The organism is Cupriavidus sp. UME77 (genome assembly GCF_014170355.1).
Lineage (GTDB): Bacteria > Pseudomonadota > Gammaproteobacteria > Burkholderiales > Burkholderiaceae > Cupriavidus > Cupriavidus basilensis.
The window spans coordinates 55,645-111,551 of the sequence record NZ_LZZU01000095.1 but is presented as its reverse complement, the minus strand read 5'-3'; the positions used below and the strand labels follow the sequence as shown (position 1 = coordinate 111,551).

Below are 55,907 nucleotides of genomic sequence, written 5' to 3'. Positions count from 1 at the left end.
CGGCTCCAGCCCCGTGATCCCGCCGCCGTTCAAGGTGTTCGGCGATCGCCTGGTGGTCAACGACGACGTCTTCGCCTGGGACGACCTGCCGCGCCGCGTCGCCGTGTTCGGCCCCGGCGTGATCGGGCTGGAACTTGGCCAGGCGCTGTCCCGCCTGGGCGTGCAGGTGCGCGTGTTCGGCCTGCGCGGCGGCGTGGGCCCGCTGACCGATCCGGCCATCAAGGCCAATGCGGTGGCTAGCTACCGCGAGGAGTTCTACCTCGACCCGGATGCCAGGCTTGCCGAGATGCACCGCGACGGCGACGAGGCGGTGATCAGCTTTACCGATCTCTCGGGCAACACCGTGACGGAGCGCTTTGACTACGTGCTCGCCGCCACCGGCCGCCAGCCCAATGTGCGCGGCCTCGGGCTTGAGCACACCGGCCTGGATTTGGATTGGCGCGGCCTGCCGGTATTCGATCCGGCCACCCTGCAATGCGGCACGGCGCCGATCTTCATCGCCGGCGACGCCAACGACGTCCTGCCGCTGCTGCACGAAGCTGCCGACGAAGGCAAGGCAGCCGGCGAGAACGCGGCGGCCTATCCCGAGGTGCGCCCGTTGTCGCGCCGCGCCCCGATCGGCGTGGTCTTCACCGACCCGCAGATCGCCATGGTGGGCCAGCGCCATGCCGACCTCGAGCCCGACAGCTTTGTCACCGGCGAGGTGAGCTTCGAGGACCAGGGCCGCAGCCGCGTCATGCTCAAGAACCGTGGGCTGATGCACGTCTATGCCGACAAGGCTAGCGGGCGCTTTCTCGGTGCGGAATGGACCGGCCCGCGCGCCGAGAATATCGCGCACTTGCTGGCCTGGGCTTACCAGCAAGCGCTCACCATCGAGCAGATGCTGGCCATGCCGTACTACCACCCCGTGGTGGAAGAAGGCCTGCGCACCGCGCTGCGCGATGCGGCCGCAAAGCTGGCTGGCTGAGCTCGATCATCACGGCCGCCCTGAACGTGGTGCTGGTGATCGGCATCCTTGACAACTTCGGCATCCAGACCACCCGCTTCGTTGGCCTATCGCCCCATTGACGACGCTGTGATTCCGTTGTAGGCGGCGCGGATGGCGGACTCCTCTGCCTGGCCGGCTTGCAGTTGCCCGTTTTGTGGGCAGTCCGATGGGGTCCGCGTGCTAGAGCCATTTGCGGAGCTTGTTGACAGTGTTATCCACATAAAGTGTGGATAACACTGTCGGGCGGCAGCAGGGGGAATGTGAGGTCCGGCGGGTTTGTCAAGCCCCGGGGCCAGGTTTTTGCTGGCGGCGGTGGGCGCAACGGCGGCCGGTGCGCAGGTCCTGCCGGCTTGTGCTGCCAGCGCGGAATCGGCGAAACTCGTCGCCGGGAGTGATGGGCATGGCACTGGCTGCCGCCATGCCCATGCCGCGATACCCCATGCCCTATTCCCTATTCCAACCCGCCATCACCCGAGGACAACACCATGCCATTCCTGATCGAAACCTGGGACAAGCCACAGCACCAGCAAGTGCGGCAAGCGGCCCGAGCGGGGCACCTGGCGTTCCTGGCCGCCCAGAAGGCCCTGCTGCTGGCTTGCGGGGCCAAGCTCAACGATGACGGCAGCGATGCCGGCGGCGGCTTCTATATCGTCGATCTCGACACCCGCGACGCGGCGCAGCAATTCATCGATGCCGACCCGTTCACACAGGCCGGCCTGTTTGCCGAGGTGCGCATCACGCGCTGGCGCAAGGCCTATCTGGGTGGTGAATGCTACCTGTAGCCAGCGGGGGCGATGTGTCTGTGCCGGGGCGCGTTCAGCCGCCCCGTGTCATCCCCGGCGCATCCGGCCCACGCCGTTCCAGGTTGGCGTAGGCATCCGCTGCGATCACGCCGAACATGATGTGGGCGAACAGGCTTTCCCACCCGCGCGCTTCGTCGAACCAGTTGAAGTACCGGCCCATCACGTAGAAGTTCACCAGGTAGACCAGCACCCCGAACACCGCGCCCACCAGCGTGGCCATGCCGATGCTGGAGTCAAAGCGGAACGACGCAATGAGCATGGCCAGGATCGTCGCCAGCACGATCGACAGGCCAAAGTGCACGATGCCCGCGGCCAGCACGATGGTCCAGCTGAACGTGTCGGCGGAGGCCAGCGCCTGCCGGCCGAGCATGAGGGCAGCCACCATCTTTACCGTGCCCCACGCCCCCTGGTACAGCACAAAGCGCGCCGTCAGCAGCTCCAGTACGACGTACAGCGTGCCCGCGATCAGCCCCGCAATCGCAGCGGCGCGCCAGTCCGGCGTGCGGCGGGCGAAATGGTGCGGCTGCATATGCAAATGGAGTTCCATGAACGGCTCCTTCTCACCAGCGGCCTGAAAGCCAGGCCCTTGTGATAGTTCTAGCCTATCCGCTGGAAATGCCAAGGCCGCGAGTGCGCGCCAAGCGCCTCGGGCGCCGGCCTGGGTGACGAGAAAGAAGCGCGAGGACTTGGGCCGCGAGGGCCCCGGTTTCAGCCCGCGGCTTGCGGCGCGAGCTTTACCACCAGTTCGCCGCCGCCATAGGTGGCCTGGATCGTATGCGCGCCGGCCGGCACGTCGAACGGGCGCGTCAGCGTGCCGGTGGTCACCACGGTGCCTTTGCGCAAGGTGACGCCGCGCTCGGCGGCATGCGCCAGCAGTGATTGCAGGGCTTCCAGCGGGTAGACTGCATCGTCGCCGGCAAGCGGTTGCGCGCACGCCACGCCGTCAAGCGCCACGCTGGCGCTTGCGCGCACGTCTTCCATGCTGTCGGCGTCGATCTTCGCGCCCAGCACCAGCGCGTGGAAGCCCACGTTATCGCCGGCAAAAGCCGGCATGCCCACTGCAACGCGGTCTTCATAGCGCGATAGCACCACCTCGACGGCAACTTGCGCGCTGTCGATCAGGTCGGCCAGCGCTGCCGGCGCGAGTTCGGCCTGCTGCGGCGCGACGTCGCGCGCCAGCCGCACGGCAATCTCGAACTCGATGGTCACGACCGCACCCGTGGGGACCGGCACGGTGTCGCCCGAGGCATAACAGCGCGATGCTCCCACCTGGCCCACCAGCGGGCGCGCCAGCTTTGCGCGCCGCATGGCGTTGGCACTGCCGACACCCAGCTTCCATCCCACCACCGGATCGCCGAGCGCGGCGATGAAACGATCCTGCACGTCATAACCGCTGCCGAGCGTTGCCGGCTTGGCATCGGCGGGCAGGTCAGCGAATTGCACGCCGCGCCGGCAGGCGTCGGTCAGCAGCATCGCCGCGGGGCCGGGGTTGAAGGGTACGCTCACGAATTCTCCTGGGTGATCGGTGATGGATGATGGGTTGTTCACTAGCGGGGCCGCTGGCCGGGCCGCGACACGAAAGCGTTCAGAAGCGATGCCGCTCCGAGGTGCGCCCCACGATCGACGCCCCCGCGATCAGTTCCTTGAGCAGCGCTTGCGAGGCGTGGCCGCTGGTGCGGTAGGGATCGAGCTCGCCGTGGGCGGAATACTTCAGGATGGTGGCCATATTGACCTTGCCGGTGTTGACCAGGCCCATTGCCCAGCCGGCGAACTCGCGCTCGAGGATTTCCTCGTAGTGCAGCAGCACCACGTCCTCGTGGCGCGCGTCCCGGCCGATTAGCTGGTACAGGCGCGAGACTTCCGTGCGGCCGCCTTCGAGCGCCTGCATGAAGATGCCGTTGCCGTAGCACAGCACGCCGGTGATGCCGTGCTTCGGGTTATTCGCCACGCTGGTAGCGACGATGGCGTCTACCAGCGCGGGATCGGCCGGCTGGCATGCGCGGCTGGCGTAGAGCAGGCGTACGAGCATGTTATCTCCACTGGGTTTGCGGGCGAGCAGGTGAATCGCGCTGGCTTAGTCGCGCGTCCGGTTCAGCAGGGTCAGGAACTCGCGGCGCAGGCTGTCATCCTTGAGGAACGAGCCGCGCATCACGCTGTTGGTCATCTTTGCATCGGTGTCGCGCACGCCGCGCCAGTGCATGCAGAAATGCTCGGCTTCCATGACGATGGCCAGCCCGTCCGGGCTCATCTTTTCCTGCAGCAGGTCGGCCACCTGGGTCACGGCTTCCTCCTGGATCTGCGGGCGGCACATGATCCATTCGGCCAGGCGCGCATACTTGGACAAGCCGATCAGGTTGGAATGCTGGTTGGGCATCACACCCACCCACAGCTTGCCGATGATCGGGCACAGATGATGCGAGCAGGCGCTGCGCACGCGCAGCGGGCCCACGATCATCAACTCGTTGATGCGCTCCGCGTTGGGGAATTCGGTCACATTGGGCTGGTTGACGTAGCGGCCAGCGAAGATCTCCTTCAGGTACATCTTGGCCACGCGGCGCGCGGTCTCGCGGGTGTTGTGATCGTGGTCGATATCGATCACCAGGCTGCGCAGCACCTCTTCCATGCGCGACTGCACTTCATCGAGCAACTCGTCCAGTTCGCCGGGCTCGACATACGCGGAGATATTGTCGTTGGCGTGGAAGCGCTCGCGTGCCGCCTGCAAACGCGACCGTATGCGGGTCGACACACTATCCAAGGCCTCGTCGAGGCCGGGATCAGGTGCTTGGTGGTCGGATTCCATATCGTGCGGTTCGTGGCTGTCGTTGAAGGATCGTTGAATGGGGGGGCGAGCAGGCGGGCATGGTATGCCGATCCACCTCGGGCCCGGAAGGCCTCTGGTCGCATCCGGTCGCATCCGGTCACCCTTGATCGCCTCTTTGCGCCTACTTTACAACAATATCCTGCGCCGGCACCGGCTAGCCTTGGGTGCATGGCACGCAACAGCGCGGGGGATAGGAAGAGGGGCCGGCCAGATCGCGATGTGGCTGGGCCGCATCGCGGGCGCAGGCCCTTGGCAGGGATGGCTACAGCGCGGCTTGCATCAAGGTGGCGGACGGCGGGCAGGCTTCCCGGCTCAGCGCGGTATTGAGCAGTTCCGCAGGCATGCAGGCGCGTTCCACGCGCTCAAAGCCCAGCCGGGCAAAATAGTCGACTGCAGTGGTGGTCTGCAGCACCACGGACTGCACGCCGCGCGTGCGGGCCTCGGCCAGCATCGCAGCCACCAGTAATTCGCCAAGGCCTGCCGAGCGCGCGCGCTCGGCCACGGCGACCGAGCGCAGCACGGCCACTTGCCCATAGTTCTCCACGCCGGCGCAACCGAGCAGGCCAGCGTTGTCGCGTACCACAAGGAAATTACCGATTTGCTCGGCTACGCCGTCAACCGGCAAGCCGCAAGCCTGGAGCAGATCCTGTACTTCCTTACTGTCTTTTTCGTTTGCATAGTGCGGGCGCATATTGCCCTCCTGCCCTTCGGGCTGTTATTCGTATCTTAAGTTCTGACTGGCTTTACGGTGCCTAGGGATAGTTCTTAAGTAGATTCGCGTACTGGGCAGCCGGCATCTTCGATTCCGTCCTGAAAAGCCACCCCCGGGGTCTGTGGATGCGGGTTTTCACTGGTGCGCTATCGCCTTGAATGTGCGATAGCGATCGTCGCGCGCCCACCGTGCTTGCGGTTGCGCGATGCCCCGTACGATCGGATGCGGAAATCCGCTACCATGCCTTGCAGGCAACCGGTCCTGCGTTCCAAGGGCAAAACAAGGCAAAAGCGACACTCCATGGCTGCGGCACCTGCTTCCCCATCCGCTTCGCTGCTGCGGGCACGCAGCGCGGGCATCCTGAAGACCGATGAGCTTGGCCAGCGCGCCGGCCGTTCTCCCGACCATGGGGCGGAATGCGTGGCCTTGCGGCGCCTGGCAAGGGCGCTGGTGTCGTCTGACCTGGCGCTACTGCAATCCCTGGCCGATTCGGCGCTGAAGCTCTGCGGCGCCGGCAGCGCCGGCATCAGCCTGCCCGAGACCGCCGGCGATGGTACGCAGACGTTGCACTGGACCGCCACGGCCGGCCTGTGCAATGACCTGGTCGGGCATGCCGTGCCTTACGACGATAGCCCGTCGGGCATTGCGCTGGAACTTGGCGGCCCGCAACTGCTGGCCTACCCGCAACGGCATTTCAGCTGCCTGCCGCCGCTCTCACCCGAGGTGGTCGAGGAACTTGTCGTCCCGATCCCCGGCGATGGCGAGCCCTGGGGCACCATCTGGGTCCTGACGCATGATCACGGGCGCGTGTTTGACGAAGAGGATGCCCGCCTGCTGGAGAGCCTGGCCAGCTTTGCCGGCGCGGTGCTCAGCATGTCGCGCAGCAAGGATGCCGCGATCGCCGAAGCCGCGCAGGCCAGGGCCGCGCGCGAAGCGTTGCAATTGTCGGACAAACGCAAGGACGAATTCCTCGCCATGCTTGGGCATGAGTTGCGCAACCCGATCGCTGCCATCGACAGCGCGATCAAGGTCAGCAAGCGGCTCGCGCAGGTGCAGCAGGCTGGCGCCGGCATGCTGGATATCGCCGAGCGGCAGATGCGCCAGCTCAAGCGCCTCACCGACGACCTGCTCGATGCCTCGCGCATCAAGCAAGGCAAGGTACCGATCGTGCGCACCCACGGCAATATGCAGGACATCGTGGCCGATGCGCTTTCCTCCGTAGCATCGGATATCGAATGGCACGGCAATGTGCTGACCACGGACCTGCCCGAGACACCCGTCATGGTGTACGCGGATACGGCACGGCTGACACAGGTGGTCACCAACCTGTTGTCCAATGCGATCAAGTACACGCCGCGCGGCGGCGCCATGGAGCTGTCGGTCCGGGTGGAGCCATCGCCCCGCGGCGAGGCGCCGGCAGAGCACAACGCCGGCAACGCTGGCGGCGCGCCGGCGCCGGAGATCGATCCCGATCGCATGGGCACCCTGGTGATCACCGTCAAGGACGATGGCATCGGCATCGATCCGGCGTTCCTGCCCAATGTGCTGGATATGTTCAGCCAGTACGCAAGCGAATCGCAAGGCGGCCTTGGCGTGGGCCTGGCCATCGTCAAGCGCATGGTGGAGCTGCACAACGGCACGGTGACGGTGCACAGCGATGGCAAGGGCTTGGGCACGACGGTGCAGGCGCGCCTGCCCGTGGTCTGCGCCCATGCGGGGGCGCCCGGCGCCCGGCAGGCGGGCACGCTTGCGGCGATGCGCATCCTGCTGGTGGACGACAACACCGAAGCCCTGCGGGCGCTAGGCATGTTGCTGGAGATGGACGGGCACGAGGTCAAGCTTGCCGTCAGTGGCGAAGACGCGCTGGAAATCGCACAAGGGTTCACGCCCGACGTGGCGCTGATCGATATCGGCCTGCCAGGTATCGACGGCTTCCAGCTGGCGCAACATCTGCGCGAGCTACCCGCCTTCGCGCGCACCCGCCTGGTGGCCCTGAGCGGCTATGCCTCGGAAGCCGACAAGGCCCGGGGCGCGGCAGCCGGCTTTGATTCCCACCTGACCAAGCCACTGGCGCTGGAAGCCCTGGCGGAGGTCCTGTCCCGGCAGTAGCAGGCAGCCACGGCGCGGGATGCAAGGCCTCCCTGCATCCCGCCGCTCTGCCTGTAGGACATCACCCCACCCGAATCAGAATCCCCCCTACGGCAGTGTCGTGCCAGCCACACCATACTGGAGAGACACCAACCCTATTGCCGTCGAATGCTTGCCTTCCTGCTGCTCACCCTCGCCGGCCTCGGGGTCATCGTGATCGTCATCTGCCTGACCAAGTAAGCCAAGCGCATCATCAGCGCCAACTATCCCCGCAAACCTCTTGCTCCGCCCGATCTGTCACGCTAAGCTTTGCCCTGCATTGTATGCAAAACGTGAACACAAAATAAATCTGAACCCAATCAGGAGACAAGCGCGATGGATCTGGCGCAACAGTACATTCCCAATCTGCTCAATGGCCTGGAGTGGTCCGGTTGCGCGCTGGCGATGAGCGGCTCATTGCTGGTGGCCTTGCACAACAAGGCGTCGCGCTGGGGCTGGATCGCCTACCTGTGCTCCAACATCGTATGGAGCGTGTTCGCCCTGGTGACCGGCACCTACGGCCTGTTCGTGCAGCAACTGGGCTTTACCGCGACCAGCATCTACGGCCTGTACCGCCATACGCAATTTCACCGGCAGCAAGAGAGTGGGCAAGGTGCGGGGCAGCCCACGCCTGATCCGGCCTGAGGCCGGCTGCGCTTAAAGCAGCAGCGTGGCCAGGGCCGGCACCAAGGCCAGCGGCATCACCAGCGCGCCAATGCGCAGGAACTGCAGCGCGCCGACGTGCTGGCCCTCGCGCCGTAGCGCGGTCAGCCATAGCAGGGTTGCCAGCGAGCCGGTCACCGACAGGTTGGGCCCGAGGTCGATGCCGATCAGCACCGCGTCGGTGACCTGCGTGGAGGCATGGCTGGCCGCCAGCGCCGAAGACGCGAACAGCCCGGCCGGCAGGTTGTTGACCACGTTGGACACCAGCGCCACCGTGCCGCCGGTTACCCAGACGCCGGCCGTGGGCGACTGTTGTGACAGTGCCTGCACGAAGTGGGCGAGCTTGCCGATCAGGCCGGTCTGCTCCAGGCCCGCCACCAGCACGAACAGCCCCGCCACCAGCGGCAGCACGCCCCAGGAAATCTCGCGCAGCGCCGGCAGGCACAAGCCGGGCCGGCAGGCGCAGACCAGCAGCAGCGTCGCCACGCCGGCCAGGCAGGTCGGCCAGCCCAGGTCCGCGCCCAGCAGCGAGGCCGTCAGCAGCACCAGGCCCATGACCACGATGCCGGCGGCGGTCAGCTTGGCCTCCAGCGACAGCGGCGGCACCGCCACGTCGGTCGCGATGCGCTCGCGCAGCGCGTCGCGCTGGGTCCAGTAGAGCGCGGCGAAGGTGGCCACGATGGCCACCAGCGACGGCAGCGTGAAGCGCGCCAGCCAGCCCATCAGCGACGGCATGTGCTCGCCGAAGATGACCAGGTTGGCGGGGTTCGAGATCGGCAGCACGAAGCTGGCGGCGTTGGCGATGAACGCGCAGCTGTACAGGTAGGGCAGCGGATGCTTGACCTTGGCGGCGCGGGTGGCGGCCAGCACCGCCGGCGTGAGCACCACGGCGGTGGCATCGTTGGACATGAACACGGTGACCAGGGTGCCGAAGCCATAGACCAGCAGGAACAGCCGCCGTGCCGATCCGCCGGCCTGGCGCACCGCCACGGCCGCTACATGGTCGAACAGCCCGGTCTTGCGCGCCAGCTCCGACACCAGCATCATGCCGCCGAGAAAAAGGTAGACGTCATAGCCGCGCGCCACGGCGGCCATGGCATCGGGCACGGCAAGCAGGCCGGTGACGCATAGCAGCAGCGCGCCAGCTACCGCCCAGAAGGCTTCCGGCAGCCGGAACGGCCGTGTGATGACGCCAACGGTGGTGGCGGCTGCCACTGCCCAGATCAAGGGGCCGCTGTACTGGGAGAATGGCATCGGAGCCTTGCGGGGGGCGGTTGGTGGTTCAGGTTGTGGGCTGCGATGCGCGGGGCGGCACGCCGGCCGGAGCAGGGCTCAACGCCCTGACGGATTCGGCGCCGCCGGTGGTGCCGTTGGCGCTTGTTGCACTGGTTGCACTGGTTGCGGGGGTAGTGCCGCTACCGCCGCCAGTGTCGGTCAGTGCCGTCGCCGCCCCCGGATCGGTGTCCGCCGGCGCGGACGGGAAGCCCAGCGCGGCAATGCCGTGGCTGCCGTCGGCGTATTCCGGGTAGACCCAGTCGTCGCCGTTGCGCACGAGGTTCTTGGGCGCAACGAATTCCGCCTCGGGCTGGCCCGCCAGGCGGCCTTCCATGTAACTGGCCCAGATCGGCAAGGCCGTGGTGGCGCCGAACTCGTGCCGGCCCAGGCTGCGGTTATCGTCGAACCCCATCCACGCCACCGTGACGATGCCAGACGCGTAGCCGGCAAACCAGCCATCGACCGAATCGTTGGTGGTGCCGGTCTTGCCTGCCACATCCGCGCGCCGCAGGTAGCGTTGCAGGCCTGCGCCGGTGCCGCTGGTCACCACGCTGCGCAGCAGGCTGTTCATCACATAGGCATTGCGCTCGGGAATCACGCGGTGCGGCTGGGGTTCGCTGTCGGCGGTAAACAGCACGTTGCCCGCGCCGTCGCTGATGCGCTCGATCAGGTAGGGCTCGGTGCGGTAGCCTTCGCTGGCGAAGACGCCATAGGCGGCGGCCAGCCGCAGCGGCGTGGTGGTGCCGGTGCCCAGGGCCATCGGCAGGTAGCGCGGCAGGCGCTGCTCGGAGAAGCCGAACTTGCCCGCATAGTCAACCGCATAGGGAATGCCGATCGTCTGCAAGGTCCGGATGGCAGGCAGGTTGCGCGACTCCGCCAGCGCCTGGCGCACGCTCACGGCGCCCAGGAAGCGGCCATCGTCGTTGCCCGGCTGCCAGCGCGACGAGGCATCCAGCGGCGCATCGTTGATCAGCGTGGTGGCCGACACGCCGCGCTCGAGCGCGGCGGAATAGATGAATGGCTTGAACGTCGAGCCCGGCTGGCGCAGCGCCTGAGTGGCATGGTTGAAGCGGCTGGTGGCAAAGTCCGCGCCGCCGATCATGGCTTCGATGGCCCCCGATCTGCTGTCCAGCGAGACCAGCGCGGCCTGCGGCGCTGCTTGCTGGCCATGGCGCTTGCCGTACTGGTCCAGGCCCGCGTGCACGGCCTCATAGGCCAGGCTTTGCCGCACCGACGATACCGTGGTGTAGACATTGAGGCCGCGGGTATAGGCGGCCTCGCCAAAGCGGTCGTAGGCGAGCTGGCGGGCCAGCTCCGCCACGTACTCGGCGTGACCGTCAAAGCGGCCGTTATGCGAGCCGGCCACCTTTAGCGTTTCCGCGCGGGCCGCCTGGTATTGCTGGTGCGAGATCATGCCGAGCGCCTGCATGCGCCCCAGCACATATTGCTGGCGCAGTTTGGCGCGCGGGAAATTGACCACGGGATTCATGGTCGACGGCGCCTTGGGCAGGCCGGCCAGCATCGCGGTTTCCGCCAGCGACAGCGCCTCCAGCGGCTTGCCGAAGTACGCCTGCGCCGCGCTGCCAAAGCCATAGGCATGCTCGCCCAGGTAGACCTGGTTCATGTACAGCTCGAGGATGCGGTCTTTCGGCAGGGAGCGGTCGATCTTCCAGGCCAGCAGGATTTCATACCATTTGCGCGAGAGCGTTTTCTCGCGCGACAGGTAGAAGTTGCGCGCTACCTGCATGGTGATGGTGGAGGCGCCCTGGGCGTAGCCCTCGCCGATATTGGCGAGCGCGGCGCGGAAAATCCCGGGGACATCCACGCCGGCGTGCTGGTAGAACTGATCGTCTTCCGCCGCCAGCAGCGCGTTGGACATCTGCTTGGGCATGCGCTCCAGCGGGACGAATTCGCGGTGCTCGTTGCCGAACTCGCCAATCAGCACGTTGTCGCTGGTAAAGATCCGCAGCGGCAGATCGGGGCGGTAGTCCCGCAGCGCATCGACGGCGGGGAGTTGACGAAGGCTCACCACGGCGGCGAACCCAACTAGCAGGGTGGAGGCTGCAGCCAGCGCCAGAGTGACGCTTACTGCCTTTACAACGACTCTTTTCATGCGCGCATTCTACCTTGGGGCGAAGATCGGGAAGCCGGGCATGCTATCCGGGGCGTTCGCCGCTGCCGGTTCCCCGCCATCGGCCCGGGGCACTTCCGGCGCAACCGGCCGGGTGCCGGGGCGGCCCACCTGCTGGGCGAACTCCGCCAGCGCGCGCCAGGTCTCGGGCTGCTCGATGATGGTGAAATGGTTGGTGCCCGGCATCATCTGCTGCGCTACGTGGCCGGGCCAGGCCGCGATCAGGCGCTCCGAGCATTCGTGGGGCACCACCTCGTCGACCTCGGCCAGCAGCACCTTGGTGCTCTGCACCACCTTCTTGCAGTGGGAGATCGAGTCGAAGTGATGGCGCATCAGTTGCCGCAGCGGCACCAGCGGGAAGCGCTTGCGCACGATCTCCAGCAAGGAGTCGTAAGGCGTGATCAGCTGCAGGCTCTCGAAATCCTGCAGGTCCGCCAGCTGGATCGCTACGCCGGTGCCAAGGCTGCGGCCGACCACATGCACGCGCGTGCCGGGGAATCTGCGGCGCAGGTGCAGCAGGAACTGACTAGCGTCCGCCACGGCGGCTGCTTCGGAGGGCCGGCCGTCCGAGTGGCCCAGGCCGCGGTAGTCCATGGTGGCAAAGCCCACGCCCGGCGGCAGCCAGGCCAGGTATTGCATGGTGTCCAGCACATCCTCGCCGCGCCCGGGCAGGTAGAACAGCAGGTCGCGCGCGGTTTGTGCGTTGCGCACGGTTTCCCCGGTTGCCGCGTCCTGGACGCCTTGGGCGCCGTAGACATAGCCGCGCAGGAAACCGCCGGGCACTTCGTGTGAGTAAGCGGAAATGCCCTCGGGCAGGTCCCGCGGCGGGCGGCGGCGAGCGTCGAACAGCAGCCTGTCCTGGTTCAGCGTGAGGTAGGTCCAGTAGCAGGTGAAGCCGCCTGCGGTCAGCAGGACGGCGGCGAGGGCCTTGCGTGAATGGGGTGGCATGGGTTCGGAGGGTTTGTTCTGCCTGGCTTTACAGCGCAATGCGTAGGGGTGTTTCCTGGTGTTTCCTGGCGTTCCCGGCGTTTCCCCGCGTCTGCGGGATCATTTTCCGAGGGGGCACGGCATTCGACCGGGCAACCCGTGCGCAAGTTCTTGTCCGATTCTTGTACGATACGCCTCACATCAACGGCGGCCGGTGCGGCCGCGCACGGAGCCAAGGGCATGACCGAACAAAACGACCAGAAAGACCAGCAAAACGACGTAAATAACCGCGCGGAAGAAGCCCAGGCGATGGAGCGCGTCGTCAACGCCACCCGCCAGGTGCAGGTGGCCTTTACCGCGCTGCAGGGGCAGTTTGCGCCGCAGGGCAGCGGCAAGCCGTCAAAGATGGCGCTGCAGACCTTCGATGCGTCGCTGCAGGCGCTGGAAGATGCGCAAGCGGCATTTGACGACGTGCTGAACGACCTGCTCGACGGCAAGCGTTGATTCCGGTGGGCGCCGCATCCGGCGCTCAGCGTGCTGGATAGGCCGCCACTTCGATCAGGTTCCCGTCCGGGTCCCGGCAATAGACCGAGGTCATCGGGCCAAGCGCGCCGGTGCGCGCCGCCGGTCCCGCCTCGATCGGCACATGGTGCGCAATCCAGTGCGCGATCACGCTCTCCAGCGTGTTGTGGGTGATAAAGCAGAGATCGTCGCTGCCGGTGGTCGGGTGAACGCCGGTGAACCACGCCACGGTGTCCGTATCGATCGGGCGCAGGTTGATCTTCTGCTGGCCGAAGCGCACCGAGACCCGTTTGCCGGTGCGCGACTCGAAGTCCTCGCGCTGCATGCCCAGCACGCTCTCGTACCACGCCGCGCTGGTCTCCACGTCCTTCACATTCAGGACGATATGGTCGAAGCGATCTATCACAATGCTCATCGTGCGCCCCTCGAGGGAGTGAAACGGGAGAGGCCGGGCGCGCAGCGCGCGTGCGGCAAACATGTACTTTACACCCGACTTCCGGGTGGTGCGTGCGCGTTGCGCGGCCGGCATGTGATAAGGTTTGGCGGCAAGGTCGCCATGCCGCCAGACAGGCCGGCACGATAGACGGCCTGACCCGGCCACGCCGGGATCCAGAACAGGAGACCTGCCGCCATGAGCAGCACGCTTGCCAGCCACGCCGCAATGCCGGACGCCGATCCGGAGCGCCGCATCCTGATTGCCCGCGCGCACGCGCGCTCCACCGGTTTCGGCCTCGAAGCCACCCATGCGGCGGACTATCAATCGCTGGGCACGCGCGCGCTGCACGAACTGGTCGACGCCAACCAGATGCTGTACAAGCACGCGCTGCCGGTCATGGAAACCCTGCACGCGCAGATCGCCAATACCGAGAGCATGGTGCTGCTGACCGACAGCGGCGGCGTGATCCTGCACAGCCTGGGCGACGGCGATTTTGCCGACCGGGCCAGGCGCGTGGCCTTGGCCCCGGGCGTCTCGTGGGCGGAGTCGAGCAAGGGCACCAACGCCATCGGCACGGCGCTGGCCGAGGCCCGGCCAGCGGTGGTCCATGCCGACGAGCATTTCCTGCGTGCCAACCGTACCCTGACCTGTTCCTGCGCACCGATCTCCGGGCCGTTTGGCCAGGTGCTGGGGGCGCTCGACGTCAGCGGCGATCATCGCGGCTTCCACAAGCACACCATGGCGCTGGTGCGCATGTCGGCGCAGATGATCGAGAACCATCTGTTCTCCACGCATTTCACCGATGCCGCGCTGGTGCGCTTTCATGCGCGCCCGGAGTTCGTCGGCACGCTGTTCGAAGGCATGGCGGCGTTCGCGGCCGATGGCACCTTCCTGGCGGCCAACCGCAGCGGGCTGTTCCAGCTCGGCTTGTCGCCCGATACGCTGAACCGCCAGAGTTTTGCCGCCTTGTTCGGCATGCCGCTGGGCACCGCGCTCAAAGAGGGCGTCGATGCGTCGGGCCAGTTGTTGACATTGACCCTGCCAAGCCGTGTGCTCGTGTTCGCGCGGATGTCGCTGTTCGCGCCGCCGCGCCGCGCGCAGGCCGCGCGTGCCCCCAAATCGGCGGCCACCTCGGCGCTGGCCGCTCTCGATACCGGGGACGCCCGCATGGCCGCCGTGCTGCAGCGTGTCGACAAGGTGCGCGGACGCGATATTCCCATCCTGGTGCTGGGCCGCACCGGTACCGGCAAGGAGTGGCTGGCGCGCGCCATCCATCGCGACTCGCCACGCAGCGCCGCGCCATTCGTGGCCGTGAATTGCGCGTCGATCCCGGAGTCCCTGATCGAGGCGGAGCTGTTCGGTTACGAGGACGGGGCCTTCACCGGCGCACGGCGGCGCGGCAGCCCGGGCAAGCTGGTGCAGGCGCACGGCGGCACCTTGTTCCTTGACGAGATTGGCGACATGCCGCTGGCGCAGCAGGTGCGGCTGATGCGCGTGCTGCAGGAGCGCGCGGTGACCCCGCTGGGCGGCGCCCACGCGATTGCCGTGGATTTGCGCATCATCTGCGCCACCCACCGCGACCTGCGCGCGATGATCGCGGCAGGCACCTTCCGCGAGGATCTGTACTACCGCATCAATGCGCTATCGGTGACGCTGCCGGCGCTGCGCGACCGCACGGACTTGCCGGTGCTGGTGGAGCGCATCCTGACGCAGCAACTCGCGCAGGCGGAGCAGGGCGAGCACGGCGATGCGCATCCAACCCGCGTTGCCGCGGACGTGCTGGCGCATTTTCAGCGCCATCCCTGGCCGGGCAACCTGCGCCAGATGGTCAACGTGCTGCGCACCGCGGCCATCATGGCCGAAGGCGAAGAAGAGATTCGCGCGGAGCATCTGCCTGAGGATTTTGAGCGCGAGCCGACGTTCGCGCAGGACAGGGACGCCGCGCCAGCCTTCATGCCCACGACGCCCATGATGCCCGTGATGCCAACCGGCACCCCCGAGCGCCTGCGCGACCGGGAAGCCGCCATGATCCACCAGGCGCTGGCGCGCCACGGCGGCAATGTCAGCCTGGCCGCGCGCGAGCTTGGCCTGTCGCGCAATACGATTTACCGGCGGCTAAAGCGCAGCTAATGCGCCGGTTTCACGTCATGCCGGCGCTTCACTGCGCCGGCTCGCGCTCCAGCTGCGCCGCCTCTTCATCGCTGAACAATTCGGAGCGCGTCAGGAACCGCAACCCGGTCGGCCCTTCCAGCGAAAACATCCCGCCCGATCCCGGCACCACGTCGATCACCAGCCGCGTGTGCTGCCAGTACTCGAACTGCGAGCGCGTCATGTAGAACTTCGCGCCGCCGATCTCGCCGAGGCAGACATCGGCCTCGCCAATGATCAGATCGCCATCCGGGTAGCACATCGGCGCGCTGCCGTCGCAGCAGCCGCCCGACTGGTGGAACATCAACGCACCGTGCTGCGCGCGCAGGCGCTCGATCAGCGCCAGCGCGGCAGGCGTGGCGACGACGCGCTGCACGGCGTCAGGTGACTGGGGGGCGGGCATCGTGCGGCTCCTTGCCTTCAGATGGCAACTTTAGATGGCAACGTCGGATGGCAACTTCGGATGGCAACTTCGGATGGCAACTTCGGATGGCAAACGTCAAGCGGCAAAGTCCATCACAACCCGGCCTTCGATATCGCCGGCGCGCATGCGCGTGAAGATCTCGTTGATCTCCTCCAGCGGCGCGGTGGACACGGTCGCCTTGACCGCCCCATGCGCGGCGAAGTCGAGCGACTCCTGCAGGTCGCTGCGGGTGCCGACGATGGAGCCGCGGATGGTAATGCCCTTGAGCACCACGTCAAAGATCGGGGTGGGGAAGTCTCCCGGCGGCAGGCCGTTGAGTGCCACCGTGCCGCCGCGCCGGACCATGCCGATCGCCTGGCCGAACGCCTTGGGCGAAACCGCCGTCACCAGCGCGCCGTGCGCGCCGCCGATCTCCTTCTGCAGGAACGCCACGGGATCGGTGGTGCGCGCATTGACCGTGACCTCGGCGCCCAGCTTGCGGGCGAGTTCGAGCTTCTTGTCGTCGATATCCACCGCCGCCACGCGCAGCCCCATGGCGCGCGCATATTGCACAGCCACATGGCCAAGCCCGCCGATGCCGGAGATCACGACCCATTGGCCGGGCCGCGTATCGGTGACCTTCAAGCCCTTGTAGACGGTCACGCCGGCACAGAGGATCGGCGCGATCTCCACGAAACCCACGCTGTCCGGCAGCAGGCCCACGTAGTTGGGATCGGCTACCACGTATTCGCCATAGCCGCCGTTGACCGAGTAACCGGTGTTTTGCTGCTTCTCGCACAGGGTTTCCCAACCTTGCAGGCAGTGTTCGCAGTAGCCGCAGGCGCTATACAGCCAGGGCACGCCGACGCGATCGCCTTCCTTTACGCGGCTCACGCCCGCGCCTACCGCCGAGACATAGCCCACGCCTTCGTGGCCGGGAATAAAGGGCAGGGTCGGCTTGACCGGCCAGTCGCCTTCGGCGGCATGGAGGTCGGTGTGGCATACGCCGGAAGCCTCAATCTTGACCTGGATCTGGCCGCGCCCGGGCTGCGGCACGGGCACTTCATCGATTGTGAGCGGGGCGCCGAACTCCCGCACCACGGCGGCTTTCATCATCGCTGTCATCTCGACTCCTGATTCTGTTGGCAAGGACGCCCGCGCCGCGCGGCGGTAAGCCGGCGGGGGCGGGCACCATGTCGATCATGTCATGGGCGCGAGCGCCCATTCTTGCGCTGTATCAAAAGAAGCCGAGCGCGTTCGGGCTGTAGCTCACCAGCAGGTTCTTGGTCTGCTGGTAGTGGTCCAGCATCATGCGATGGTTCTCGCGCCCGATGCCGGATTGCTTGTAGCCGCCAAATGCCGCATGCGCCGGGTAGGCGTGATAGCAGTTGGTCCACACGCGGCCGGCCTGGATGCCGCGGCCCATGCGGTGCGCGCGCGAGCCGTCGCGTGTCCATACGCCGGCGCCCAGCCCGTAGAGCGTGTCGTTGGCGATTTCCAGTGCTTCTTCCTCATCCTTGAAGGTGGTGACAGAAACCACCGGGCCAAAGATCTCTTCCTGGAAGATGCGCATCTTGTTATGGCCGGAGAACACCGTGGGCTTGACGTAGTAGCCGCTCGCAAGGTCGCCACCCAGCGCGTTGCGCTCGCCGCCGATCAGGCATTGCGCGCCTTCCTGCTTGCCCAGGTCGATATACGACAGGATCTTCTCAAGCTGCTCCTGCGAAGCCTGCGCGCCGATCATGGTGGTCTTGTCGAGCGGGTGGCCCTGCTTGATCGCCGCCACGCGCTTGAGCGCGCGTTCCATGAAGCGCTCGTAGATCGACTCCTGGATCAGCGCGCGCGACGGGCAGGTGCAGACTTCGCCCTGGTTCAGCGCGAACATGGCGAAGCCTTCCAGCGCCTTGTCGAAGTAGGCGTCGTCGGCGGACAGCACGTCCTCGAAGAAGATGTTGGGCGACTTGCCACCCAGTTCCAGCGTGACCGGGATCAGGTTCTGCGAGGCGTACTGCATGATCAGCCGGCCGGTGGTGGTCTCGCCGGTAAAGGCAATCTTGCTGATGCGTGTGCTGGATGCCAGCGGCTTGCCGGCTTCCAGGCCGAAGCCGTTGATCACATTGAGCACGCCCGGCGGCAGCAGGTCGCCGATGATTTCCATCAGCACCAGGATCGAGGCCGGAGTCTGCTCCGCGGGCTTGAGCACCACGCAGTTGCCGGCGGCCAGCGCGGGCGCGAGCTTCCAGGTGGCCATCAGGAGCGGGAAATTCCACGGGATGATCTGGCCGACCACGCCCAGCGGCTCATGGAAGTGATAGGCCACGGTGTCGTGGTCGATCTCGGAGATGCCGCCTTCCTGCGCCCGGATGCAGCCGGCGAAGTAGCGGAAATGGTCCACCGCCAGCGGCAGGTCGGCCGCAGTGGTTTCGCGGATGGGCTTGCCGTTATCGATGGTCTCGGCCACCGCCAGCGTGACCAGGTTGGCCTCGATACGGTCAGCGATGCGGTTCAGGATGTTGGCGCGCTCGGTGGTGGAGGTGCGGCCCCAGGCGCCCTTGGCGCGGTGCGCGGCGTCCAGCGCGGCGTCCACGTCCTTCTGGTTGGAGCGCGGCACGCGCGTGAAGGGCTTGCCGGTGACCGGCGAGATCGCTTCAAAGTACTGGCCATCGGCCGGGGACACCCAGGCGCCGCCGATATAGTTTTCGTACTGTTCCTTGTAGGGATACGCAACGCCCAGCTGGGCGATTTCCGCCATGTTCATGTCTGTCTCCGTTTTGTGCTGTGATGTCTGTCGTGCCGCGTTGTTCGCGCACAAGCATCCATCCGCAAAAGCTGTGCCTGGCGAACAGGGCGCAGCGAGAACGGCGAAACCACGTAAAACCTGGCGGGCAGGGGCTATGCAGGCGGCATCCAGTGTGCCGCGGTGCGCCAGGGTGTACCAATCTGGAACAGCATGTGGCGCCTTGGCACAGGGGGTTGCCGCCTAGCTGCCGCTGGCATGGATCAGGAACTCCCGCAGCGCATCGGCGGGCTTGTCCAGCTTGCGCCCCGGTTGCCATAGCAGCCCCAGCTCCATGTCCGGCACGCCTTCGGCGATCGGCCGCGCCTCGATCTGCTTGCCTTCCAGCGACCACGGGCGGTACACCATGTCGGACAGCACGGTCACGCCAAAGCTGTGCGCCACCAGCCCGCGCAGCCCTTCCATCGAACTGGTGCGAAACGCGATCGATGGCGCCAGCCGCTTGCTGCGCCAGTAGCGCAGCGTGGAGCGCTCGCCTTCATCCACCGTCAGCAGGATGTAGGGATGCGCCGCGATGTCCTTCAGCGTCAGCCTGGGCAACGCCAGCAGGGGATGCGACGGCGATGCCCATAGCTGGCGCCGCGAGCGGATCAGCGTGTGGTGGGCAAAGCGTTGCAGCCGCTCGATATTGGACAGCAACCCGATGCCAAGCTCGATCTCCCCGGCCAGCACCGCGCGCTCGATGCCGGGACGGTCCATGTCGTGCAGGTCGAAATCGATATCCGGGTAGTTGGTGCGAAACCGCGCCAGCAGGCCCGGCAGCAGGTAGCCCAGCACCGTGTACGACGCCGCCAGGCGCACCGTGCCGCTCAGGTTGTGCGCCTGGAAGCGCGGTTCGCGCAACGTGTCCTGCACGGCATCCAGGATCTGCCGGGCGCGCTGGTGCAGCCGGTGGCCCTCCGCCGTCAAGGCCACGCCGTGCGGCAGGCGGTCAAAGAGGCGCACGCCAAGCTGCTGCTCCAGCATCAGCACGGCATTGGTAATGGCCGATTGCGACACATGCTCGGCGGTGGCGGCCATGGAGAACTGGCCGGTCTCCGCCGCCGCGGCGAAATAGCGGAACTGCCGCAGGGTGATTTCCTTGGCGATGCGCTGCCCGCCGTCTTCCTTCCCGTGCCGCGCTTTCGCCATATGCCACTCCGCTATGCGATTTTCGGATACCAGCTCTCTGAATTCATGATTTTACGATATCGGCCAGCCTTCCTACACTCAGCGACAGCCCACAAGAGCACCCGGAGACAGCATCGATGAATGCCCCCCTATCCTCAGCCCAGCAAGAAGCGCTAGCGTCGGTTTCCCTTGACGATAAATACACCCTGGAAAAAGGCCGCGTGTATCTCAGCGGCACCCAGGCGCTGGTGCGCCTGCCCATGCTGCAAAAGGCGCGCGACCTTGCCGCCGGGCTGAATACGGCGGGCTTTATCTCCGGCTACCGCGGCTCCCCGCTGGGCGGCGTGGACCAGGCGCTGTGGAAGGCCAAGAAGCACCTGGCCGCCAGCGACGTGGTGTTCCAGCCCGGCGTGAACGAAGACCTGGCCGCCACCGCCGTGTGGGGCACCCAGCAGGTCAACCTGTTCCCGGACGCGACCCGCGACGGCGTGTTCTCGATGTGGTACGGCAAGGGCCCGGGGGTGGACCGCTCCATCGACGTGCTCAAGCACGCCAACTCGGCCGGCTCCGCCAGGCACGGCGGCGTGCTGCTGCTGGCGGGCGACGACCACGCCGCCAAGTCGTCCTCGGTGGCGCACCAGTCCGAGCACGTGCTGCTGGCCTCCGGCATTCCGGTGCTCTATCCGTCCAACGTGCAGGAATATCTCGACTACGGCCTGCATGGCTGGGCCATGAGCCGTTACTCCGGCCTGTGGGTATCGATGAAATGCGTGACCGACGTGGTGGAATCCACCGCCTCGGTGGAGGTCGATCCGGATCGCGTGCAGATCGTGCTGCCGGAGGACTTCGCCATGCCCGAGGGCGGCCTCAATATCCGCTGGCCAGATCCGCCGCTGGCGCAGGAAGCCCGCCTGCTCGACCACAAATGGTATGCCGCGCTGGCCTATATCCGTGCCAACAAGCTCAACCGCGTGGTGCTGGACTCGCCCAACGCGCGCTTCGGCATCATGACCGCCGGCAAGGCCTACCTCGACGTGCGCCAGGCGCTGTCTGACCTGGGCCTGGACGACGATACCTGCCTGCGCATCGGCATCCGCGTGTTCAAGGTGGGCTGCGTGTGGCCGCTGGACGCGCACGACGCGCGCGAGTTCGCCACCGGCCTGGAAGAGATTCTGGTGGTGGAAGAAAAGCGCCAGATCCTCGAGTACGCGCTCAAGGAAGAACTCTACAACTGGCGCGACGACGTGCGCCCCAAGGTCTACGGCAAGTTCGACGAGCGCGGCAACCACGGCGGCGAATGGTCGCTGCCGCGCGGCAACTGGCTGCTGCCCGCGCACTACGAGCTATCGCCCGCGCTGATCGCCAAGGCCATCGCCACCCGGCTGGAGAAGAGCGACCTGCCCACCGACGTGCGCGAGCGCATCGCCGCGCGCGTGGCGCTGATCGAGGCCAAGGAGCGCGAAGCCGCGCGCCCGCGCATCTCGGTGGAGCGCAAGCCCTGGTTCTGCTCGGGCTGCCCGCATAACACCTCCACCCGCGTGCCAGAAGGCTCGCGCGCGCTGGCCGGCATCGGCTGCCACTATATGGCGATGTGGATGGACCGCAATACCGACACCTTCAGCCAGATGGGCGGCGAGGGCGTGGCGTGGACCGGGCAGATGCATTTCACCGGCGAGAAGCACGTATTCGTCAACCTCGGCGACGGCACCTATTTCCACTCGGGACTGCTGGCGGTCCGCGCGTCCATCGCGGCCAAGGCCAATATCACCTACAAGATTCTCTTCAACGATGCCGTGGCGATGACCGGCGGCCAGCCGGTGGACGGCATCCTGACGGTGCCGCAGATCGCGCACCAGGTGCTGGCCGAAGGCGCCAGCAAGATCGTGGTGGTCACCGACGAGCCCGAGAAATACGGCGACGGCGGCATGCTGCCCGCCAGCGTGACCGTGCATCACCGCGACAAGCTCGATGAGATCCAGGTCCAGCTGCGCGATACCGCCGGCGTCACCATCCTGATCTACGACCAGACCTGCGCCACCGAAAAGCGCCGCCGCCGCAAGCGCGGCACCATGGCCGATCCCGCCAAGCGCGCGTTTATCAACGACGCGGTCTGCGAAGGCTGCGGCGACTGCTCGGTCAAGTCCAACTGCCTGTCGGTGGAGCCGCTGGAAACGCCGCTGGGCACCAAGCGCAAGATCAACCAGTCCTCCTGCAACAAGGACTTCTCCTGCGTCAACGGCTTTTGCCCGAGCTTTGTCACGGCCGAAGGCGCGCAGGTGCGCAAGCCGGCCGCGGCGGGCGGCAAGGGTGCGCTCGCCGATTTCAGCGCGCTGCCGCAGCCGGCGCTGCCGGTGCTGGAGCGGCCCTACGGCGTGCTGGTAACGGGCGTTGGCGGCACTGGCGTGGTCACCATCGGCGGCCTGCTCGGCATGGCTGCCCACCTGGAGCAAAAGGGCGTGACCGTGCTCGACATGGCCGGCCTGGCGCAGAAGGGCGGCGCGGTGATCAGCCATGTGCAGATCGCCCCGACCCCGGCCGCGCTGCACGCCACCCGCATCGCCACCGGCGAGGCACGGCTGGTGATCGGCTGCGACGCGATCGTCTCCGCCTCGCCCGAGGTCTTGTCCAAGACCCGGATCGACGTGACGGCAGCCGCCATCAACAGCGCCAATACGCCCACCGCCGACTTCATCAAGAACCCGAACTGGAAATTCCCCGGTGCCTCGGCCGAGCAGGACCTGCGCGCCAGCGTCGGCGACGCCTGCGCCTTTATCGACGCCAATGCGTGGGCCGTGAAGCTGCTGGCCGATTCGATCTACTCCAACCCGCTGCTGCTGGGCTTTGCCTGGCAAAAGGGCTGGGTCCCGTTGCGGCGCGATAGCCTCGTGCGCGCCATCGAGCTGAACGGCGTATCGGTGGAGAAGAACCTGCTGGCCTTCGACTGGGGCCGCTATCTGGCGCATCACGGCGAGGCCGCGCTCGCGGCGCAATTGCAGACCACGCCGCGTGCCCAGGTAGTGGCCATGCCGGAAACGCTCGATAGCGTCATCCGCCAGCGCGAAGCCCTGCTCACGGCCTACCAGAACCCGGCGTACGCCGCCCGGTACCGCGCCGCGGTCGAAAGCGTGCGCGCTGCCGAGAAGCGCGTGGGCGCCGACCCGCGCTTGCCGCTCGCCGAAGCCGTGGCGCGCAACCTGGCCAAGCTGATGGCCTACAAGGACGAGTACGAAGTCGCCCGCCTGTACGCCGACCCCGCCTTCCTGGACAAGCTGCGCGCGCAGTTCGAAGGCGAACCTGGCCGCGACTACCAGCTCAGTTTCCACCTGGCCCCCCCGCTGCTGGCCAAGCGGGACTCGCATGGCCACCTGGTCAAGCGCCGCTTTGGCCCGGCCATGCTGACCGCCTTCCGTCTGCTGGCACGCGCCAAGGGCTTGCGCGGCACCGCCTTCGACGTGTTCGGCAAGACCGCCGAGCGGCGCGCGGAACGCAAGCTGATCGAGGACTACATCGCGATGGCGCAGGAGTTCGGCGCGACACTGAATGCGGACCGGCTGGATACGGCGGTAGCGCTGGCGAGCCTGCCCGACGACATCCGCGGCTTCGGCCATGTCAAGGAAGCCAATATGGAGAAAGTGGCGGCGCGGCGGATGGCGTTGCTGGCGCAGTATCGCGGGGAGGCGGCGCGGGTCGCGGCCTGAGCGGTCGCGGGCGCAATGGTTGGCGGGGCGCGGATCGGGAGGGCGGGCGCTAGCCGTAGCGCAGGCGCTCCATCACGCTCCGCGCCTTAACGTGGCTGAAAAACTATCATCGCCATCCCGGCGATCGCCACCGCCACCCCCGCCAGATCCCAGTGGCTAGGCTTCACCCCATCCACCAGCCAGAGCCACAGGATAGCCACCGCAATATAGATGCCGCCATAAGCCGCATAGACCCGCCCGGAAGCATCCGGGTGCAGCGACAGCAGCCAGGCGAACAGCGCCAGCGACAGCGCGCCTGGCACCAGCAGCCACGCGCTGGCACCCTGGCGCAGCCACAGGTAGGGGAAATAGCAGCCCAGGATCTCCGCGCAGGCCGTGATGAGGTAAAGGGCGAAGGTCTTCATGCGGAGGCGGCGGGTGCGTTGCCGGCCTGGCTGGCGGCATCGGTGTCGTCGTTCCTGGCGCGCTTGCGCGCGGGCTTGCGTTTGCCGCCGCCCAGCTCTCCACCTTTGTAAGGCACCCGCCCCGACGGCACCACCGCCGACGCCAGTTCTACATGCCCTTCCTGGTCGTCGAAGAACATATGCGCGCCGAACGCCTGCAGTACCTGATCCTTGGGCAAGCCGCCGAGGAAAAAGGCTTCATCGATGCTGACGTTCCACGCGCGCAGGGTATGCACCACCCGTGTGTGCGCCGGGCTGTTGCGCGCCGTCACGATGGCGATGCGCACCGGGCATTGCCCGGGCGCGAAGTGCGACTGGATCTCCGCCAGCCGGAGCAGCAGCTTGGCGAACGGCCCTTCGGCCATGGCCTTGTGGCGGTGTTTCTGCTCATGCCGGATGAAGGCTTCCAGCCCTTTTTGCTTGAAGATCTGCTCGGACTCTGGCGAGAACAGCACGGCATCGCCGTCGAAGGCAATACGGATCTGGCCGGCGGGGGCGTGATAGTCGGCGGGCGCGGCGTACAGCTGGGCCGCGGCCACGCCGCCGTCGATGGCGGCTTGCACGTCGGTGGCCTCGCGCGAGAGGAACAGGTCCACCTTGAAGGCTTGCAGATAGCGCGAGATCGGTTCGCCGCCGGTGAATGCCGCGCGGGTGATGTCGAGCCGGTGGGTCTCGATGGCGTTGAACGCGCGCAGCCCGGTGTCAGGCGAATTGCGCGAGATCACCACGACCTCGACCAGCCTTCGGTCCGGGATCAGGTGATTGAGTCCGAGCAGCGCCTGCACCAGCGGAAAGGCCGTGCCCGGCAGCAGGGGTTCGTCCTCATGCTGGCGCTGGTAGGCGGAGTAGGTCGCCACCCCCTCGGACTGATAGATGCCGTTTTCGTGCTCGAGGTCGAACAACGCCCGGGACGAGATGCCGATGACGAGTTTGTCTGTGAGATCGTAGGCCATGCCGCAGTATAAAGGCAGACGATTCGGCGCTGGCGACGCGCCGGGCGGATGCGCCGCTCACCGGATGCATCCAGCGCACGCTGTCGTTCTTACAATCTTTGACATTTCTGCGCTTTGCGACGCAAGTGCGCGCGCGTATGCTGGCCCGCATTTGCGAATGCGCCGGCCATGCCGGGCATAGCCTTCCCCGATTTTCCATCCCCCATGATCACTCCTGATTCCCTCCGCGCACGGACCGGGACCGGCCTGCGTGGCCCGGCCGCGCTTGCCGCCGCGCTTGTCCTTTGCTTATCCGCCACGGGCTGCAGTTCCTTGCTGAGCGAGGGCACGGCGGCCGGTGCGGGCATTGCCGGCGCCAGCATTGCCGGTGCGGTGACGGACAACGCGGCGGTGGCGACCGGCATTGGCCTGGGTGTGCAGGCGGGCGCCAGGGCGGCCTTGCAGTACAGCCAACGCAAAATCCACGCGGCCGCGCAAGACCGCATCGCCATGGCCGCCGGCCCGCTGGCCGTGGATGCGGTAGCGGACTGGAAGACCGACCACGCCGTGCCGCTCGAGCCCGCGGAGCATGGCCGGGTCACGGTCAGCCGGGAGATCGGCGGCAAGTCCCTGCAGTGCAAGGAGATTGTGTTCTCGGTGGACGCCGAAGCGAAAGCCAGCGCGTTTTATATCGCGGCGATCTGCCGGGACGGCCAGACGTGGAAGTGGGCGTCGGCGGAGCCGGCCACCGAGCGCTGGGGGGCGCTGCAATGAGCGGCCCGCACCGGTTGCGGGTCATCGTGCCCGTGCTTGCGGCCGCCCTGGCCACCGGCTGCTCGTCGGTCGGCGACCTGACCGGCGCGGTGGCCGGCGTGGCGACCGGCGCGGTCACCGGCAACCCGGCCCTGGCCGCCGGCGTGGCCATCGGCGTCAGCGCCGCCACGGATGCCGGCGCCAAGTACGTCTTGCGCAACTGGCAGCAGGCGGAGCAGGACAGCATCGCCGCCACCATCGGCGCCATGCCGGTCGATGCGCAGCAGCGCTGGGAAATCCGCCACCCCTTGCCCTATGCCAACGAGCATGGCTGGGTGCGGGTGGTGCGCGTCATCCGCACGCCGCTGGCGGAATGCCGGGAGGCGCTGTTCTCGGTGGACGACGACGCCAGGCAACAGCGCGCCTGGTTCCTGACCACCGCCTGCCGGCAGCCCACCGGCTGGAAATGGGCGGCGGCGGAGCCGGCGGTGCCGCGCTGGGGCAACCTGCAGTAAGGCAGGGCTTCAGCCCATCGTGAAGCCATCCTTCAGCGTCTCGCGCAGGTAGTCCACAAACACGCGCACGGCGCGCGGCAGGTAGGGGCTGTAAGGGCGGATGGCGAACAGGTGGTCGCCGAAGGCCCCCGCCGGGCGCCAGTTGGGCAGGACCTTGACCAGCCTGCCGGCGGCCACGTCCGCCTGGGCGGTGAAGTCCGGCAGCAGGGCGATGCCCAGTCCGCCCAGCGCCGCCTCGCGCAGGGCCTCGCTGTTGTTGGCGGCAAAGCTGCCGTGGATGGCCACGCTGCGCCGGGGGCCAGCGCCGCGCAGCGGCTCGAAGCTCCAGGTGGGCGATTCGCCCCGCCGGAAGTAATGCAGGCAGGCATGCTCGGCCAGTTCCTCCGGGGTTTCGGGCGAGCCATGGCGCTTCAGGTAGCTGCGCGTTGCCACCAGCACCGTGTTCGTGCGGCATAGCGTCCAGGCGATATGCGTATCCGGCGCCACCGAGGCATGCCGGATTGCCAGGTCGAAGCCTTCCTGCGCCAGCGCGGTGAACTTGTCGGAAAACTCCATCTCGATCCGCACCTCCGGATAAGCCTTCAGGAAGGCCGGGATGCGCGGGACGATCTGCTGCCGGCCCAGCGCCACCGGCGCCGTGACCCGCAGCAAGCCGCGCGGCTCGCCGGCAAGATCGCGCACGCCTGCAAAGCTGCGCTCGATGTCCGCGAAGGCGTTGCGCGTGGCGTCCGCGAGTTGCTGGCCCGCTTCGGTCAGCCGGACGCTGCGGGTGGTCCGCTGCACCAGCGGCACCCCGGCGCTGCGCTCCAGTTCCGCGATGCGCTGGCTCATGGCCCCCTTGCTCAGGCCCAGGCGCACGGCCGCGGCCGTATAGCTGCCAAGCTCACCCAGCACGACCAGCGAGTAAAGGTGCGCCCAGTTGGGTTCTTTATTTTCGTCTTCCATCGCGGCATTGTTTACTTTGCTAAACAATGAGTCAAGCCGCGCGGCATTGATGGGGGCAGGGGCCGTGACTACACTCGTCGCATTGGCTAATCCCTCCCTCTCTCTTTCCTGGAAGGCAGCAACGTGACGACTCCCATCGCATACACCGAAGGCGGCCAGCTCGGCCACTACATCAACGGCAGCCGGGTTGCCAGCGCCAGCGCACGCGCGCAGGGTGTCTTCAATCCGGCCACCGGCGCCGCCGCGCGCACCGTGGCGCTGGGCTCGGTCGACGAAGCCGGCACCGCGGTTGCCGCTGCGGCCGCGGCCTTTCCGGCCTGGGCGGACACGCCCCCGATCCGCCGCGCGCGGATCATGCAGCGCTTCCTGCAACTGATGAACCAGAATCGCGACACGCTCGCGGCGATGATCACGGCGGAACACGGCAAGGTCTTTTCCGACGCGCAGGGAGAAGTCTCCCGGGGCATCGACATCATCGAGTTCGCCTGCGGGATTCCGCAGTTGCTCAAGGGCGACTACACGGACCAGGTCAGCACTGGCATGGACAACTGGACGCTGCGCCAGCCGCTGGGCGTGGTGGTTGGCATCACGCCGTTCAATTTTCCCTGCATGGTCCCGTGCTGGATGTTCCCGATCGCGCTGGCGGCCGGCAACACCTTCGTGCTCAAGCCCAGCGAGCGCGATCCCAGCGCCAGCCTGTTCATGGCGGATCTGCTGACAGAAGCCGGCTTGCCGGCTGGCGTGTTCAACGTGGTGCAGGGCGACAAGGTCGTGGTCGACGCACTGATCGAACATCCTGACGTCAAGGCGGTGAGCTTTGTCGGCTCCACCCCGATCGCCCAGTACATCAGTGAGCGCTCGGCGCATTTCGGCAAGCGCGTGCAGGCGCTCGGCGGCGCCAAGAACCACCTGGTGGTCATGCCCGACGCGGACATCGAACAAGCCGTGGACGCCCTGATCGGCGCCGGCTACGGCTCGGCCGGCGAGCGCTGCATGGCGATCTCGATCGCCGTGCTGGTGGGCGATGTCGCGGACAAGATCCTCCCGCTGCTGGCCGAGCGCGTGAAGGCACTGGTGATCGGCAACGGCATGAACGCCGAGGCCGAGATGGGCCCCATCGTCACGCGCCAGGCCCTGGAGCGGATCGAAGGCTACGTCGGCCTCGGCGTGGAGGAAGGCGCCACGCTGGTGGTGGACGGCCGCGATTGCCGCGTGCCCGGCCATGAAGCGGGCTTCTTCACGGGTGGCACCTTGTTCGACAACGTGACCCCCGCCATGCGCATCTACAAGGAAGAGATCTTTGGCCCGGTGCTGGGCTGCGTGCGCGTGAAGGATTTTGCCCAGGCCGTGCAACTGGTCAACGACCATGAGTTCGGCAACGGCGTGGCCTGCTACACCAGCGACGGCGGCGTGGCGCGTGAGTTTGCGCGGCGCATCCAGGTCGGCATGGTCGGCATCAACGTGCCCATCCCGGTGCCGATGGCCTGGCACGGCTTTGGCGGCTGGAAGCGCAGCCTGTTTGGCGACACCCACGCGTATGGCGAGGAAGGCGTGCGCTTCTACACCAAGCAGAAGTCGGTCATGCAGCGCTGGCCCGACAGCATCGGCAAGGGCGCCGAGTTCGCCATGCCGACGGCGAAGTAATTTTCGGGCAACTGCACCGGATGCATCGGGTCCGGTCAGTCCCGCTGATTGTGCAGTTTGGGGGTGGGCCTCATCAGGCGCGCTTTGCATCGAGCCACGCTGGAAGCACCCGGCATGATCATCGTCTCCGCCGGGTTTTGCCGCGCCCGGGCAATCGATAGGCACGCCGGCGATACGCCAAGCCCATCTGCCACCACTTGCAGCCAGCGTGCCAGTCTCCACAGCACGTTGCGCTGCCAGCCGCCCGGCCGCAGCACGCTACGCTGCCGGCGGCCGGCTTCGCCTGCCAATTCGGCAGCTTCTGCCGCGGTCTCCTCCCTACAATCCAATAAAGAGGAACAAAGCCCACGGAGACCGCAATGCATGCCCTGCCAAAGACAGCCGCCATCCAGATTGCCCCTGGCGAAGGGCACGACCCCGACGTTGAGGAAACCGGCGAATGGCTCGACGCCCTGGCCGGCGTCTTTCGCACCGGCGGCGCGGCGCGCGCGCGCTTCCTGCTGGAGCGCCTTGCCGAGCATGCCAGCCATCTCGGCCTTGGCGAACGGGCGCATCCGTACTCGGCCTACCAGAACAGCATCGGCGTGGGCGAGCAGCCGCGCTATCCCGGCGACCTTGCCATGGAGCAGCGGCTGACCTCGATCATCCGCTGGAACGCGCTGGCCATGGTGGTGCGCGCCAACAAGGCCTACGGCGAACTTGGCGGCCACCTGGCCAGCTATGCCTCCGCCGCCGAGATCTTCGAGGTGGGCTTCAATCACTTCTTCCGCGCCGACGATGGGGACCACAAGGGCGACCTGGTCTACTTCCAGCCACACTCCGCGCCAGGCGTCTATGCCCGCGCCTTCCTGGAGGGGCGGCTGTCCGAGTCCCAACTGGCGAGCTACCGGCAGGAAACCGGCGGCGGCGGCCTCTCCTCCTATCCGCATCCCTGGCTGATGCCGGATTTCTGGCAATTCCCGACCGGCTCCATGGGCATCGGCCCGATCAGCGCCATCTACCAGGCCCGCTTCCTGCGCTACCTCGGGCATCGCGGCATTGCCGACACCGCTGCGCGGCGCGTGTGGGGCGTGTTCGGGGATGGCGAGATGGACGAGCCGGAGTCGCTTGCCGCGCTCTCGCTGGCGGCGCGCGAGCAGCTCGACAACCTCACCTTCGTCATCAACTGCAACCTGCAGCGGCTCGATGGCCCGGTGCGCGGCAACGGCCAGGTGATCCACGAGCTAGAGGCGCTGTTTGGCGGCGCCGGCTGGCACGTCGTCAAGGTGGTCTGGGGCTCCGAATGGGATGCGCTGTTTGCGCGCGACACCAATCACGCGCTGCTGCGGCGCTTTGCTGCGATGGTGGACGGCGAGTACCAGAACCTCGGCGCCAAGGATGGCGACTACAATCTGGCCCACTTCTTCAACACGGACCCAGAGCTCAAGGCGCTGGTCGCCAGCATGAGCAGCGCGGATATCGATGCGCTGCGCCGGGGCGGCCACGACTTTCGCAAGCTGTACGCCGCATTCCAGGATGCGCAGGCGCACAAGGGCAAGCCCACCGTGATCCTCGCCAAGACCAAGAAGGGCTACGGCATGGGCGAAGCGGGCGAATCCCGCATGACGGCGCACCAGCAAAAGAAGCTCGATATCGACGCGCTGCGAGCCTTCCGCGACCGCTTTGCGCTGCCGCTGGACGACGATGCCGTGGCGGAGCTGCGCTTCTACAAGCCGGCTGACGACAGCCCGGAGATGACCTACCTCCATGCGCGCCGGCAGGCGCTGGGCGGCTACCTGCCAGCCCGCGCGCGCACCGCGCCCGGGCTGCGCATGCCCGAGCTGATGCAGTACGGCCGCTTCGCCATGGAGCCGGACGAGCGCGCCGTCTCCACGACCACCGGCGTGGTGCGCCTGTTCACCAACCTGATCAAGGACAAGGACGTCGGCCCGCGCGTGGTGCCCATCGTGGCCGACGAAGCGCGCACCTTCGGCATGGCCAACCTGTTCCGGCAGATCGGCATCTACTCGCCGGTAGGGCAGCTCTACGAGCCGGAAGATGCCGGCTCGATGCTGTACTACAAGGAAAGCCAGCAAGGGCAACTGCTGGAAGAAGGCATCACCGAAGCCGGCGCACTGGCGTCGTGGACGGCCGCGGCAACGTCATACAGCGTGAGCGGCGTCGCCATGCTGCCCTTCTATATCTATTACTCGATGTTCGGCTTCCAGCGCGTCGGCGACCTGATCTGGGCGGCGGCGGACCAGCGTGCGCGCGGCTTCCTGATCGGCGCCACCGCCGGGCGCACCACGCTTGCCGGCGAAGGCCTGCAGCACCAGGATGGCACCAGCCAGCTGATCGCCGCCACGGTGCCGAACTGCCGCGCCTACGATCCGGCCTTCGCCAGCGAAGCCGCGGTCATCATCCACCACGGCGCGCGCAGCATGCTGGAAGCGCAGCGCGACGAGTTCTACTACCTGACCGTCAACAACGAGAACTACACGCAGGCGCCGCTGCGCGAGGACGCGCACGACGACGTGATCAAGGGCATGTACCTTTTCGGCACGCGCGGCCCCGAAGGCGCTGCCACCGGCGTGAGGCTGCTCGGCTCGGGCGCCATCCTGCGCGAAGTCATCGCCGCCGCGGACCTGCTGGCAAGCGACTGGGATATCAAGTCAGAGATCTGGAGCGTGACCAGCTTTTCCGAGCTCGCCAGGGACGCCCGCGAATGCGAGCGCGCCAGCCTGTTCGCCAGCGGCGGCGAAACGCAAAGCCATTTGCAGCGCTCGCTGCCGGGCGCTACCCCGGTCATTGCCGCCACCGACTACGTGCGAGCCTATGCGCAGCTCATCGCCTCGTACCTGCGCGCGCCGTTCACCGCGCTTGGCACCGACGGCTTCGGGCGCAGCGATACGCGCGCCGCGCTGCGCCGCTACTTCGAGATCGACCGCTACCACGTGGCGATTGCCGCGCTGCGGTCGATTTCTCCGGCGCTGCATGCCAAGGGGCTGGAGCGCTATGGCGTGAGCACGAAGGTGGAGGCGCCCTGGGCGCGTTAAGGCAGCGCCTTGGCGATAGCCGCCAGAAAGTCTGTCGCATCCTCAACGCCCGCACCTACGGACACCGCCTGCATGACCAGCGTCAGCCGGTCGAGGAAGCGGCGCGCCGCCGCGCAGCATTCTGCGCGATCTGCTGCGCGTTGTCGCAGGCGGCCTCGATCTCGGTCCCCGCGTATGTTTGCGCATCGCGCGGGGATCAACGTACGTCGCCATCTTGATCAACGCTCGACTGAGCTGAACTGGGGTGAGGAGGTCATTGGCCTGCCACACCTCGGGTGGTACCGCGATCACCATGTCTATTCGCAGATCGCGGGAATCGAAGGCAGGAAATACGGTCAATGCACCCAAGGATCTCCCATTGTTCACTAAGTGTCGCTAACAAAACTGCTCAACGAATCGGGAGCAGATAACAGCGCAGGCAAGCGTGAGCAGAGCGAGATGGATATCGAGGCGACGCTCGGAGCGAATGCGCAGCTTACCAAGCGCAGCAAGCCAGGCATGCGTGCGCTCCACAACCCAGCGATGTTTGCCGAGCCGGTCGTTCTTCTCGATGCCGCGGCGGGCGATTCGTGGGCCGATGCCTCGCTTGCGCAAATGCCGACGACACCGTGCGAAGTCATACCCCTTGTCGGCGTGGAGCTTGTCCGGGCGGCTTCGCGGTCGGCCGGACAGGCCAGGCACGGACGGAATCGCATCGACCAAGTCCTCGAAGACAACCGAGTCGTGCCGATTGGCGCCGATCCCGCGCGCACGACAAGGAAGCCATCGCTGCCGTGCTGGTGGACCTGTGCAAGCGCTGGAACCTGAGTGCACCGCGGAGGCGGCTTGAGGCAGGGCGTTGCCGTCTCTCAGGAGGAGTATCTCCACTGGCCTGCGCGGCAAAGCGAAGCGGGGTTGGCTTTTCGCTGTGGTTGAAAGCGGCGATACGACTGGCCATTAGCCGTTTGGGTATTCCTGGGCGATCAGATTCGTGCGCAAAGTCGCGAACTGATTGGTCATGTCGCTAAGCAGGTAGAGATCGCGACGACGGTTTGCGGGCTGTGAAGCCTGGGAATCGTAGTTGACAGGCAGCGTGATCTCCTTCGCGGCATAAGCACTCATACCGCGTGCGCTCGAAGTCTGTATAGCTCGCTTGGCTTGATCCCGATGTGTGACGATAGCCACCGTACCCATTGCCGCTGCTTTTCCTTCAAGCGCGACAACGGCTGCCGCTACGTTATCGAGAGTTGGATAGGTGATCGTGCCATTGCTTGCGACGACGGGTGGCTTGACCGATTGAAGGTTCGCACTGTTCATCTGGTACTTGGACGTGAGCACGCTCGCCACTTCCCATTGTGCAAATACCATGACGGGCTTCAACTGGTAGAGCTTGTACACGGCATCTGCGATTTCTTCATTGATGGGACCCGGCGCCGGCAACGCGGACTGAGCCGTGCCGCTACTGGAGCCGCTTGCCGCATTGGGCCGATCACCAAAGCTGTAGGCGACGATAGCGTTGACCTGAACCGCGGGGATCAAAGGAAGGTCCCAGGTGAAGAAGATGTCTTGCAAATAGGGGACTTCCGTGTTGACAGTCGTCGGATCGTTCAGTTCTACGTTCAGTTTTCCGATCATCTGCCGCGCGAGTTCGGCATCGGAAACTGGCGTGTCGGCTGCCATGGCATTCGCGCTGGCGCCCAATGCTGCTGTCATGAATGGCAGCGCAGCAGCGGCTGGCGAGGAAAGTAGAAACTTGCGGCGTGTTGACATGATTTGACTGGGTATCCGTGGAGAGGGGTGCTGCGGTCTAGCCGTGGGGGTATGCCTGAGCGATCAGGGCTCCGGTCCTATCGGCCATTTGCGCATACATGTCGTGTACGAGGTAAATAGCGCGGTTACGCGTCCAGGGCTGCCCTGAAAGGGGATCGTAGTAAACGGGAAGCGTAACTTCTTTGACTGCGTGCGCGTTCATGCCGCGAGCCACGGATGTCTCTATGCAACGTTTCGCATGGTCGCGATGACCAACCACAGCCACGGTACCCATCGCCGCAGCAGTGCCGTGAAGGGCGACTATGGCGGCCGCGGCGCCATCGGTGCTCATGTACGTGATCGTGCCATCGCTCGCGATGATCGGCTCGATCGACTGTAGGTTGCTACTGTTCATCTGATATTTGGACACGAGAAAGCGCGCAATTTGCCATTGCGCGAATACCTTGACCGGCTTGAGCTGATAGATCTGGTAAACCGCGTCCGCCAGTTTTTCATTCATGGGGCCCGGATCGGGAAGTGCGGCCAGAGCGCCTGTGCTGGATGTGTTACCGCTTGCGGCATTGGGCCGATTGCCAAAGCTGTATGCGACGATGGTATTGACCTGATTCGCGGGGATCAATGGAAGATCCCAGGTGAAGCCAACGTCCATCAGATAGGGTGCAATGACACTGGCAGTCGTTGCATCGTTCAGCTCCGCGCTCAATTTGCCGATCATCTGCGCCTTGAGCTCGGCATCGGAGATTGGCGCATCTGCCGAAACACCGTCTCCGCCGCACGCGCTCAAGGTTGCGGCCAGAAGGGAAGCCGTCGCAGCTCCCGACGTGGAGAGAAGAAAGTTCCGGCGAGTTGACATGAATTCGACTGTCTTATTGAATTTTGAGAGCCTTCCACGTTACATCGCTCATGTGACTTGCCTGTGACTATACGATTGCAGAGCAAGCGTCAGCGGAACCCATCTATAGTGGACTTGACGCCCTCCGTTGAGTTAGCGTGCGAGTCGCTCTGCATCGCCAGTGGACAGCACCGCTTTTGCGGCCTGATACGCAAACACGGGCCCCGTCAGGTGACCGCCTTCGATCGAAGCCTCTGCGAAGTCTACGCAGAAGGTCATGCCATCGAGAATATGCGTGTCCGGCGGATAGATTTCGAGCTTCTCAACCATATCCATTTTCTCCTTTCCATTGCCTGAGCATCATTGGCGCACCGCCAGCGGCGGTGCGCCTCTCACGGGTTTCCCAGTAGCCGCAGTACCTGCTTCACCGGTCCGGCCAGCATGCAGCATGCCGCTCGCGACGGTTACCGAGTTGGCGACGTCGGCCAGCATGATGGCAACCTTCTGGCCTACCTCGGTGTCGCGCAACGCAGCGCCGTACTCGGGATCAAAGGCGACACCGCCGATGGCAGCCTGGGTGGCGTCCAGCACAGGGAAGATGCCCGTGATGAAGTACTCGTCCAAGCTGTCGATCAGCCGCACTAGGTAGCGCGCCATCGTAGGCCGGACCTCATTGGGCAAAGTCTCGTTGGCGATGACCCGCCGCGCAGTTCGATAGGCCGGTTGCGCTGCGCGGTAAGGCTTCCTGCATCGACCGAGCGCAGCGTTTCGCGCTCGTCCAGCAGCGTCGCGACGAAGCCCGGCGCAACGATGGCGTTGTCATCGAGGTAGGAGCGGAAGCTGCTCCACTGTCCGTTCAGGGCTTGTTCGGCGATGCCCTTGTCCGTAAGCGTCCGGCCGTTTTCAAAGCGCACCGTTCTGTTCGCCGCAGCAGGGCGCATTCTCAATAAAAATGGATCGCAGTACTCCCTTGGCGGTGGCTTGTACGCCGGCGGCACTGTCGGACCGGGTAACCCAACGGCGCGCACTGTCCAGATCGGCATGCGGCACAATTTCTGAGAGCTTCCATGATTTCAAACTGGATCGCGCAGCACATAGGATGCATCCGCGTATTTAGATTCGAGGTGTTGCCCGGCCAGGAGCTGGCCTACCAGGAATACTTGCGGGAAGTGGTGGAGCCCATCGACGAGGTTGCTTTTGCCGATGCTGCCTTCCTGGAGGTGCTTTGCCTGACCCAAGCCAATCCATGCGGCAAGAGCGGGATGCGATGCCGTGTGTTCACGTTCCGCGACGTGGCGCAACGCGATGCCTTTCCCAGGCTGATTGCCGAAGCGGCCAGGCAGTTCGATCGGACCGAGGAAGCACGCAATCTACGCAAGGCCTACGCCGATACGCTTCGGACCGTGGTCGGGGTCGACGACTACGAATTGAGCGCGTAGGAAGGGACGCCATCCCGCGACAGGAGAGCGTCGACGCGCAGGGTGGCTCAATCCCGGCCCACGTCCTCTGAGGGCTCATCCAGCAAGTGCCCGAACTCATCCAGCTCCTTCTGGATCCGCGCCATGCTGGCGTCAATCGCCTGCGGCGTGATTTCGCCGTCGACGAACTCAACCGAGACACGGGTAACACGCGGATCTTTGTCAACAATGCCCTGCAGCACCTTGTCGAAGAATTTTTCCCCCGCACGCATGCCAAGCGGGCGGGGGACAAGCACCTTGACCAGCAGGACCTCCTCCTCACTTTTCGTCTTGGCCGCATCGGCAAACGCAGTCCGAAGATACGATTTGAGTTTCAAAACACTAAGGTTGCCAGGAACAGCAATATGCGATACCCGCACCTTTGCTTCAGCCATGCTACTTCTCCGCCGAAATTGAACGCGCAGACTATACCGCACGCGGCATCGGTCCAGCCGTCCCAGCCCTCTGGTGCCAGCACAACGATCGAGCGCGCGCGCACTTAACGGGCCTTGGTGTCGATGGCAAGGCTGGTAAATGACTGTTGCAAAATCGAACAGAATGTCAGGTGCCTCGGCGCTACAGTGGCCCTTCCCATGCCTGAAGGCGTTTTTTGGAGGTACACGAATGAAGCAACATCTGGCGAAATCCTTGTTGATGGCTGGCGCAATGATCGCGTCCTATCCGCTATTCGCGCAGCAGGCCCAGCCCATTCAGCCGACCCAGCCGATGCAATCCACTCAGCCAATGCAATCCACCCAGTCGGTGCCATCCACCCAGTCGATGCAAAGCATGCCGGCGGCAGCGCCATCGGCCCAAGAGGCACTGCCAGCCGCGCGCGATGCCTATGCGCAGGGGGCTGAACAACCGGCGCAGGCGGGCATGGCGCCCGCACCAGCCGACCCGACGCTGGCCCGCAGCCCCAACCCGGCAACGGACCCCGCCAGCATGAGCCTGGCTCCCGATGCGCTCGGTACGCGCCTTGGCCAGCGCAATCCTTTCCTCGACGGCGCTTGAGCGCCTATCCGCTTTCTTGCCATTCCTGCGCGCTGTCAGTCTTGACCATCCATTCGGTGTGCAACGCCCGGTGAACCCGGCAACGCTCGGCGATGGAAAGCAGCGCGGCGCGCTGGCCCGCGTCGAGCGGGCCGCGCGTCCATCGTCCCGCCTCAATGCCCCTTGCCTGCCTCCACGCGTAGCGCCTTCACCTTGTCCGCGCTCACGTCGCCGGGCTGTCCGCCATAGCTTGCCCGCAGGTAGTTAGCCAGGTCGGCCAGTTCCGCGTCGCTCAGGCGCGAGGCAAAGCCCGGCATATCCTGCATGCTCTCCAGCCCGGGGAATTTCTGCGCTTCGATGCCGTCGAGCATGGACACGATCAGGTTATGCGGATCGGCGTTGCGCACGGTGGAGTTGCCCAGCATCGCCACCGCCACATGCGGCTTGCCTTCGCCCTCGCGGCCATGGCAGCCGGCGCAGACGGCCAGGTATTGCTGGCGGCCAGGCTTGAACTGCGCTGCGTCCGCGCTGGGCGGCTTCACCGGCTGGGGCTGCGGCGGCTGGTCGCCCAGCAGGTAGGTGGACATGGCGGTGAGGTCGGCCTTGTTCAGGTACTGGCTGCTGAGATGGACCACGGGGAACATCTCGCCGTAGGCCGAACCCTGTGGCGCCATGCCGGTGGCGAAGAAGGTCTGCAGGTCCGCGCCCGTCCAGCCGCGCGCGGCGAGGCCCGCCGGTGTGATGTCCGGCGCGGCCACGCGGCCGAGCGCGGCGCCGGCCAATGGCCTGGCCGCGTCCAGGCGGCCGAACGTGGCGCGCGGCGTGTGGCATTCGGCGCAGTGGCCCAGTGCGTTGGACAGGTAGCGGCCGCGCTGCCAGGCCGGGGTCTGGCCGGTGGAGGCATCGGGCAACTGGTCCTTCAGGAACAGCAGGTTCCAGCCGATCAGCGCCACGCGCATGTTGTACGGGAAGCTGAGGTCGTGCGGCCGGTTGGCCACGGCCGCTGGCTTTAGCTGCATCAGGTAGGCGTACATCGCATCGGTGTCGCCGCGCGACAGGCCGCGATACGAGGTGTAGGGCATGGCCGGGTAGAGATGCTTGTCAGGCGTGATCCCGTCGTGCAGCGCCTTGTAGAAATCGTCGGCGCTCCACTTGCCGATGCCGTGGTCCTTGTCCGGCGTGATGTTGGTGCCGTAGAAGGTGCCGAACGGCGAGGCCAGTTCCACCCCGCCGGCAAACGGCGCGCCCTGGGCGCTGGTATGGCAGGCGGCGCAATCGGCGGCGCGCACCAGGTAGCGCCCGCGCGCGATCTGGTCGGCGGGCGAGAGCCGGGTGGCGGGCTGCTGGTCGGCGGCGGTGTCGATCGGGGCGGCGTGGTCGCCGCAGCCGGCCAGCATGGCAGCGCCCAGCGCGGCCATGCTGGCCAGCGTGGCGCGCGCGTGCCGGAGGAAGTTGGGCTGGCTCATCATACTCATCATCACTTGTCTTCCTTTACCAGGCCCGGGGTGTTGACCACCACGTCCTTGACGGCTTCGAAGTAGCGCACATAGCCGGTGCAGCGGCAGATATGATCGTTGAGCGCCGCCGTGATGGTCTCATCCACCTTGCCTCTGGCCACCGGCTGGCGCTTCAGGCGCTCCACCAGGATGGTCGCGCCGTTGACGAAGCCGGGCGTGCAGTAGCCGCACTGGAAGCTGAAGTGCTCCAGGAACTTCTGCTGCACGGGCGACAGTTCCACCACCTCGCCCTTGTCGTTGCGCTTGGCGTGGCCCTCCACCGTGCGCACCTTCTTACCCTGGAAGTAATGCGCGCCGGTGATGCAGGCGCGCACTTGCTCGCTGGTGCCGTCGGCCTTGTCGTGGATCACCACGCAGGCGTGGCAGATGCCCTGGCCGCAGCCCAGGCGCGACCCGGTGAGCGCAAGGTACTCGTGCAGGAAGTCGATCATCATCAGGCCTTCCGGCACATCGATGGGGCCAACGTCCTTGCCGTTGATATTGAGGGAAAGCGGTTGGGTGGCGAGGCTCATGCCAGGATCTCCTGAATCTTTTCGGCGCTGACCGGCAGGGCGGTGAAGCGATGGCCGATGGCATGCGCGATGCCGTTGACGATGGCGCCCACCACCGGAATCATCACCACTTCGGCGATGCCCTTGGGCGGATCGGTTTCGGATACGGGCGGCAGGACCGTCCCGGTTTGCGTCCATACGGCCACGTCGCTGGCGCGCGGCAACGCGTAGCGGTTGAAGTTCCAGGTGCCGTTGCCGGGCCCGTCCTCGTACAGCGGCAGGAACTCGTGCAGCGCATGGCCGATGCCCATGGCGATGCCGCCCTGCAATTGCCCGGACACCAGCGCCGGCGACAATTGCGAGCCGCATTCCATGATGGAGTGATGGCTGAGGATTTCCACCTTGCCGCTGGCCGCATGCACGGACAGCTCCACCAGCGTGCCCACCGCGCTGTAGTAGGTCACACTGGCGTTGTTGCGCTGGGTCGGCGCGATGTAGACCTTCTTGCGGTCCAGCACCTGGTAGCCGCCGCTGGTGGTCATGCGCGCCTTGCGCGCGGCGTCGGCGCCGTCGCCGTAGCGCACCGACAGTCCGTCGATGGGCAGCCGGGTGGCCGTGCCGTTGACGTCGAAGTCGGCTTCGGTCCATTGCCAGCGATTAAACACGTGTACCGTGGCGCCCGTGACCAGGCCGAGCTCGTGTGCCTTCTTGGCCAGTTGCTCGTAGGGCAGGGCTTGCAGGCCGCCGGCGGTGAGCTTGCCTTCGACCCAGCGAGCGTCTTCCACGCGCACCACCAGCGAGGCCGCCTGGCCGCCGCCAACGCCCTGGCTCCAGATTGCCATGGCCGCCGGCCACAGCCCGTGCATGAAGACCACCCGGGCGGCTTCACGGGTGCTGTGGGTGAAGTAGTAGGCCGAGTTGGTCGCACTCGATGGCGACGCATACGCCGGCGACCAGCGTGGGTTGGCCGACAGCTTGTCCTGGTCGGCCTGGCTCATGATGTACGGATCGCCGGTGGCGGTGACGGGCAAGTCGGGCCAGTCGGTGACCGCCACGCGCACCTCGGTGGCGGGCTTGCCCAGCCAGCGCGCCACGGCCACCGCTTGCGAGGTGGACATGCCGGTGCCGATCTCCGCGCCGCAGTGATGCAGCGCGATGGTGCCGTCCGCGCGCATCTCCACCTTGGCGAACGAAGCCTCGGCGCCGGTGCCGAAGTCCTTCTGCACGCAGGCAAAGCCCACGCCGTAGTGCCGGCCGGGGTGGCTGGCTTCAAAATCCGCTTTGCGCTTCGCGCGGTTGGCCCACAGCGGATGGGCCTTGGCCGCCTGCAGCACCTCATCCACGCGAATCGCGCCGGCGGGGATCGCGCCCTGCGTGTTCTTCATGCCAGAGCGCAGCGCGTTTTTCAGGCGGAACTCGATCGGGTCGAGCTTCAACTGCTCGGCGAACTCGTCGACCATCATCTCGGTCGCCGCCATGCTCTGCAGCGTGCCGTAGCCGCGCGCGGAGCCCGCGTCGATGGCGCGCGAGGCGATCGCCACCGCGGTCAGGTCATTCTTCGGGAAGTAATAGATCGACTGCGCCGCGGTGGCGCCCACCATCGCCACGGACGGCGAGAAGTTGGCGCGGCCGCCACCGTTGGCCTCGAAGTCGCCCTGGAACGACTGGAACAGCCCGGTGTTCTTGTCCACCGCGATGCGGTAGCGCATCTTGAAGGCGTGGCGCTTGATCGAGGTCTGGAACTGCTCATAGCGGTCGTTGGCCAGCCGCACCGGCCTGCCGTCGGCGTAGAGCGCCGTCACCAGGCCGTAGAAGGGGAAGTTGTAGTGGTCCTTGGAGCCGTAGCCCACGGTGTAGCAGGGATGGACGAACACCTGCCTGACCGGGAACGCGCCCTTGGCCTTGGCCATCATCTCCGCCGTGCTGTCGCCGACTTCGATGGGCGACTGGGTCGGCACCACCATGTGCAGCGCCTGGGTGCTGGCGTCGTACCAGCAGTTGGCGTTGTCCGGCTCCAGCGCGGCGGTGTCGATGGACTGCGTGTTGTACTCGCGCTCCAGCACCAGCCAGTCGGCCGGCGGCTGGTCCAGCTGCTGGCGGATCTGCCCGGCATGGAACATGCCTTGCTCGCCAAGCTGGCCGTGGTCCTTGCCATCGGGCCAGACCGGCTCGTGCTTGCGCATCATGCTGGGGAACAGCGGCGCGTTTTTCAGGCTGGAGAACACGTCGTCGTCGAACGGCGTCTCGCCGCCCACCCGCACAAAGCGGAACGTGCCCCACGGATCGCGCTCCAGCGGGCCGGTCTCGGCGCCGTAGCGGATGATCTCGTCGTGGAACTTGAGCTTGTCCTTGGCAAAGCGGAAGCGGGCGAAGTCGTGATAGATCAGGATGGCCACGGCGTGGCCGAGATAGGCCGGCGTCTTGCCTTCCGGCAGCAGCATGTCCTCGCCGTAGAAGGCGGGAAAGGCCACGCCGTCGCGCGCCAGGTCGGCGGCGGTGACCACGCGGTCGGGCTTGAGATCGTCACCCAACAGCGCCAGGTCGAAGCCCGCATAGCTGCGGTCCGCCTTGGTGGCGCGCAGGATGAAGGCATGCGATTGCGCCTTGGGCCAGTGCGGCATGTCGCGCGAGCGGATATCGCGCGCGAAAACCTTGTCGCCGGTGACCTTGGCCATGCCGTCGATGCGGAACCTGGGGGCGCCGGTCTTGGGGTCCCACTGGACCGGGGTCAGGATCTTTTCTTCGAACAGGGCTGCGAAGGCCTTGCCGCCGATCGGTGCGATATACACCGACACCCCGGCCACGACGCTGGCTTTCAGGAAAGTGCGGCGCGTTGGGCTGAAGTTAGCCATGGATTTTCCTTGAGAATGCGCTGATGCCGCTGCAGCGGCGCCCGGGCGAGATACGCGGCCTGATGCGTCCGGGCTGGGCAGCCGGGCAAACGAGACGGGAGGAGCCGGAAGGCGGGGGGCAGCGGCAATCGAGGTCTCCGTGCATGAGGGCGCGGGCACAAAGTACGGCACCGGCGCGGATTACGACGCAAGACTGGGCTGGTGATCTGTGGGGCAATGCAAGGTTTTATTCTAGGCGTGGAAGTGCACGCCGGGGCGCGGATTCTGCGCCGTCGGCGGTGCGGTAGCAACGGGGCGGGCTGAATAATGCTTATCACGGCCGTGCCATTCCGTTTGGGGCGGCATTGAGGTAGCGCATTGTGCGCGGCACAAATCCACGCCGCGCCCACGATCATCGTCCGCCATCGCCTGCGATGCATGATCGTTGTAGCATCGCTGCCATGGACAATCTGCTCAGAAAACTCGACCTGACCTCGCTGCGGCTGTTCGTTGCCGTTTGCCAGGAACAGAACATTGCCCGCGCCGCCGAGCGCGAATTCATTGCGCCGTCGGCGGTCAGCCGCCGCATTGCGGAGATCGAGACGCTGATTGGCCTGCCCGTGATCGAGCGGCATCCGCGCGGCATCACGGTGACGGCGGTGGGCGAGACGGTGCTGAGGCATGCGCTTGCCATCATTGGCAATATCGAGGCGCTCAGCGCGGAACTGTCGCGTTTTACCTCCGGCGCGCGCGGCAACGTGCGCCTGGTGTGCAACCTTGGCGCCATCGTGCAGTTTCTGCCGGAGGACCTGGCTGCCTTTGGGCGCGTGTATCCGGATATCGGCATCGAGCTGGAGGAGCAGCACAGCCCCGAGGTGTTGCGCATGGTGGGCGAGCGCAGCGCGGACTTCGGCATCTGCAATGCGATCCAGGGCGTGGAGCAATTTGTCTCGCTGCCTTACCGGGAGGACCAGCTTTGCGTGCTGGTGCCGCGCGGGCATGCGCTGGCGTCGGCGCAGCAGGTGAGCTTTGCGGACTTGCTGGGCGAGACGTTTGTTGCGCTGCGCGATGAGAGTGCGCTGAGCCGCCTGCTGGCGGAGCAGGCGGCGCGCTTGAATGAGGCGCTCAAGATCAAGATCCGGGTGGCGAGCCTGGATGCCTTGTGCCGCATGGTGCACGTCGGGCTGGGGATTGCCGTCGTGCCGAGGCAGGTGGGCGAGCTTTACCTGAACACCCTGGACGTGGCAGCGCGGCCGCTATCGGACCCCTGGGCGACGCGGCAACTGGTGGTGGTGTTTCACTCCCGGGAGCATCTCTCGGCGAGTGCCTTGGCCTTGGTAGGCTTTCTTTGCCGGGAATAGGAACAAGGTGGGAGCAAGGTGGGCAAAGCGAAGCGAGCGTGGGCAAATAGCCAGCCGTCGCAAACCGAGATGCCTGCCATGCCGACTGCGCACTTTGCCCCGGCGGCGCCAAACCATATAGTGGGATCATCACAACGAGAAACCCCGCAATGGAAGCCACCATCCGCTTCGACGGCCGCGTGCTGTACCTGTCGCAAGACCCCGCCTGCGTGCGCGCCCAGCTCGACGGCAAGCCGATGACCCTGGCCGCGGCCGGCCCGCTGCGCGACAACATCTCCACCGATGAGATCACGCCCGTCACGATCATGCTTACGTACGATGAGCGTCTGGGGCAATTCCCTTACGTGGGGTTCCAGGCGGGGGGCGAGCAGCCGATCGGCCGCGATGCCATCCGCAACGGCGGCTTTGCCGTCACGGTGGCGGGCAAGCGCTACGGCAAGGGCTCCTCGCGCGAGTCCAGCCCGCTGGCGGAGCTGTCGGCCGGCATCCGCCTGATCGTGGCGGAGAGCTTCGAGCGCATCTACCAGCAGAACTGCGACAACATCGGCATCCTGACCACCACGGATTTCACCGTGCTCGACCGCGTGCTGGCGGGCGAGGCGATTCCCATCGAAGCCTTCCTGACCGGGCGCGATGCGCTGACCCAGCAGGTGATCCGTGCCGGCGGCCTGCTGGCCTATAGCCGCGCGGCAAGCTGGCCGGCGGCGGGCGCGGGCACGCAGGCAACTGAGGCAACCGGCAACGCCGCACCGCGCACCTTGGTGGAAAAGATCATCGCCCGCCATCTGTTGCCTGGCACGCCGAGCGCCGAGCGCGGCCAGGGGGTGTTCGTGGCGGCGGACTGGCGCTTCTCGCACGATTACTTCACCGGCATGTGCGCGCACCTGATGCACCGTGCGTTCGGCAAGCCGGCAACGTTGCACGAGCCGGATCACATCATCGCGTTCCAGGATCACCTGGTGCTGGCGGCCCAGAGCTTCCCGCATGTGCGCGACGGCTTGTTGCCAGGGGTGGCCAACCTGATGCAGGGACATAGCAGTTTTGCGCACGACTACCCGGTGCGCTCGCATCACGCGCTCGCGGGCGAAACACCGGGCTCGGAAGGCATCTGCCATGCGCTGATGGCCGAGCAATACGCGCTGCCGGGGCAGGTGGTGGTGGGCACCGATTCGCACACGCCGCATTCCGGCGCGCTCGGCTGCCTGGCGTTCGGCGCGGGCGCCACCGATGTCGCCAATAGCTGGGTCACGGGCTACGTGCGCTGCAAGGTGCCGGAAACCCTGCGCGTGGAGGTGGAGGGCGAGCTGGCCGAGGGCGTGACGGCCAAGGACATCGTGCTCTACCTGCTGCAGATGGACGCAATCCGCTCGGGCGGCGCCATCGGCGTGGTGTTCGAGTACGCCGGCAGCACGGTGCGCGCCTTGTCCATCGACGAGCGCGCCACGCTGACCAATATGGTGGCGGAGCTGGGCGGCTTCACCGGCATCGTCGAGCCAGACGACAAGACCGTGGCCTTCCTGAAGGCGCGGCGCGGCGTCGATCTTGCGATCGAGGACTGGATGCGCAGCGACGCAGGCGCAACCTACCGCGACGTGATCCGCATCGACGCCGGCGTCATCGCGCCCATGGTTGCGCGCCCCGGAGACCCCGGCAATGGCATCGCGGCGCACACGCTGGACGCGCCGGTGCCGGTGGACATTGCCTACGGTGGGTCCTGCACCGCAGGCAAGCGGGAGGATTTCGACTACTACCACGAGGTGCTGCACTGGGGCCTGGAGCATGGCCTCAAGGTGTCGCCCCGCACCCAGCTGTTCCTGCAGTTCGGCACTCTCGGCGTGAAGGCCTACTGCGAAGCGCGCGGCTATATGGATACCTTCGCCGCCGCCGGCGCCACGCTGGTCATGCCGGGCTGCGGATCGTGCGCCAACTGCGGGCCGGGCGCTTCCACCACCAGCGAGCAGGTCACCATCAGCGCCATCAACCGCAATTTCCCCGGCCGCTCGGGGCCGGGCCAGGTCTGGCTGGCCAGTCCTTACACGGTGGCCGCGAGCGCGCTGGCGGGGCAGATCAGCACATTCGGGCAATTGCAGGCAAGCCGCGCCGCACCCGCACCCTAGCGGCGCACCCCGGCGTCCGCGCGCAAGCGGGGACGCGGCGGCATCCATAGCCGGGCGACAGATCCCGGCCGCCATCCACAGGAGACAACGATGTTCCCCAATACCTCGCGCGTGCTGCGCGCGGCGGGGCGGCTGCTTGCCGTCGCCGCCATCGCATTCCCGGTCGTCGGTGCACACGCTGCGGACAAGTATCCCGCCAAGACCGTGCGCCTGATCGTGCCGAATTCGCCGGGTTCCACCGCCGACGTGGTCGCGCGCGTGGTGGCCGAGGGCCTGGGCCAGGACCTCGGGCAGCCGTTCTACGTGGAGAACCTTCCCGGTGCGGCGGGTATCCCCGGCACGCGGCAACTCGTATCCGCCGCGGCGGACGGCTACACGCTTGCGGTGGTGTCGTCCAACCATGCCATCAATCCAGGCCTGTACCGCAATATTCCCTATGACAGCGTGAAGGACATCACTGCCGTAGGGCTGATCGGCACCACGCCGCTGGTGCTGGTGGTGGGTGCTGGCTCGCCGTACAAGACCGTGCAGGAACTGCTCGCGGCGGCGCGGGCGCATCCGGGCAGCCTGAGCTACGGCTCGTCAGGCAAAGGCAGCGTGTTGCATCTGGCGGGCGAGCTGCTTAAATCGAAGGCCGGCATCGATATGCTGCACGTCCCCTACAAGGGCGTGAACACGTTGATGACCGATGTGCTCGGCGGACAGATCGATGCCGCTTTCCTGGCTACGCCGTCCGCCCTGCCGCAGATCAAGGCCGGCAAGCTGCGAGCGCTGGCGGTCAGCACGCCGGCGCGGCTCGATAGCCTGCCGGCGGTGCCGACCCTGGCGGAATCGGGCGTCAAGGACTATGCCTACGATGCCTGGATCGCGCTGGTCGGTCCCGCCGGGTTGCCCAAGGACGTCGCCGCGCGGCTACAGCAGGCGCTGCTCAAGGCGCTGGCCGCACCCAAGGCGCGGGAGCTGTTCGCCGCGCAGGGCTTTGTCGTGAAGAGCGGCAACGGCGAAGAGACGGCCCGCCTCATCCGCGACGAACTGGGCCGGAGCCAGGCGCTGATCAAGAGTGCGTCGATCGTTGTGGAGTGAGGCGCGCTGGCGGGACGGCTCGCGCCACGGCGCCAGTTTCCATTCCCTCGCGCCGGTCATGGCCATTTCAGGGCTCAGCTCGCCAGCGTGCTAAGCCGGCGCACCGGCATCCAGCGCCAGCGCGGCGCCGTACACCGCGTGGCTCGCTGTGCGTAGCGCTTGCGTCATCAGCATGGCCGCGGGCGAGAGCAATCGATCCGTGCGGGTGATGATGCCAAAGTCGTCCATATGACAGGGCAGCGGCAGCGGCACGATCGCCAGCAGGCCATGCTGCGCGTAGTACTGCGCGACGTCGTCGGTGAGTACGGCCAGCATGTCGCTCTGTTCCAGCATGCGTGTCAGGAACAGCAGCGCGGCGGTTTCCACGACGTTGGTCGGCGGCATCAGGCTGGCGCGTTGGAACATCAGGTCGAAGCGGTGACGCAGCACGCTGCCGGCCGGCGGCACGATCCACGCCGCATCCTCCACGTCCCGCAGTGTCAGCGCCGGCTGCGCCAGCAGTGGATGGCCCAGGCGCGCCACCGCGCACACGGGTTCGCCCGCCAGCGGCTCGTAGCGCAAGCGCAGCTTGTCGTGCTCGGCAAACAGGCGTGCGACCACCAGGTCGAGCTTGTCCTGGGCCAGGCGTTCCAGCAGCACGTTGCTGTTCTCGATCTCCAGCGACACGCGCAGTCCGGGCTGCTCCCGCTTGACCTGCGCAACGGCCGGCGGCAGCAGCTTCACGCCGGGCGAGGTGATCGCGCCCACCGCCACATGGCCCAGCCGCCCGGCCTTGAGCGCCATCACTTCCTCCTGCGCCTGGTCCAGGCTGCCCAGCACCGCGCGCGCGTGCCGGATCATCGCTTCTCCATACCAGGTCGGGCGCATGCCGCGCGGCAGCCGCTCGAACAGCGGGACTTCCAGCATCTCCTCCAGCTCGCGCAGCAGCTTGGATGCGGCCGGTTGCGTCATGTTGAGAACGGCTGCGGTGCGGTGGATGTTGCCTTCGTCGGCAAGGGTGACCAGCAGCAGGAGCTGGCGGGTCTTGAGCCGGGCGCGGATATACCACGGGCTAGGCGTTGACATAGGGTTTACGTTGATACCTGAAGTGATATGGGTATGGCCTCAATCTTCATTGGAAGGATATCAAACCGGGCCGTACACTCCGGCCATATTCAAAAACAAGTTCAAGCAAGATGAGAGACAGCCTCCCCCAGACGCGTCCCGCTTTGGCGCCGGTCCCACGGTAGCCAAGGCGCCCTTCATGGGCCGCCGCTGTCATCGCGTCCCAGTCCAGTCCTATCGTCCCCGTATTCAGGAAGTCTCCCCAATGCCGGAATCCAAATCCAAGCTGCGCTCCGCCCAATGGTTCGGCTCCGCCGACAAGAATGGCTTCATGTACCGAAGCTGGATGAAGAACCAGGGCATCCCCGATCATGAGTTCGATGGCCGTCCCATCATCGGCATCTGTAACACTTGGTCGGAGCTCACGCCCTGCAACGCGCATTTCCGCAAGCTGGCCGAGCATGTCAAGCGCGGTGTCTACGAGGCCGGCGGCTTCCCGGTGGAATTCCCGGTGTTCTCCAATGGCGAGTCCAACCTACGGCCCACCGCCATGCTCACGCGCAACCTGGCGGCGATGGACGTCGAGGAGGCCATCCGCGGCAATCCGATCGATGCCGTGGTGCTGCTCACCGGCTGCGACAAGACCACGCCCGCGCTGCTGATGGGCGCGGCGAGCTGCGACGTGCCGGCCATCGTGGTGACGGGCGGGCCGATGCTCAACGGCAAGCTGGACGGCAAGAACATTGGCTCTGGCACGGCCGTCTGGCAACTGCATGAATCGCTCAAGGCCGGCGAGATCAATGTGCATCAGTTCCTCTCGGCCGAAGCCGGCATGTCGCGCTCGGCCGGCACCTGCAACACGATGGGCACGGCTTCCACCATGGCTTGCATGGCGGAAGCGCTGGGCACTTCGCTGCCGCATAACGCCGCCATTCCCGCCGTGGATTCGCGCCGCTACGTGCTGGCGCATATGTCCGGCATCCGCATTGTCGAGATGGCCAAGGAAGGGCTGACGCTGTCGAAGATCCTGACGCGCGCGGCGTTCGAGAATGCGATTCGCGCCAATGCGGCGATTGGTGGCTCCACCAACGCGGTCATCCATTTGAAGGCCATCGCGGGGCGCATCGGCGTGCCGCTGGAGCTCGAGGACTGGACACGCATTGGCCGCGACACGCCCACCATCGTCGACCTGATGCCCTCGGGCCGCTTCCTGATGGAGGAGTTCTACTACGCCGGCGGGCTGCCCGCAGTGCTGCGCCGGCTGGGCGAGGCAAACCTGCTGCCGCACCCGGACGCGCTGACCGTCAACGGCCGCACGCTGTGGCAGAACGTGAAGGACGCGCCCAATACCAACGACGAGGTCATCCGTACGCTGGACAACCCGTTGATAGCGGATGGCGGTATCCGCGTGCTGCGCGGCAACCTGGCACCGCGCGGTGCGGTGCTCAAGCCCTCCGCCGCCACGCCCGGGTTGCTCAAGCACCGCGGCCGCGCCGTGGTATTCGAAAACCTTGAGCACTACAAGGAGCGGATCGTCGATGAAACGCTGGACGTCGACGCATCGTCCGTGATGGTGCTGAAGAACTGCGGCCCGAAGGGGTATCCGGGCATGGCGGAGGTCGGCAACATGGGTTTGCCGCCCAAGCTGCTGCGCCAGGGCGTCAAGGACATGGTGCGCATCTCGGATGCGCGGATGAGCGGCACAGCGTACGGCACCGTGGTGCTGCACGTGGCGCCCGAGGCCGCGGCCGGCGGCCCGCTGGCCGCGGTGCGAGACGGCGACTGGATCGAGCTAGATTGCGAGGCCGGCACGCTGCACCTGGACATCGACGACAAGGAACTGGCACGGCGCATGGCCGAGCGCGTCGACACACGCGCCGCAGGGGAGGGCGGCTACCGGCGGCTGTATGTGGACCACGTGCTGCAGGCGGACGAGGGCTGCGACCTGGACTTCCTGGTGGGCTGCCGCGGCGCCGCGGTGCCTCGCCACTCGCACTGATTGCGCCCCTGCCGGCAATGCCGGCAGGGGCCACCGACAAGAACATGCAGGAACATTCGAGGAGACATAGATGAACACTACCCCCACGGCCGGCCTGGACCGGCCAGTCCCGCTTCCTGGCGCTCCGGGTCTGCCTGGCGATGCGCCGGTCAGCGCCGCCAGCGAGGAGGACCGCATTATCAGCATGCTGACCCGCAAGCTGATTCCCTTCCTGGCGCTGATCTACGTGGTGGCCTATATCGACCGCTCGGTGGTTGGCTTTGCCAAGCTCCACATGAATGCGGCGGTAGGCATCAGCGACGCGTCCTACGGGCTGGGCGCGGGTTTGTTCTTCATCGGCTACTTCCTGTGCGAGGTGCCCAGCAACCTGGCGCTGGAGCGCTTCGGCGCGCGCCGCTGGTTCGCGCGCATCTTGTTCACATGGGGCGTCATCACCATGGCGATGGCCCTGATCAACAGCGCCAGCACCTTCTACGTGCTGCGCTTCCTGCTGGGCGCAGCTGAGGCGGGCCTCTATCCCGGCATCCTTTACTTCCTGACCAAGTGGTTCCCGATGCGCCATCGCGCCCGCATCATCGGCCTGCTGGTGCTCGCGCAGCCCATCGCCCTGATCGTCACCGGGCCGATCGCCGGCTGGGTGCTGTCCACCAGCGGGCTGTTTGGCCTGACCAACTGGCAGACCCTGTTCGTGCTCAGCGGGCTCCCCGCGGTGCTCCTCTGCTTGCCCACGCTGCGCATCCTGCCCGAGTCTCCATCGCAGGCACGCTGGCTGGCGCCGGCGGACCGCGCCTGGATCGAGCGCGAGTTGGCGGCGGACCAGTCCACGTTTGCGCTCAAGGCGCACGGTAACCCGCTTAGCGCGCTCAAGGACAAGCGCGTGCTGCTGCTGGCCCTGCTGTTCCTGCCGTTCCCGCTCAGCATCTACGGCTTGTCGCTGTGGCTGCCCACCATCATCAAGCAGTTCGGCGTGACGGATGCCACCACGGGCCTGCTGTCGGCGGTACCGTACCTGTTCGCGGTGGTCGGGCTGTACCTGGTGCCACGCCATTCGGATCGCAAGGGCGAGCGCTACTGGCACATCATCGCGGTGTCGGCCATGGGCGCGATCACGATGGCGGCCAGCGCCTGGGTCCAGACGCCCGCGCTGCAGTTCCTCTTCATCTGCCTGACTGCGTTCTCGATCTATTCGATCCAGGCGGTGGTGTGGGCGCTGCCGGGCCAGTTCCTGACCGGCGCCGGCGCCGCCGTGGGCATCGCGACGATCAACTCGCTGGCCAACCTGGGCGGCTATCTTGGCCCCTACGGGATCGGCCTGATCAAGGATGCGACGGGCAAGCTGGCCTCGGGACTCTACTTCCTGGCCGCCATGCTGGTGTTCGCGGTGATCATGACGTTTGTGGTGCGCTCGGCGTTGGAGACGCCGGCAAGGTCCTGACGCGGGCGTTGGTTCTTTTGCGCCGGCGTGCCTGGTGTGGCTCGCCGGCGTCGTCGTGCCTACAGCTCCACGAACACCGCGCCGTTCTCCACCTTCACGCTGTACGCCTGGATATCGCTGGTCAGCGGCTCGCACATCGCCCGTCCGGTGCGCACGTCGAACTTGCCCTGGTGCAGCGGGCACTCGATCTCGTGCCCGTCCAGGAAGCCGTCGCACAGACGCGCGTTGCCATGGCTGCAAGCGTTGTCCGTGGCATAGATTGCGTCGCCCACGCTGTACAGCGCGATTTCCTTGCCGAGCGCGTTGACGGCCACGACATCATCCTTGGGGATTGCCACCAGCGGGATCACCTGGGTCCATTGCTTTGACATGGTCTGCCTCAAATCTCAGTACTCAATATTCAAATCGGGTAGATGATCGAATTGGCGATCATCTCGCTGTCGAACACGCATAGCCGGGACTCGAATTTCAAGCCCTCCCCGGTGCGCCGGATCACATCGATATAGCGGCCCACGTTGTACACGGTGGATTGCCCGTCCGGCTTGGTGCGAAAGACGGCGTAGCCGGCCTCGGCGTCGATCCGCTCCGCATCGGTCTTCAGGATGCGCGGAATGCCGACCACATGGCGCTGGTAGTACGGATCGTGGAAGATGGTCTCGGTCGCGCCATAGATACGGTCCTTGAGCATGCCGCGGCTCTCGAAGGAGAGCGTGGCAAGCGGGAAGCCGGCTTCGTGGTTCTCGCGCGGCTGGAGCTTGTAGACGCAAGCCTCGGTGAAGAAGCCGGGCCATTTGTCCCATTCGTTGTTGTCCAGCGCGGCGGCGTAGTCTGTGTACAGCGCCAGCACCTGGGTGTAGGTTTCGAAGTCGAGCATGTCTCAGGCCTCCATCACGCGGCGCCAGTAGTTGTACATCCCGCGGATCAGCGTCTCGGTCACCATGTGGTCCGTATCGCCGATCTCGCGCCCGCCGAGTTCCGCCACCGTCCGGTGGAACGGCTTTTGCTCGAAGCCTTGCTGGGAGAACTCGATCACCTCGCCGTCGTCGGCCGAGACAAAGCCGGCCGGGCCGAACAGGTTGGCCTGGCGCAGTCGGCGGCGGGTCATGCCGGCGTCGTCGCCTTCGAAGCCGAAGTGCGTCCACACGAAGTTGAACGAGCCGTGGCCGGTGGGCTGGATATGCCGCGTCGACACCGAGTTGACCTGTTGCTGGATGATGACGCTGGGGAACAGCGTCATCATCACCGCCGTGGGCTCTCCCCACCAGGGTTCCTGCACCACATCGAGGAAGCGGTCGTCATGCAGGCTCATCTGCTCCTTGAAGCTGGACACGCCGCTGGTGACATCGCCCTTGCCGCCCTGGCCGCGCGTGGAGATCATTGCCGCGTGGCGGAAGTGCTCGTCCATCTTGAGCGCCGACTTGTTGTCGGCGCGCCAGAGCCCGAAGGTCACGAACCACGTGTGCAGCAGCCCCGGGTGATACGGGTCCTTGATGTTCTCCTGCATCAGCTTCCAGTTGCCGGGAATCTGCTGGCGGCTATAGCCGAGGATGGTCAGCTTGCGGCCGTCGAAGACACGGTCGAAGTAGGCCAGGATGGTCGGGCCGAGATAGTCCTCCAGCGCCGGCACCTCATGGTCGAACGAGGCGAAGATCACGCCGTTGCGGCGCGCCACCTTGAGCTTGGTCAGGCCGTGCGCCTTCGGGTCGAAGTCGGCGGGCATGCCGCCATTGACTTTGCCGTCGAGCTTGACGCCGCGCCGGAACGGCACGCCGACCAGGTTGCCCTTGAGGTCGTAGTTCCACTGGTGATAGGGGCAGGTGAAGTCCTCGCGGTTGCCGGAGCGCTCGCGGCAGAACTGCACGCCGCGATGCGCGCAGACGTTCTCCACCACGTAGATCTCGCCATCCGCCGCGCGGCTGGCAATGACCGAGCGCTCGCCGATGGCGGTGCGCTTGAAGTCGCCGGCGTTCGGGATTTCCGCTTCCAGCCCGATATAGCACCAGTGGCCGGCGTAGAAGAAGCGCTCCAGCTCCTGCCGGTAGACGTCGTCATCGGTATAGGCCCAGAAGGGGATCCGGCTGGAGCCTTCGTCCTTCCATTCTCTTTTCTTGAATACAACAGTTTGCTCGCGCATGGTTTGTCTCCGCGATGTTTGTGATGTGGGGCTCAGCGGGTCAGACGCCGCTGGCGTGGAAGGCGTCGGCATGGATGTGGTCGGGGTCCATGCCTCTTTGGCGCAGCAGGATGGAGGCCGCGTCGACCATGACCGGGGCGCCTGCCAGGTAGGCGCGCCAGCCCTGCATGTGCGCCCAGTCGTCGGCCACCGCCTTGGTCACCACGCCGCCGCGGTAGCCGTTGCCGTCGCCGGCCGATGCCACCACCACGTGCACATGCATTGCCGCATGGCGCGCCTGCAGCTCGCGCAGCCATTCCAGGCCATAGAGGTCGGCATGCGTGCGAACACCAAAATAGACGTGCACCTCGTTGCGCATGCCGCCGTCGAGCATGCCGCGCAGGATCGACAGGATCGGGGCCAGCCCGGTGCCGCCCGCGATGCAGATCACGGGCCCGTCGAACTTGCGCCGCAGGTACGCCGTGCCCAGCGGGCCGGCAACACGGATGGCGTCGCCAACCTTGAGCTCCGACGCCACATAGGACGTCACGCGCCCGTCTGGCACCAGCCGGATATGGAATTCGAGCTCGTCGGCGCCGTGCGCCACCGCCATCGAGTAAGGCCGGATATGGCGCGGGGTGAACTGCAGCGTGGCGTACTGTCCCGGCGAGAAGTCGAGCGGCTTGGGAATCGCCACGCGGACCCGCTTGATGTCATGGGTCAGGTCGTCCAGGGCGGTCACGGTGCCCTTGAGGATCCTGGCGGGATGCACCACGACCTCGTCGAGTTCCGGGATCTCGATCGCGCAGCTCTCCACCAGCGTGGTCTGGCACGCCAGCACCGATTGGCCGGCGGCCATGGGCGCGCGCGAATCCTCGGGGCCGCTTGCCTGGGTGCGGCCGGCCAGGACCTTGCAGCGGCAGGTGCCGCAGCGCCCCGCCATGCAGCTATACGAGATGGGCACCTGGTTGGCCCGCAGCACGTCCAGCAGGTTGTCGCCGGCTTGCGCGTGCAGCGTCCTGTCCAGTGGGTGGATGGATACTTCCATGGGGGCGTCTCCAGCTAGTTCTTCTTGGCATCCGTTTGCCGATGGGCGTATGTTGGCGCCGCAGGTAGAATTAATAAATAGAAGGAAGGTGATACGTCATATCACTGTGAGTGATAAAGGGGGCTGGGATGGAGTTGCGGGAGATCGACCTGAACCTGCTGGTCGTGTTCAATGAACTGCTGCGCCTGAGGCGGGTGTCCGCCGTGGCCGAAACGCTGGGCACTTCACAGCCGGCCATCAGCAACGCGCTCAATCGCCTGCGCAAGCTGCTGGGCGACGAACTGTTCCTGCGGACCTCCAAGGGCATGGTGCCCACGCCCTTCGCGGAGAACCTGGCGGAGCCGATCGGCTACGCGCTCGGCGCCATCCACAACACGCTCAACGCGCAGTCTGTGTTCGAGCCGGCCACCAGCGCGCGCGGCTTCACCATCGCCATGACGGACATCGGCGAGATCTATTTCCTGCCCGACCTGATGAAGCGGCTATCCGAGGCGGCGCCCGGCGTGACCATCAGCACGGTGCGCAACCATACGGTGAACTTGCGCGAGGAAATGGAAAGCGGCCGCGTGGACCTGGCGATCGGCTTCATGCCCGACCTCAAGGCGGGCTTCTTCCAGCGGCGGCTGTTCCGCCAGCGCTACGTCTGCCTGTTCCGCCAGGGCCATCCGCTGGCCCGCGAGGGCATGAGCCTCAAGTCGTTCGGCAGTGCCGAGCACGTGGCCATCGTCGCGGCAGGCACCGGGCACAGCATGGTGGACGAAGTGATCCAGCGCGCCGGCGTGCCGCGCCAGGTCCGCCTGCACGTCCCGCACTTCGTGGCGGTGGGCCATATCCTGCAGACGACCGACCTGATCGCGGTGGTGCCGCAGGCCTATGCCGAGCGCACGTTAAAGCCCTTCGGGCTGGAGACGGCGCCGTGCCCGGTGAAAATCCCCGATATCGTGATCAACGTGCTCTGGCACGCCAGGAATAATCGGGAGCCGGCCAACCAATGGCTGCGGCAAGTGGTGTTTGAGGAGTTTTCGAGGTAGTGGTGTGATACGTCCGTCATGTACGTTTGTCACGCCCCCAGCACTTCCTCGCAAACCGAAAACCACGCCCGCGCCGCATGCGATAGGTAGCGGCCCGGCGACCAGATATGGGCGAGCGCCCAGTCCATGGCCGGCTCCGTCAGCCGTGCCACGGCGAGCTTGTCGCGGATATCGAGCTTGTCCAGCAGCGGTTGCGGCAGGAAGGTGGTGCCCAGCCCGGCGGCGGCCATCGAGGCGAGGAAGTCCCAGTGCCCGCTTTGCGCCACGATGCGGGGCTCAAGCCGGGCATCGAGAAAGGCCTGCCGCAGCTTGCGGGTCAGGGAGAAGTCCTCGGTCAGCATCAGCAGGGGCTCGTCGCGCAGCGCGGCCAGGGTAACGGTCTTGCCCTTGGCCCAGGTGGCCTTGCGGGGGCCCGCGACCCAGATCGGGTATTTGGCGAACTCGCGCGTGGCCAGTTCCAGGCCGCTGTCCCGGGGCAGTACAGTGGCGCCGACTTCGAGTTCGCCACTCGCCACTTGTTGCTCCACCATATGGCCGCCGTGTTCGGCCAGGCTGAGCTCCAGGTTGGGATAGCGCTGGCGGAACGCGCTGACAGCCGGTGAGAAGAACAGGTTGGCCATGGGCGGGATCCCCACGGTCAGCTGGCCACGGCCTAGCGAGGAGAGATCGGCCACTTCCAGCGTGAGCCGGTGCACCACGCCAAGCGCTTCCTGCCCGCGCTCGTAGACCACCCGCCCCACGTCGGTCAGCCGCACCTGCTTGCCTTCGCGGATCAGCAGTGGCTGGCCGATCTCGTCTTCCAGTTGCCGCACCATCTTGCTGATGGTGGATTGCGTGACGAACAGGGACGTCGCCGCCTGGGTGAAGCTTTTCAGGCGAACGGTTTCAACGAAGTAGCGCAACGCGCGGATGTCAATGGGCATCGGGCACTTCCTTTTCCATGAAAAAAGCGAATGTGATTTGAAATTTTAAATCATG

50 protein-coding genes and 2 pseudogenes (1 of these 52 running past the window's edge) are annotated in these 55,907 nt (G+C 66.2%); 20 read left to right on the top strand and 32 right to left on the bottom strand.

What is annotated here, in order from left to right:
- The 3 genes and pseudogenes from A9975_RS36500 to A9975_RS36495 form a co-directional block, all read left to right on the top strand.
- Positions 1–967: the 3' portion of a dihydrolipoyl dehydrogenase gene (locus A9975_RS36500; protein ID WP_183037004.1), read on the top strand. 425 nt of this gene lie to the left of the window's left edge; the window shows 967 of its 1,392 coding nt (coding positions 426–1,392); its start codon lies off the left edge, out of view; the stop codon is at positions 965–967.
- Positions 961–1,056: pseudogene (locus A9975_RS38435) on the top strand (mechanosensitive ion channel family protein); the annotation flags it as partial. The gene A9975_RS36500 and the pseudogene A9975_RS38435, both read left to right, overlap by 7 nt.
- Positions 1,057–1,473: 417 nt before the next feature.
- On the top strand, positions 1,474–1,770 hold the full coding sequence (locus tag A9975_RS36495; protein WP_183036981.1) for a YciI family protein: 297 nt from the start codon (positions 1,474–1,476) through the stop codon (positions 1,768–1,770).
- Positions 1,771–1,804: 34 nt separating this feature from the next.
- On the opposite strand, the gene A9975_RS36490 is transcribed toward A9975_RS36495, so the two are convergent.
- From A9975_RS36490 to arsN2, 5 genes are all read right to left on the bottom strand, one after another.
- A complete protein-coding gene (locus A9975_RS36490) occupies positions 1,805–2,338 on the bottom strand; it encodes a hypothetical protein (RefSeq protein ID WP_183036980.1) in 534 nt (177 codons plus the stop codon).
- 161 nt (positions 2,339–2,499) lie between these two features.
- The gene (locus tag A9975_RS36485; protein WP_183036979.1) at positions 2,500–3,297 is read right to left on the bottom strand and encodes a fumarylacetoacetate hydrolase family protein; all 798 of its coding nucleotides are present in this window, start codon (positions 3,295–3,297) and stop codon (positions 2,500–2,502) included.
- Positions 3,298–3,376: 79 nt separating this feature from the next.
- Positions 3,377–3,820 (bottom strand): BLUF domain-containing protein, encoded by a 444-nt coding sequence (locus A9975_RS36480; protein ID WP_150985014.1) that lies wholly within the window; start codon positions 3,818–3,820, stop codon positions 3,377–3,379.
- 45 nt (positions 3,821–3,865) lie between these two features.
- Positions 3,866–4,591: a GTP cyclohydrolase I gene (gene folE, locus A9975_RS36475; RefSeq protein ID WP_183036978.1), complete on the bottom strand. Its 726-nt coding sequence runs from the start codon at positions 4,589–4,591 to the stop codon at positions 3,866–3,868.
- A gap of 283 nt (positions 4,592–4,874) precedes the next feature.
- On the bottom strand, positions 4,875–5,303 hold the full coding sequence (gene arsN2 / locus A9975_RS36470) for an arsenic resistance N-acetyltransferase ArsN2 (RefSeq protein ID WP_183036977.1): 429 nt from the start codon (positions 5,301–5,303) through the stop codon (positions 4,875–4,877).
- 321 nt (positions 5,304–5,624) lie between these two features.
- On the opposite strand from arsN2, the gene A9975_RS36465 reads away from it, so the two are divergent.
- Complete coding sequence (locus A9975_RS36465) at positions 5,625–7,433, top strand: ATP-binding protein (protein ID WP_183036976.1); 1,809 nt, start codon at positions 5,625–5,627, stop codon at positions 7,431–7,433.
- A 354-nt stretch (positions 7,434–7,787) separates the two neighbouring features.
- A complete protein-coding gene (locus A9975_RS36460) occupies positions 7,788–8,096 on the top strand; it encodes a nicotinamide mononucleotide transporter (RefSeq protein ID WP_150985017.1) in 309 nt (102 codons plus the stop codon).
- A gap of 12 nt (positions 8,097–8,108) precedes the next feature.
- Here the strand turns inward: A9975_RS36460 and A9975_RS36455 are convergent, their stop codons facing one another.
- The 3 genes from A9975_RS36455 to A9975_RS36445 are packed head-to-tail and all read right to left on the bottom strand — an operon-like array spanning position 8,109 to position 12,468.
- Positions 8,109–9,368 (bottom strand): arsenic transporter, encoded by a 1,260-nt coding sequence (locus A9975_RS36455; RefSeq protein WP_183036975.1) that lies wholly within the window; start codon positions 9,366–9,368, stop codon positions 8,109–8,111.
- Between the two features lie 28 nt (positions 9,369–9,396).
- The gene (locus A9975_RS36450; protein WP_183036974.1) at positions 9,397–11,502 is read right to left on the bottom strand and encodes a penicillin-binding protein 1A; all 2,106 of its coding nucleotides are present in this window, start codon (positions 11,500–11,502) and stop codon (positions 9,397–9,399) included.
- 9 nt (positions 11,503–11,511) lie between these two features.
- Positions 11,512–12,468, bottom strand: a complete 957-nt coding sequence (locus A9975_RS36445) for an alpha/beta hydrolase (RefSeq protein WP_183036973.1) — start codon at positions 12,466–12,468, stop codon at positions 11,512–11,514.
- 219 nt (positions 12,469–12,687) lie between these two features.
- Between A9975_RS36445 and A9975_RS36440 the strand changes: the two genes are divergently transcribed.
- Positions 12,688–12,951, top strand: a complete 264-nt coding sequence (locus A9975_RS36440) for a hypothetical protein (protein WP_183036972.1) — start codon at positions 12,688–12,690, stop codon at positions 12,949–12,951.
- 25 nt (positions 12,952–12,976) lie between these two features.
- Here the strand turns inward: A9975_RS36440 and A9975_RS36435 are convergent, their stop codons facing one another.
- Positions 12,977–13,384: a VOC family protein gene (locus A9975_RS36435; RefSeq protein WP_183036971.1), complete on the bottom strand. Its 408-nt coding sequence runs from the start codon at positions 13,382–13,384 to the stop codon at positions 12,977–12,979.
- Positions 13,385–13,600: 216 nt separating this feature from the next.
- Between A9975_RS36435 and A9975_RS36430 the strand changes: the two genes are divergently transcribed.
- Entirely contained in the window at positions 13,601–15,535 is a 1,935-nt protein-coding gene (locus A9975_RS36430; RefSeq protein ID WP_255504258.1) for a sigma-54-dependent Fis family transcriptional regulator, read from the top strand.
- A 28-nt stretch (positions 15,536–15,563) separates the two neighbouring features.
- On the opposite strand, the gene A9975_RS36425 is transcribed toward A9975_RS36430, so the two are convergent.
- From A9975_RS36425 to A9975_RS36410, 4 genes are all read right to left on the bottom strand, one after another.
- Entirely contained in the window at positions 15,564–15,956 is a 393-nt protein-coding gene (locus tag A9975_RS36425; protein ID WP_183036970.1) for a DUF779 domain-containing protein, read from the bottom strand.
- A gap of 96 nt (positions 15,957–16,052) precedes the next feature.
- A complete protein-coding gene (gene adhP, locus A9975_RS36420; RefSeq protein ID WP_183036969.1) occupies positions 16,053–17,081 on the bottom strand; it encodes an alcohol dehydrogenase AdhP in 1,029 nt (342 codons plus the stop codon).
- A gap of 112 nt (positions 17,082–17,193) precedes the next feature.
- Positions 17,194–18,714: an aldehyde dehydrogenase gene (gene adh, locus A9975_RS36415; protein WP_183036968.1), complete on the bottom strand. Its 1,521-nt coding sequence runs from the start codon at positions 18,712–18,714 to the stop codon at positions 17,194–17,196.
- 222 nt (positions 18,715–18,936) lie between these two features.
- Positions 18,937–19,884 (bottom strand): LysR family transcriptional regulator, encoded by a 948-nt coding sequence (locus A9975_RS36410; protein WP_183036967.1) that lies wholly within the window; start codon positions 19,882–19,884, stop codon positions 18,937–18,939.
- A 116-nt stretch (positions 19,885–20,000) separates the two neighbouring features.
- Here A9975_RS36410 and A9975_RS36405 point away from each other — a divergent pair, with 116 nt between their 5' ends.
- Complete coding sequence (locus tag A9975_RS36405; protein ID WP_183036966.1) at positions 20,001–23,561, top strand: indolepyruvate ferredoxin oxidoreductase family protein; 3,561 nt, start codon at positions 20,001–20,003, stop codon at positions 23,559–23,561.
- Positions 23,562–23,647: 86 nt separating this feature from the next.
- Here the strand turns inward: A9975_RS36405 and A9975_RS36400 are convergent, their stop codons facing one another.
- Both A9975_RS36400 and A9975_RS36395 read right to left on the bottom strand, forming a co-directional pair.
- Positions 23,648–23,965 (bottom strand): YnfA family protein, encoded by a 318-nt coding sequence (locus A9975_RS36400; protein ID WP_043356543.1) that lies wholly within the window; start codon positions 23,963–23,965, stop codon positions 23,648–23,650.
- On the bottom strand, positions 23,962–24,957 hold the full coding sequence (locus A9975_RS36395; RefSeq protein ID WP_183036965.1) for a 5'-nucleotidase: 996 nt from the start codon (positions 24,955–24,957) through the stop codon (positions 23,962–23,964). Before A9975_RS36395 ends, A9975_RS36400 begins: the two co-directional genes overlap by 4 nt.
- A 204-nt stretch (positions 24,958–25,161) precedes the next feature.
- On the opposite strand from A9975_RS36395, the gene A9975_RS36390 reads away from it, so the two are divergent.
- Together A9975_RS36390 and A9975_RS36385 are read left to right on the top strand one after the other, a co-directional pair.
- Positions 25,162–25,710, top strand: coding sequence for a hypothetical protein (locus A9975_RS36390; protein WP_183036964.1), 549 nt, complete (start codon positions 25,162–25,164; stop codon positions 25,708–25,710).
- Complete coding sequence (locus A9975_RS36385) at positions 25,707–26,204, top strand: hypothetical protein (RefSeq protein WP_183036963.1); 498 nt, start codon at positions 25,707–25,709, stop codon at positions 26,202–26,204. Before A9975_RS36390 ends, A9975_RS36385 begins: the two co-directional genes overlap by 4 nt.
- Before the next feature lie 9 nt (positions 26,205–26,213).
- Here A9975_RS36385 and A9975_RS36380 read toward each other — a convergent pair whose 3' ends face one another.
- Entirely contained in the window at positions 26,214–27,149 is a 936-nt protein-coding gene (locus tag A9975_RS36380) for a LysR family transcriptional regulator (protein ID WP_183036962.1), read from the bottom strand.
- A 123-nt stretch (positions 27,150–27,272) separates the two neighbouring features.
- Here A9975_RS36380 and A9975_RS36375 point away from each other — a divergent pair, with 123 nt between their 5' ends.
- On the top strand, positions 27,273–28,793 hold the full coding sequence (locus A9975_RS36375; protein ID WP_183036961.1) for a CoA-acylating methylmalonate-semialdehyde dehydrogenase: 1,521 nt from the start codon (positions 27,273–27,275) through the stop codon (positions 28,791–28,793).
- A 359-nt stretch (positions 28,794–29,152) separates the two neighbouring features.
- Positions 29,153–31,828, top strand: a complete 2,676-nt coding sequence (gene mdeB / locus A9975_RS36370) for an alpha-ketoglutarate dehydrogenase (RefSeq protein ID WP_183036960.1) — start codon at positions 29,153–29,155, stop codon at positions 31,826–31,828.
- Positions 31,829–32,203: 375 nt separating this feature from the next.
- Here the strand turns inward: mdeB and A9975_RS36365 are convergent.
- From A9975_RS36365 to A9975_RS36340, 6 genes and pseudogenes are all read right to left on the bottom strand, one after another.
- Positions 32,204–32,569: pseudogene (locus A9975_RS36365) on the bottom strand (transposase); the annotation flags it as partial.
- Between the two features lie 195 nt (positions 32,570–32,764).
- Positions 32,765–33,577 carry a hypothetical protein gene (locus tag A9975_RS36360; protein WP_183036959.1) on the bottom strand — a complete coding sequence of 271 codons (813 nt, stop codon included), beginning with the start codon at positions 33,575–33,577 and terminating at the stop codon, positions 32,765–32,767.
- 37 nt (positions 33,578–33,614) lie between these two features.
- The gene (locus A9975_RS36355; protein ID WP_183036958.1) at positions 33,615–34,430 is read right to left on the bottom strand and encodes a hypothetical protein; all 816 of its coding nucleotides are present in this window, start codon (positions 34,428–34,430) and stop codon (positions 33,615–33,617) included.
- Positions 34,431–34,562: 132 nt separating this feature from the next.
- On the bottom strand, positions 34,563–34,739 hold the full coding sequence (locus A9975_RS36350) for a hypothetical protein (RefSeq protein WP_183036957.1): 177 nt from the start codon (positions 34,737–34,739) through the stop codon (positions 34,563–34,565).
- Positions 34,740–34,769: 30 nt separating this feature from the next.
- The gene (locus A9975_RS36345) at positions 34,770–35,066 is read right to left on the bottom strand and encodes a hypothetical protein (RefSeq protein WP_183036956.1); all 297 of its coding nucleotides are present in this window, start codon (positions 35,064–35,066) and stop codon (positions 34,770–34,772) included.
- Positions 35,051–35,452 carry a hypothetical protein gene (locus tag A9975_RS36340; protein ID WP_183036955.1) on the bottom strand — a complete coding sequence of 134 codons (402 nt, stop codon included), beginning with the start codon at positions 35,450–35,452 and terminating at the stop codon, positions 35,051–35,053. The genes A9975_RS36345 and A9975_RS36340 overlap by 16 nt, the downstream gene beginning before the upstream one ends.
- A 24-nt stretch (positions 35,453–35,476) precedes the next feature.
- Here A9975_RS36340 and A9975_RS36335 point away from each other — a divergent pair, with 24 nt between their 5' ends.
- On the top strand, positions 35,477–35,848 hold the full coding sequence (locus tag A9975_RS36335) for a hypothetical protein (protein WP_183036954.1): 372 nt from the start codon (positions 35,477–35,479) through the stop codon (positions 35,846–35,848).
- Between the two features lie 47 nt (positions 35,849–35,895).
- Here the strand turns inward: A9975_RS36335 and A9975_RS36330 are convergent, their stop codons facing one another.
- Positions 35,896–36,261, bottom strand: a complete 366-nt coding sequence (locus tag A9975_RS36330; protein WP_183036953.1) for a hypothetical protein — start codon at positions 36,259–36,261, stop codon at positions 35,896–35,898.
- A 229-nt stretch (positions 36,262–36,490) separates the two neighbouring features.
- Here A9975_RS36330 and A9975_RS36325 point away from each other — a divergent pair, with 229 nt between their 5' ends.
- Positions 36,491–36,880, top strand: coding sequence for a hypothetical protein (locus tag A9975_RS36325; protein ID WP_183036952.1), 390 nt, complete (start codon positions 36,491–36,493; stop codon positions 36,878–36,880).
- 152 nt (positions 36,881–37,032) lie between these two features.
- Here A9975_RS36325 and A9975_RS36320 read toward each other — a convergent pair whose 3' ends face one another.
- The 3 genes from A9975_RS36320 to A9975_RS36310 are packed head-to-tail and all read right to left on the bottom strand — an operon-like array spanning position 37,033 to position 41,719.
- The gene (locus A9975_RS36320; protein ID WP_255504267.1) at positions 37,033–38,328 is read right to left on the bottom strand and encodes a cytochrome c; all 1,296 of its coding nucleotides are present in this window, start codon (positions 38,326–38,328) and stop codon (positions 37,033–37,035) included.
- An 8-nt stretch (positions 38,329–38,336) separates the two neighbouring features.
- Positions 38,337–38,888, bottom strand: a complete 552-nt coding sequence (locus tag A9975_RS36315) for a (2Fe-2S)-binding protein (RefSeq protein WP_183036951.1) — start codon at positions 38,886–38,888, stop codon at positions 38,337–38,339.
- Positions 38,885–41,719, bottom strand: a complete 2,835-nt coding sequence (locus tag A9975_RS36310; protein ID WP_183036950.1) for a xanthine dehydrogenase family protein molybdopterin-binding subunit — start codon at positions 41,717–41,719, stop codon at positions 38,885–38,887. The genes A9975_RS36315 and A9975_RS36310 overlap by 4 nt, the downstream gene beginning before the upstream one ends.
- A 440-nt stretch (positions 41,720–42,159) precedes the next feature.
- Here A9975_RS36310 and A9975_RS36305 point away from each other — a divergent pair, with 440 nt between their 5' ends.
- From A9975_RS36305 to A9975_RS36295, 3 genes are all read left to right on the top strand, one after another.
- A complete protein-coding gene (locus A9975_RS36305; RefSeq protein WP_183036949.1) occupies positions 42,160–43,059 on the top strand; it encodes a LysR family transcriptional regulator in 900 nt (299 codons plus the stop codon).
- Between the two features lie 149 nt (positions 43,060–43,208).
- On the top strand, positions 43,209–45,176 hold the full coding sequence (locus tag A9975_RS36300) for an aconitase family protein (protein WP_183036948.1): 1,968 nt from the start codon (positions 43,209–43,211) through the stop codon (positions 45,174–45,176).
- A gap of 90 nt (positions 45,177–45,266) precedes the next feature.
- Positions 45,267–46,259, top strand: a complete 993-nt coding sequence (locus tag A9975_RS36295; protein ID WP_183036947.1) for a tripartite tricarboxylate transporter substrate binding protein — start codon at positions 45,267–45,269, stop codon at positions 46,257–46,259.
- 90 nt (positions 46,260–46,349) lie between these two features.
- On the opposite strand, the gene A9975_RS36290 is transcribed toward A9975_RS36295, so the two are convergent.
- Complete coding sequence (locus tag A9975_RS36290) at positions 46,350–47,324, bottom strand: LysR family transcriptional regulator (RefSeq protein WP_183036946.1); 975 nt, start codon at positions 47,322–47,324, stop codon at positions 46,350–46,352.
- A gap of 244 nt (positions 47,325–47,568) precedes the next feature.
- Here A9975_RS36290 and A9975_RS36285 point away from each other — a divergent pair, with 244 nt between their 5' ends.
- Both A9975_RS36285 and A9975_RS36280 read left to right on the top strand, forming a co-directional pair.
- Entirely contained in the window at positions 47,569–49,302 is a 1,734-nt protein-coding gene (locus A9975_RS36285) for an IlvD/Edd family dehydratase (protein WP_183036945.1), read from the top strand.
- A 70-nt stretch (positions 49,303–49,372) separates the two neighbouring features.
- The gene (locus tag A9975_RS36280; RefSeq protein WP_183036944.1) at positions 49,373–50,737 is read left to right on the top strand and encodes an MFS transporter; all 1,365 of its coding nucleotides are present in this window, start codon (positions 49,373–49,375) and stop codon (positions 50,735–50,737) included.
- Between the two features lie 59 nt (positions 50,738–50,796).
- Here A9975_RS36280 and A9975_RS36275 read toward each other — a convergent pair whose 3' ends face one another.
- From A9975_RS36275 to A9975_RS36260, 4 genes are read right to left on the bottom strand one after another with little or no spacing between them, the layout of a single operon-like run.
- Positions 50,797–51,108, bottom strand: coding sequence for a non-heme iron oxygenase ferredoxin subunit (locus A9975_RS36275; protein WP_043356441.1), 312 nt, complete (start codon positions 51,106–51,108; stop codon positions 50,797–50,799).
- A 29-nt stretch (positions 51,109–51,137) separates the two neighbouring features.
- Complete coding sequence (locus A9975_RS36270; RefSeq protein WP_183036943.1) at positions 51,138–51,611, bottom strand: nuclear transport factor 2 family protein; 474 nt, start codon at positions 51,609–51,611, stop codon at positions 51,138–51,140.
- 3 nt (positions 51,612–51,614) lie between these two features.
- Entirely contained in the window at positions 51,615–52,871 is a 1,257-nt protein-coding gene (locus A9975_RS36265) for an aromatic ring-hydroxylating dioxygenase subunit alpha (protein WP_183036942.1), read from the bottom strand.
- A gap of 40 nt (positions 52,872–52,911) precedes the next feature.
- Entirely contained in the window at positions 52,912–53,898 is a 987-nt protein-coding gene (locus A9975_RS36260) for a 2Fe-2S iron-sulfur cluster-binding protein (protein ID WP_183036941.1), read from the bottom strand.
- A 128-nt stretch (positions 53,899–54,026) separates the two neighbouring features.
- Between A9975_RS36260 and A9975_RS36255 the strand changes: the two genes are divergently transcribed.
- Positions 54,027–54,929, top strand: coding sequence for a LysR family transcriptional regulator (locus A9975_RS36255; protein WP_183036940.1), 903 nt, complete (start codon positions 54,027–54,029; stop codon positions 54,927–54,929).
- Positions 54,930–54,958: 29 nt separating this feature from the next.
- On the opposite strand, the gene A9975_RS36250 is transcribed toward A9975_RS36255, so the two are convergent.
- Positions 54,959–55,852: a LysR family transcriptional regulator gene (locus A9975_RS36250; RefSeq protein ID WP_183036939.1), complete on the bottom strand. Its 894-nt coding sequence runs from the start codon at positions 55,850–55,852 to the stop codon at positions 54,959–54,961.
- Positions 55,853–55,907: the final 55 nt, after the last annotated feature.

What these genes read in the sequence shown, in the direction of transcription:
- A9975_RS36465 (WP_183036976.1), top strand. Translation starts at nt 5,625, where the DNA reads ATGGCTGCGGCACCTGCTTCCCCATCCGCTTCGCTGCTGCGGGCACGC.
- A9975_RS36345 (WP_183036956.1), bottom strand. Translation starts at nt 35,066, where the DNA reads ATGGCGCGCTACCTAGTGCGGCTGATCGACAGCTTGGACGAGTACTTC.
- A9975_RS36320 (WP_255504267.1), bottom strand. Translation starts at nt 38,328, where the DNA reads ATGATGAGCCAGCCCAACTTCCTCCGGCACGCGCGCGCCACGCTGGCC.
- A9975_RS36440 (WP_183036972.1), top strand. Translation starts at nt 12,688, where the DNA reads ATGACCGAACAAAACGACCAGAAAGACCAGCAAAACGACGTAAATAAC.
- A9975_RS36455 (WP_183036975.1), bottom strand. Translation starts at nt 9,368, where the DNA reads ATGCCATTCTCCCAGTACAGCGGCCCCTTGATCTGGGCAGTGGCAGCC.
- A9975_RS36410 (WP_183036967.1), bottom strand. Translation starts at nt 19,884, where the DNA reads ATGGCGAAAGCGCGGCACGGGAAGGAAGACGGCGGGCAGCGCATCGCC.
- A9975_RS36450 (WP_183036974.1), bottom strand. Translation starts at nt 11,502, where the DNA reads ATGAAAAGAGTCGTTGTAAAGGCAGTAAGCGTCACTCTGGCGCTGGCT.
- A9975_RS36385 (WP_183036963.1), top strand. Translation starts at nt 25,707, where the DNA reads ATGAGCGGCCCGCACCGGTTGCGGGTCATCGTGCCCGTGCTTGCGGCC.
- A9975_RS36270 (WP_183036943.1), bottom strand. Translation starts at nt 51,611, where the DNA reads ATGCTCGACTTCGAAACCTACACCCAGGTGCTGGCGCTGTACACAGAC.
- A9975_RS36260 (WP_183036941.1), bottom strand. Translation starts at nt 53,898, where the DNA reads ATGGAAGTATCCATCCACCCACTGGACAGGACGCTGCACGCGCAAGCC.
- A9975_RS36460 (WP_150985017.1), top strand. Translation starts at nt 7,788, where the DNA reads ATGGATCTGGCGCAACAGTACATTCCCAATCTGCTCAATGGCCTGGAG.
- folE (WP_183036978.1), bottom strand. Translation starts at nt 4,591, where the DNA reads ATGGAATCCGACCACCAAGCACCTGATCCCGGCCTCGACGAGGCCTTG.
- A9975_RS36425 (WP_183036970.1), bottom strand. Translation starts at nt 15,956, where the DNA reads ATGCCCGCCCCCCAGTCACCTGACGCCGTGCAGCGCGTCGTCGCCACG.
- A9975_RS36480 (WP_150985014.1), bottom strand. Translation starts at nt 3,820, where the DNA reads ATGCTCGTACGCCTGCTCTACGCCAGCCGCGCATGCCAGCCGGCCGAT.
- A9975_RS36310 (WP_183036950.1), bottom strand. Translation starts at nt 41,719, where the DNA reads ATGGCTAACTTCAGCCCAACGCGCCGCACTTTCCTGAAAGCCAGCGTC.
- arsN2 (WP_183036977.1), bottom strand. Translation starts at nt 5,303, where the DNA reads ATGCGCCCGCACTATGCAAACGAAAAAGACAGTAAGGAAGTACAGGAT.
- A9975_RS36360 (WP_183036959.1), bottom strand. Translation starts at nt 33,577, where the DNA reads ATGTCAACACGCCGCAAGTTTCTACTTTCCTCGCCAGCCGCTGCTGCG.
- A9975_RS36250 (WP_183036939.1), bottom strand. Translation starts at nt 55,852, where the DNA reads ATGCCCATTGACATCCGCGCGTTGCGCTACTTCGTTGAAACCGTTCGC.
- A9975_RS36405 (WP_183036966.1), top strand. Translation starts at nt 20,001, where the DNA reads ATGAATGCCCCCCTATCCTCAGCCCAGCAAGAAGCGCTAGCGTCGGTT.
- A9975_RS36395 (WP_183036965.1), bottom strand. Translation starts at nt 24,957, where the DNA reads ATGGCCTACGATCTCACAGACAAACTCGTCATCGGCATCTCGTCCCGG.
- A9975_RS36295 (WP_183036947.1), top strand. Translation starts at nt 45,267, where the DNA reads ATGTTCCCCAATACCTCGCGCGTGCTGCGCGCGGCGGGGCGGCTGCTT.
- A9975_RS36265 (WP_183036942.1), bottom strand. Translation starts at nt 52,871, where the DNA reads ATGCGCGAGCAAACTGTTGTATTCAAGAAAAGAGAATGGAAGGACGAA.
- A9975_RS36330 (WP_183036953.1), bottom strand. Translation starts at nt 36,261, where the DNA reads ATGGCTGAAGCAAAGGTGCGGGTATCGCATATTGCTGTTCCTGGCAAC.
- A9975_RS36255 (WP_183036940.1), top strand. Translation starts at nt 54,027, where the DNA reads ATGGAGTTGCGGGAGATCGACCTGAACCTGCTGGTCGTGTTCAATGAA.
- adh (WP_183036968.1), bottom strand. Translation starts at nt 18,714, where the DNA reads ATGAACATGGCGGAAATCGCCCAGCTGGGCGTTGCGTATCCCTACAAG.
- A9975_RS36350 (WP_183036957.1), bottom strand. Translation starts at nt 34,739, where the DNA reads ATGGTTGAGAAGCTCGAAATCTATCCGCCGGACACGCATATTCTCGAT.
- A9975_RS36355 (WP_183036958.1), bottom strand. Translation starts at nt 34,430, where the DNA reads ATGTCAACTCGCCGGAACTTTCTTCTCTCCACGTCGGGAGCTGCGACG.
- A9975_RS36275 (WP_043356441.1), bottom strand. Translation starts at nt 51,108, where the DNA reads ATGTCAAAGCAATGGACCCAGGTGATCCCGCTGGTGGCAATCCCCAAG.
- A9975_RS36380 (WP_183036962.1), bottom strand. Translation starts at nt 27,149, where the DNA reads ATGGAAGACGAAAATAAAGAACCCAACTGGGCGCACCTTTACTCGCTG.
- A9975_RS36305 (WP_183036949.1), top strand. Translation starts at nt 42,160, where the DNA reads ATGGACAATCTGCTCAGAAAACTCGACCTGACCTCGCTGCGGCTGTTC.
- A9975_RS36335 (WP_183036954.1), top strand. Translation starts at nt 35,477, where the DNA reads ATGATTTCAAACTGGATCGCGCAGCACATAGGATGCATCCGCGTATTT.
- A9975_RS36435 (WP_183036971.1), bottom strand. Translation starts at nt 13,384, where the DNA reads ATGAGCATTGTGATAGATCGCTTCGACCATATCGTCCTGAATGTGAAG.
- A9975_RS36315 (WP_183036951.1), bottom strand. Translation starts at nt 38,888, where the DNA reads ATGAGCCTCGCCACCCAACCGCTTTCCCTCAATATCAACGGCAAGGAC.
- mdeB (WP_183036960.1), top strand. Translation starts at nt 29,153, where the DNA reads ATGCATGCCCTGCCAAAGACAGCCGCCATCCAGATTGCCCCTGGCGAA.
- A9975_RS36325 (WP_183036952.1), top strand. Translation starts at nt 36,491, where the DNA reads ATGAAGCAACATCTGGCGAAATCCTTGTTGATGGCTGGCGCAATGATC.
- A9975_RS36400 (WP_043356543.1), bottom strand. Translation starts at nt 23,965, where the DNA reads ATGAAGACCTTCGCCCTTTACCTCATCACGGCCTGCGCGGAGATCCTG.
- A9975_RS36390 (WP_183036964.1), top strand. Translation starts at nt 25,162, where the DNA reads ATGATCACTCCTGATTCCCTCCGCGCACGGACCGGGACCGGCCTGCGT.
- A9975_RS36300 (WP_183036948.1), top strand. Translation starts at nt 43,209, where the DNA reads ATGGAAGCCACCATCCGCTTCGACGGCCGCGTGCTGTACCTGTCGCAA.
- A9975_RS36490 (WP_183036980.1), bottom strand. Translation starts at nt 2,338, where the DNA reads ATGGAACTCCATTTGCATATGCAGCCGCACCATTTCGCCCGCCGCACG.
- A9975_RS36495 (WP_183036981.1), top strand. Translation starts at nt 1,474, where the DNA reads ATGCCATTCCTGATCGAAACCTGGGACAAGCCACAGCACCAGCAAGTG.
- A9975_RS36290 (WP_183036946.1), bottom strand. Translation starts at nt 47,324, where the DNA reads ATGTCAACGCCTAGCCCGTGGTATATCCGCGCCCGGCTCAAGACCCGC.
- A9975_RS36340 (WP_183036955.1), bottom strand. Translation starts at nt 35,452, where the DNA reads ATGCCGATCTGGACAGTGCGCGCCGTTGGGTTACCCGGTCCGACAGTG.
- A9975_RS36285 (WP_183036945.1), top strand. Translation starts at nt 47,569, where the DNA reads ATGCCGGAATCCAAATCCAAGCTGCGCTCCGCCCAATGGTTCGGCTCC.
- A9975_RS36430 (WP_255504258.1), top strand. Translation starts at nt 13,601, where the DNA reads ATGAGCAGCACGCTTGCCAGCCACGCCGCAATGCCGGACGCCGATCCG.
- A9975_RS36280 (WP_183036944.1), top strand. Translation starts at nt 49,373, where the DNA reads ATGAACACTACCCCCACGGCCGGCCTGGACCGGCCAGTCCCGCTTCCT.
- adhP (WP_183036969.1), bottom strand. Translation starts at nt 17,081, where the DNA reads ATGACAGCGATGATGAAAGCCGCCGTGGTGCGGGAGTTCGGCGCCCCG.
- A9975_RS36445 (WP_183036973.1), bottom strand. Translation starts at nt 12,468, where the DNA reads ATGCCACCCCATTCACGCAAGGCCCTCGCCGCCGTCCTGCTGACCGCA.